Here is a 57,671-nt window from a genome sequence, read left to right on the forward strand (position 1 = left end):
GTAAAAACCATGAAAAAGTATTGATATATTTTTTAAATTTTTACTTGATTTCTATTATCCAATTTTCTTTTGGTATCCTATATTTTTTGTTTATTATTCATGTTTTCATGATATAATTTTTTCGGAAAATATACTGAATAATATCGTAAGGAGATTTGTTTTGAAGAAAAGAATTATTTCAATTGTTTGTCTATTTTTACTCATCTCATTATTACCTGGATGTTCTTCAGATAAAGAAGAAGAATCTGATGCAATTATTGTGAATGATCAGATAGGACGTCAAATTACAATTAAAGACCAAGTAAAACGTGTAGTAAGCACTTCATATATAACAACTTCTACATGCCTCGCATTAGGAGTAAATGATCAGTTAGTTGGTATAGAGGAGAATGCTTCTTCTAGAAGCATTTATCAAAAGACTGATCCTGATTTATTAGAACTACCTCAGGTAGGATGTGATGTCAGTCTTATCGCAAAGACAGCACCTGATGTAGTATTTATGATGAAAGAGAATAAGAATCTTATTGAGGATTTTGAAGAAAGACATATTAAAGTTATTGTTGTTGATCCTTCTAGTGAAAAGAAGTATGAGGCCATGGTTTCACTTATTGCGAAAGTTTGTGGTAAACAAAACAATGCAAAGAAGTTAAAGAACTACTATAGTACTAAAAAGAGTAAGATAAATAGTTTAGGTACTTCTAATAAGCATGTTTATATTGCTTCAAAAGAGTCTATTTATAGACCTGTCACACCTTCTATGTTTCAAAGTACTATACTAGACTCAGCACATGTGAAAAATGCTGCAGCGAGTATTAAAGGTGTATACTACCCTACTATTGCGTTAGAAACATTATTAACTTTAAACCCAGATATGGTGATCATGCCTCGTAATGCTTCCTATTCAAAAGATTCTATTTATAACTATGAATTCTTCTCATCACTTGATATAGTGAAGAACAAGAAGATTTATATTATGCCTGAAGTGGTTGAATCATGGATGGATCCTGTTCCTTCTCATATTCTTGCATCACTCTGGCTATCATATGTACTTCATCCTCATGATTATACATATGAGAATTATAAAAAGGATGTAATAGATTTTTATAAAGAGTTTTATGGTTTTAGCCTTGATGAAACACTTATCACAAAATAGAAAGGATAGAAAAAGATGTTAAGTATTCAGGAATATGTAAGACCTCAGTCGCTTGAGGAAGCTTATGAACTCGTTCAGAACAGAAAAAACATTATTGTAGGTGGTATGTTATGGTTGAAGATGATGAATAGATCAGTAGAAAAGGCAATTGATTTATGTGATCTTCATTTAGATACTATCGAAGAAGATGATGAACAATTTACTATTGGCGCAATGGTGACATTACGTCAGTTAGAAACTCATGCAGGATTAAATGCTTATACACATGATGCAATGAAGCATAGTGTAGAACATATTATTGGTGTGCAGTTTAGAAACTGTGCGACTGTAGGAGGTTCTATTTTTGGTCGTTATGGTTTCTCTGATGTATTATCTATGTTTATGGGATTAGATGCTTATGTAGAATTATATAACGGTGGTATTGTACCTATGAGAGAGTTTGCTTGGATGCGTCCTTCTCTTGATATTCTTGTACGTGTTATTGTAAAGAAGACTCCTATTAAGGTTTGTTATAAGTCACAGAGAAATGTAAGTACTGATTTCCCTGTTCTTACTTGTTGTGCAAGTTATATGAATGACACTTATTCTGTAGTAATTGGTGGTCGTCCTTTAAAGGCAATTGCTTATGAGAAACAGATGGAATTAAATGATGAATCTATTGAAGCGTTTATTGAAGAAGTATCTTCTGAAATCAAACTTGGAAGCAATAACTTAGCTAGTGCAGAATATCGTCAAAAGCTTGTAAAGGTTCTTATGAGACGTTCATTAAAGGAATTGGAGGCACAGTAAGATGGAAATTACAATTACATTAAATGGAAAAACAATGACTCGTAGTATTTCACCAGATACTCTTCTTATTGATTTTGTAAGAAGTGAACATTGTCTTAGTGTTAAAAGAGGCTGTGATACAAGTAACTGTGGATTATGTACAGTATTATTAGACAACAAACCCGTTCTTTCTTGTAGTGTTCTTGCAGCAAGAGCTGCAGGTCATGAAGTGACAACCCTAGAAGGTTTACAGGAAAAAGCAAGACCACTTGCTGAATTTATTGCTGATCAGGGGGCTGAACAGTGTGGTTTCTGTAATCCTGGATTTATGATGAATACAATCGCATTACTAGAAGAAAATAAAGATCCAAGTGATGATGAAATCAGAGCATTCTTATCTGGTAACCTTTGTCGTTGTTCCGGTTATGAAGGACAATTAAGAGGTATTAGAAACTATATTAATTACTGCAAGGAAAATGGAAAGGAAGTGTTAGGATGAGTCAGGAATTAAAGCAGGTTAATAAACCTATAAGAAAAAAAGATGCAATGAACCTATTATTAGGTAAACCTGTCTATGTTGATGATATAACACCTCATGACTGTTTAATTGTAAAGCTTGTTCATTCTCCTCATGCTAATGCATTAATTGAGAGTATCGATACAGAAGCAGCTAAGGCAGTAGATACAATTGAAGCTGTTTATACTTATAAAGATGTGCCTCAGAAACGTTTTACTATGGCTGGCCAGACTTATCCAGAACCAAGCCCTTATGATCGTTTGATCTTAGATCAGAGAGTAAGATTTGTAGGTGATCCAGTTGCGATTGTTGCTGGTTATGATGAAAAGAAAGTGGATGAAGCATTAAAGCTTATTAAAGTAAAATATCAGGTAGAAGAAGCGGTATTAGACTTTAGAACTGCTAAAGATAATCCTATTCTTGTACATCCTGAAGATAACTGGAAAGCATTATGTCCTGTAGGGGCTGATAATAAGCGTAACTTAGTAGCATCTGCAGATGAAACACATGGTGATCTAGAAGAAGTATTTAAATCATGTGATCATGTAATTGAACGTACTTATCATGTTCCTGCAGTCAATCAGGCGATGATGGAAACATTCAGAACTTATTGTGAAATTGATACTTATGGTCGTTTACATGTCATTAGTTCTACACAGATTGTCTTCCATGCACGTCGTATTCTTGCGAATGCTTTAGATATTCCTAAATCTCAGATTCGTGTTGAAAAGCCTCGTATTGGTGGTGGCTTTGGTGCAAAGCAGTCACTTGTAACTGAAATCTATCCTGCATTTGTTACATGGATGACTAAGAAACCATCTAAACTTATTTATACACGTACTGAATCTCAGATTGCGGGTAGTCCACGTCATGAAATGGAAGTCACTACTAAAGTTGGTGCTATGAATGATGGTACTATTCGTGCCATTGATTTATATACATTATCTAACTCTGGTGCTTTTGGTGAACATGGTCCTACAACTGTAGGTTTATCAGGTCATAAGTCTATTCCTCTTTATACAAATAATCTAGAAGCATTCCGCTTCCATTATGATGTTGTTTATACAAATAGATTATCTTCTGGTGCATATCGTGGATATGGTGCGACTCAGGGTATTTATGCATTAGAAACATGTGTTAATGAATTAGCTGATATTTTACATATGGATCCAGTAGAAATCAGAGAAAAGAACATGGTACGTCAGGGTCAGAAGATGGATGCCTACTATGGTGAAATTGCTGATAGCTGTGCATTAGATAAATGTATGGAACGTGCTAAGAAAGAATTTGACTGGGAAAAACGTAAGACACCTACTGTAATGCCTGATGGTCGTATCAAGGCAGCAGGTGTTGCAATGGCAATGCAGGGATCAGGTATCTCTGGTGTCGATGTTGGATCTGCTACATTAAAGTTAAATGATGATGGTTCTTATATGTTAAGCATTGGTGCTGCAGATATGGGTACTGGATGTGATACTATTCTTGCCCAGATGGCTGCAGAAGAATTAGAATGTGATGTAGACAATATTGTTGTCTTTGGTGCAGATACTGATGCTTCTCCATATGATTCTGGTTCTTATGCTTCTAGTACAACTTATGTTACTGGTATGGCTGTAAGAAAAGCAAGTGAAGAACTCAAAGAGAACATGATGAAGATTGCTGCCAATAAGTGGGAATGTGATCCTGAATCATTAGTATTTACTGGCAATACAATTGATAATCCAGCTACAAATGAATCATTTACACATATGGATATCGCTACATTCTCTCAGTGTGGAAATACTGTCCCTATCCAGGTAACATGCACTCATTCATCTAAAATTTCTCCACCACCATATATGGTAGGTATGGCAGAAATTGCGTTAGATAAAGAAACTGGTTCTGTAGAAATATTAGATTATGTAGCCGTTGTAGACTGTGGTACTGTCGTGAATACAAACTTAGCCACTGTACAGACTGAAGGTGGTCTTGTTCAGGGTATTGGTATGGCATTATCTGAAAGCATTACTTATTCACCTAAGGGTGCCTTAACAGAAAATAACTTCATGACTTACAAGATTCCTACAAGACTTGATATGGGTCATTTACGTGTTTATTTTGAAAGCAGTTATGAAAAGACAGGTCCATTTGGTGCAAAGTCTATTGGTGAATGTGTCATCAATACACCAGCCCCAGCCTTATGTGCTGCCATCCACAGTGCATGTGGTGCATGGGTGAGAGATCTTCCAATGACACCTGAAAAGATTGTCATGGCTATTGATGAATAAAACATATATTATATATCTTGCATCAGGAAATAGCAGACGTTTTAAAGGAAACAAACTGCTGTTTCCTTTTCAAAATAAACCACTCTATCAACATGCATTAGATCTCATATTAAAGAAATATGATCATGTGATTGTCGTTTCACAATATGATGAGATTCTACAATATGCGGCTCAAAGAGGCGCTACCAGCATTTTATGTTTAGAGAGTATTCATGGTCTCTCTTATTCTATTAAGGCGGCTGTGAACTATTTAAATACGTTAGAGAAGCCATTTAGAATGATTTTCATGGTTGCTGATCAGCCTTATATTTCTATGAATACTATAGATAAACTGATGCATACAAAGCATAAACTTGCCAGTTGTGCTTATAAAGAAAAAGCAGGCAACCCAACTCTATTTGATAGTTCTTATATTCCTGAGTTACTTCTATTAAAAGAAGACCAAGGTGGAAGAAAGGTATTAAATAAGCATCCTGATGAAGTAGAATATATACAAGTAGAGAATGTAAAAGAACTCTATGATATAGATTATCAAGAAGACCTGAAGCAACTACAATAGTTGCTTTTTTATTTCATCAAAAAAGCCCCTCTTTCGAGAGACTTAAGTGTTACATATGTTTCTTTGCAAAGTTCCAAGTATCTCTGCACATATCTTCTAGTGTCTTTTCAGCGACCCATCCTAACTGTTCTTTTGCACGAGTAGGATCTGCATAACATGTTGCGATATCACCGGCACGTCTTGGCTTGATTTCATAAGGTACTTTTACACCATTTACCTTTTCAAAAGCCTTAACGATTTCTAATACACTATATCCTTTACCTGTTCCTAGGTTACAGATATGAACACCTGGTGTTGCATATTTTTCAATCGCAAGAACATGACCCTTAGCTAAATCTACAACATGGATATAGTCACGTACACCTGTTCCATCTGGTGTATCATAATCATCACCAAATACACCTAAGCAAGGAAGTTCACCAGTTGCCACCTTCATGATATAAGGCATAAGATTGTTAGGAATTCCCTTTGGATCTTCTCCTAATAATCCTGATTCATGGGCACCAATTGGGTTGAAGTAACGAAGAAGTGTAACAGACATTTCTGGTACAGCATGCTGTACATCTGTTAGGATTCTTTCCATCATAGCCTTTGTAGAACCATATGGGTTTGTAGTCTGTCCTAATTCACAGTCTTCAGTTAATGGAACAACCTTTGGATCACCATATACTGTAGCACTTGAAGAGAATACAATTGAAGGGACATGATACTTCTTCATAAGCTTAGCAACAATAAGAGTTGTCATTAAGTTATTTGTATAATATTCAATAGGTTTTACTACTGATTCACCTACTGCCTTGAAGGCTGCACAGTGAATGACTGCATCCAATTTATTTTCCTTGAATACTTCTTCTGTCTTATCTTCATCTAAAACGTTGAATTCATAGAACTTTACTTTCTTACCAGTAATTTTATGAATTGCATCTAAGGCTTCTGGTTTTGAATTTGAGAAGTCATCGATGACTACAACATCATGTCCGCTCTGTAGTAATTCTACACAGACATGACTACCAATATAACCTGCACCACCTGTAACTAATACGTTCATATTATTCCTCCATAACTTTGCAGCCACCTAATTTTCTTACCTTAAGTACATGACAGCTGCCTTCGCCAAATAATTTCTCTATCTGACTCTTATATTCTACAACGAAATCATTCTCAACGAAAGCCTGAATTGTACCAGCAAAGCCTCCACCGTGCACTCTAGCAACCCCATGGTCGCCTAATACGATTTCACTTAATGCTAGACCTGCAGAAACTGCCTGATGCTTATAATCAAAATCTGCATAAACATTCTGTAAGAACTTATAGCTTGAGTTACCAGATTCATTGATTAACTTCTTGAATAAGTCAAAGTCATCATTGTTTAATGCTTCTACAATCTGAGGTACTCTAGCATTTTCCCTGAAGAAATGAATAGCTCTTAGAATTTCTCTATCATTCTTAACGGCTGCTCTGACATCAGCAAGATGATCAAAGAATTCCTTTTCATCTACTTCTCTTAAGAATTCCTTACCAAAGTAATGAGCAACATCCTTCATTTCAGTGGGGATAGCACCATAAGCATCTGTTAAATCTGCATGGCTTCCCTTTGTATCAACGATACATAAGCTATGATCATATTTAGAGAAGTCTACATCCACATGATTCACAACAGGATGTTCTGTATCCTTGAAATCGATAGAGATAAGTCCACCAACGGCACATGCACACTGGTCCATTAATCCACAAGGCTTACCAAAATAGACATTTTCAGCATACTGTCCTACTTTTGCGATAGTGACCATATCGATGCTCATATCGTTATATAAGCCATCAATGATTGTACCGATGATTGTTTCAAAAGCAGCTGAGCTAGATAAACCAGCACCTACTAATACATCACTTGTAATGAATGCCTTGAAACCACCGATATTGTAGCCAAGTTCTTCAAGTTTAGAGACAACACCTCTGATTAGTCCTTCTGAAGTTCCTTCTTCTTCATCCTTCTTATCTAGATCATTTAAATAGATTGGCTTAATATTAAAGCTATCAGATACAACATTGATTACATCATCCTGTCTAGCGACTACACCAATCGCATCTAGATTGATAGAACCGGCTAGTACACAACCATGCTGATGGTCTGTATGGTTACCTGAGATTTCACTTCTACCTGCAGCACTATAGATGCTGACATTTTCATCACCATAAAGTTCAATGAACTTATCTAATGCATTGGCATATCTATCTTTCTGATAATTGACTAAGCTACTATCTTCATATAAGTCTTCTAATAATTGATTATGTTTATTTGATTTAAATTCTTCTCTTACTACACTTGCCTTCATGTTTTATCCTCCATAATAAAAGCCATCCCTGGTGGATGGCTCTTTCTTAAATCTCTTTAAAAGTATCAATCACTTTTGTTACGCCAGGTAACTTCTGATATTCATCTTTTTTATTTGCAGAATCGATTACGATTATATTTCTACATCCTGCTTTATAGGCATTTTCAATACCACTTAGGGAGTCTTCGATGATTAAGCAATCACTTACTTCTAGTCCTAAAATATGTGCTGCTTTCTTGAACATCATGATTTTATTCTCATAAGTTCCATCATCATATACAATATCATCAGGATTGATCCAATGATCAAGATGGAATGATTCTACAAAGAAATCAATATTTGGTTTAATGGATGCACTTGCGATAGTAAATGGAATGTTGTTGTTTTTAAGTTTATCAAAGAATTCTGTTGCTCCAGCAACTAAATGGAATGTTTCTTTATCTTCCTTACAGAACTCACGATAGTATTGTTCTTTAAGTAAAGAATATTTCTGTTTCTGTTCTTCTGTACACTGATCATTAAATAAGTATTCTATGATCTTATTATTAGGAACACCATTGAAATGTTCATGTAGCTCTTCTTCGCTGATTCCATGATGTCTTATTTCCTCGGAAATCTTTCCCCAGGCTAATACATGCTTTGGGTTGTCAAAGAACAATGTTCCATTAAAATCAAATATAACTCCTTTATAAGAATTCATAACTACACCTCTTTCGTTTCTGATACTCTCTTATACCAATAAGCACTTGCTTTTGGATAACGTTTCTGTGTTTCATAGTCTACATAGAATAAACCATAACGTTTATTATAACCATTAGTCCATGAGAACATATCCATGAGAGACCATACAAAATAGCCTTTTACATTTACACCTGCTTCAACTGCTTTAAGTGCATACTGTAGATGTTTCTTGATGTAATCAATTCTTGGAGCATCATCAATGACACCATCTACAAATTCGTCTTTATAACCCATACCATTTTCTGTAATATAGATACACTTGTAGTTTGGATACTGCTGACGAATACGCACTAACATATCAAACATACTTTCTGGATGAATTAACCAGTCCCAGTCAGTTCTAGGAATACCTTCTTTTTCCATTCTACGTCCTACATTCTTTAAACAGAAACGTGAAGTACCCTTTTCACCAGTTCCATTATGATGGATATCATTCTCACCATCATAGTACTGAATGAAACGTGACTGGTAATAGTTCATACCCATATAGTCAATTAAGATTGCTGCTTTCTTCATGACTTCAAAGTCTTCATCTCTTAAATCTAGTTGACCATTATTGATTGCCACTAAACGATCTACAATTTCCATTGTTTCAGTAGAGTAATATCCTTTGAATGTTGCATCTAATAAGAACTGGTTCTGTAATACATCTTCGTTCTTTGCAGCCTGGATATCATCTAAACTATTTTCATCATAAGGATACTTATATTCTAATGACTGTACGCAGCCAATCTGTCCTTTATATCCTGCTTCTTTATAAGCAACAACAGCTTTCGCATGAGCAAGCATCATATTATGCATGATCTGGAATGCTTTTGTCATATTATATTTTTCACCATTAGGGAATGTTCCTTCAATATAAGTGTTTGTAGCTACTGCCCAGATTTCATTGAAAGTAAACCAATATTTAACTTCATCCTTATATTCTTCAAAACAGAATTTTGCATAGTCTACAAATGCATCCACTGTTTCTCTATTTAAGAAATCACCCTTCTGATATAAAGTATCCGGTGTATCAAAGTGATGTAAAGTGATAAATGGTTCTACATTATTCTTATGACATTCCTGAAATACTCTATGATAGAAATCAATACCTTCCTGATTGATTTTTCCTGTACCATCAGGGAAGATACGTGCCCATGAAATTGAGATACGAATTCCATTAATACCAAACATTTTACATAGTTTTAAGTCTTGTCCATACTGGTGGTAGAAATCACTGGCAGGATCTGCCTTGAAGCGACCCTGCTTTGCAAGAAAGTCGTCCCAAGACACTTTACCTTTACCATATTCTAATGTACTACCTTCACACTGATAAGCAGCTGTAGCGCCACCAAAGATAAAATCATCAGAGAATTTCATGTACTTAACCTTCCTTTTCCTGTTCAACGATAAATTCAACAGCACCCTTAGGATCACGAGTTAACTGAATATATTGAGCACCCTTAGTTGCAATGACTTTAGTACCTTCTTTCGCATCCTGTTTTACTTCTTCTAAATGAGCCTGTACCTGTGGAGATAAGACAACAACATCATAGTTCTTTAAGATATCATAGTGATTACCATAAGCACTTGCAGTGGCATCTACTGGTAAACCAGTTTCTTTAGCCCCTTCTTTAACAGCATTCGCAAACATAGCACTTGTACCAGCACCTACACATAATACTAATACATTGATTTTCTTATCTAATTGAAGAGGTTCATTTGTTTCAGTTTCTTCTTCTTTAACCTGTTCTTCTAATGCTTCTAAAGCTTCTTTCTGTTTTTCTTCTTCTAATAATGAAGCATCATATGCTTTAACGAATGGTAAGTAAATAATACCATCTACTACGATTAATAATACAGCAAGTAATACAGCTAAGAAACTAATACCTGTACCTAAAATCAAACCAATTGGAGCAGGAGTAGCCCAAGGTAATACATAAATGAATGAGTTCATCTTTAATACATCAACGAAGAACTTGAATAATGATACGTTCACCATTGGTGCAAGTAAGAATGGAACAAAGAAATATGGGTTTAATACGATTGGAGTCGCAAATAATAATGGTTCATTAACTGCGAAACATACTGGAATGAAAGTTGTTTTACCAACAGCTTTTAACTGTTTAGATCTAGCAAATAACATAAATAAGAATGGAACAACTAGAGTAGCACCTGTACCACCCATTGTACCTACGAAGTTACCTAAACCTACTGTTAATACATTTGCAGCCTGATGTCCTGCTTTAAATAATACTAAGTTTGCATCTACGTTTGCGTAGATGATTGCAGCGATAGCTGGTTCAACAATACTTGGACCATGTACACCAACGAACCAGAACATTGCCATTGCACCCCAGATAATACAGATTCCTAAATAACCATCTGCAGCTGTGAATAATGGCTGTAATAATGTGATGATTGCTTCTGCAAAAGTATAACCAAATAAATTACGAACAATTAAATCAATAATAACACATACCAATACTGAGAAAGAGAATGGGAACACATCTCTGAACATCTGAGAGATTGTACCTGGCACTTCTTTTGGCATATGAATAGTGACATCTTTTTCAACACAGAACTTATACATCTTAACTGTGATGAATGCAGCGATGAATGAAGCAAGTAAACCTTTAGTACCTAAATAAGTAGTAGAGATACCAAGCTTTACATCACTGACTGCTAACATAAAGAAACCACAAATACTTGCAAGCATAACTGAAGTTGTGTTGATTACTTTACCTTCTGGTAAACGACGATTCATGCTTTCAGCTAAGCACTTTGCAGTTGTTGCTGATACTAGTAAACCAACAATACCCATTGAATAGTTATAGACTTTCCATAACCATGTTGAGACATCTGCTGGTAACTTAATTCCAAAGATTTCTGGAATTGAAGCAGCTAAGATAAATACACTTGAGAATAAGATGGCTGGCATTGCTGTTAAGAAGCCATCACGTACAGCACCTAAATAAATATTTTGAGCAATTTTATCGAAAAATGGTTTACCCTTTTCGATTTTCTTAATGACAGCGTCTAACATTATTTTGTTCCCCTCTCTCTATATAAAGTAATAAAGTCCTCAATAACATCTCTTAATAATATTGTTGTCATTAAATGATCCTGACCATGAATGAAGATAAATCCCATTTCCATATCCTCACCACGTGCTTCCTGCTGAAGAATAGTTGTCTGAGACTGATGTGCTAAATTAATGTTTGCATCTGCATCCTTTAACTTTTCTTCTACATTATCAAAATTACCTGCACGCATTTCTTTTAATAATTCTAATAAAGTACTTCTTGCATCTCCTGAGTAAGCTACGATTTCAAAGCCTACCATACTTAATTCATCTTTAGTCATTGTGTCAATCTCCTTTTTTCTAATTAACGAATCGGCCTCTTTCGTTTACAAGCACATTGTAATCGCATTCACACCATTTGTCAACAAAAATAAACATTATAAAACATTTAATTAAACAATTACAAACAATCATGTTAAAATATATACGTAATCAATTTATAAATGTTCGTTTTTGTTTGATTTGTGTTGATTAGGAAAATCTTGAATGATATACTGACACTGACAAGGAGAGTGAAAACATGTTAAAGAAAGAACGTCTTGTAAGAATTACGCAGATGGTCAATCAAAAAGGAATCATATCAATCAATGAAATCATGGAACAATTAGAAGTCTCTGATATGACTGCAAGAAGAGATTTAGATGAATTAGAGAAATCTGGTAAGTTATTAAGAGTGCATGGTGGTGCACAGAGTTTATCTTTTAGTATGGATCATGAACGTTCTCATTTAGAGAAGTCTTCTGTACAGATAGAAGAAAAAACAAGAATTGCGCATAAAGCAGCAAGTCTTATTCAAGAAGGAGAAACTATATTCTTAGGTCCTGGTACTACTATTCAGTTATTAGCTGAGCAGTTATGTGGTCGTAATATTAGAGTAGTTACGAATTCTCTCGCCGTATTTAATATCTTGAGTGGTCATACTCCTACTGATGTAATGTTAACAGGTGGAGAATATCGTAGTAATACAAATACCTTTGTAGGTCCAATCACAAATATGGTATTAAGTAAATTAAGATATACAAAAGCCTTTATTGGGTGTAATGGTATCTTTAATAGTGGTATTACAACTTATTCATTAGAAGAAGGAGAATCACAAGGAATACCTTTAGATAATGCGAAGAATAGATATTTACTTGTAGATTCCACTAAGTTTAATCGTTCTGACTTTTATATCTTCTATGATCTCTTTAATTTTGATGCAGTCATTACTGATAATGAGATTGATCCTGATGTATTAAAACATTATAAAGAATTTACAACTATTGTAACGGTATAAGGAGAACTCACTATGAAAAAGACTGGAATCTGTCCAAAATGTAATCACGATAAAATTATTATTATTAAAGATCAGCTCCATGAAAATGGTGGTGGTAATATTTCTCAAATAACGAATCATATTAATAAGCCTTCGCAAGTTTTCGCTATATTCAAAGAGGGAAATACCGCAAAGAAGACTTTCTATATTTGTGAGAATTGTGGTTATATTGAAGAATACTTAGACAAGGAAGAAATCAAGAAATTGCTTAATTATAAACCTATTGGTAGTAAGATAAAGGATATCTTCAAATAATTATACAAGCCATGCGATATCGCATGGCTTTTTAGATATAAAAAAATCAGAAGACAGCATCTGTCTTCTGACTGTTGTTACTCAGGCTTTTTAGGATCCTTAAGTGATTCTGATAAAGTTGTAAGTGTACCAGCTAATCCTGCCAAGTCATTAGGTACAATAATCTTCGTAGCTTGTCCATCAGCTAAGTTCTTTAATGCTTTTAATCCTTCTAACTGGATATAAGCAGATTCAGGATTTGCTTCATTAATATACTGAATAGCTTTAGCTTGTGCTTCATAAACAAGTCTTAATGCTTCAGCCTGACCTTCAGCTTTCGCAATCTGTGCTTCTTTTTCAGCTGTTGCACGTAATACAAGTGATTCCTTATCCCCTTCTGCATTTAAGATTGCAGCCTGTTTTTTACCTTCAGCAACTAAGATAGATTCACGTCTTTCACGTTCTGCACGCATCTGTTTTTCCATTGCTTCCTGAATATCTTTTGGTGGAAGAATGTTTTTAACTTCTACTCTTGTTACCTTGATACCCCATGGATCAGTGGCATCATCAAGAATAGATCTCATCTTAGAGTTAATGATATCTCTTGATGTTAAAGTATCATCTAATTCAAGTTCACCAATGATATTTCTTAATGTAGTAGCAGTTAATGTTTCAATCGCATTAATTGGTCTTACTACACCATAAGTAAATAACTTAGGATCTGTGATAGAGAAATAGACAACTGTATCAATCTGCATTGTAACGTTATCTTTAGTAATAACTGGCTGTGGAGCGAAGTCCATAACCTGTTCCTTTAATGATACACGATTAGATACACGATCAATTAAAGGAATAAGAATATGTAAACCTACATTTAATGTTCGGTCATATGCACCAATTCTTTCTACTACATAAGCATATGACTGTGGAACAATCTTTACTGTACTGAAAATAAGAATAACAACAATTGCGATTAATAAAATCATTAAAATAAATCCTAACATCTTAGTTCTCCTCCTTTTTAACAACTAGATGTGCACCTTCAATTGCGACAACTTCCCCATATTCTCCTTCTTCTAAAGTTAAATTATGAAGTGAGGATGCTGACCAAATCTGATTTTTAATTCTTACTTCACCCATATGATCTGCATCGATTCTCTTAATAACGAGAGCATGCGTTCCTATGAGTGCATCATTATTCGTATGTATTATATTGCCCTTCAGACTTTTTACAGCCATAGGACGTGCCACTATTGCGCATATAACTGATACCACAAGAAATATAGCGACCTGTATTGGAACCGATACATTTAATAAGCAGGCAATTAATGCCACAAAAGCACCAATCACAAACCAGACACTCACTAATGATACTGTGAGTATTTCTACTACAATACACGCAACCATAACACCTGACCACACTACCAAACTATCCATTTAGTTTTCCCTCCTTGTAGTCAACAATGAGAACTTCATGAACAATGTCATATGTTCCTTTAAACTTAAAGACATTCTTTTCATTGAAATCGAGAGGAATCAAATCGGCAAGTTCTTTAATAAATGGTTTATTTGTGATTCTTCCATAGGACTTACCTCTTGATATCTTATGAAGCTGGTCCTGTGGATAGATTCCGTCATTGATAGCTTGCTTTCCCACGGGTTTGATACCGATACAATGATTGTCATAATCAATACCTAATAGAACATAATTCACATTTTCAAAATGCATACATGCTGTCGTATTCAATGTAATATTTGTTTCATAAATGGAGACGACAGATGCATTCAGTTCGTTTGTATTCCAGACAAAGTTCATGTTTATCACCTCCAATATCATTATATTATTTTTATTATTTTTATTCAACAGAAACCGTATAACAAAAAAACTCTAACAATAAGATAATATTTCTACCATCTTGAACGTTAGAGTTTCAAAAGTATTATTTCTTATTTATGTAAATGAGTTTATCTATTATTTTTAAAATACATAGAATATATAGAATCAATAGATACTGTTTTTTTAGAACGAAATAAATAAAAGAAGCCACAAATAAAACAAGCATTGGATATCTTAATCTACCTTTATTTATACATAGATATACATATCCTTTTTTATTAATCTTCTTCTGAAGGTAAAAATCAATCAATATTAATAATAAAATAAAAAAAATGTCTAACAAGGACCCTTGCATAGTCTATACTCATCCTATTCTTTCATAATAACTAACATTTTCTTATAGCTAATGTTAATAACAAAGTTATAAAATCAATTACTAATAATAGTATAATCTATTATGTTATTTATACACAAGATATCTGTGTAAAACAAAAAACTTCTGTTTTTACACAGAAGTTAAAAGAGTCTCTTTAATTCTTTTGCCACACCATCATGCAATACATCTTCACAGATGATTGATGCATGATGATAAATCATAGGGATTGCATTCTTCATAGCGATTGGATGCCCCACTGTTTTAAACATTTCTAAATCATTGGCTCCATCACCAAAACAATAGCTATCATCAACATCTAATCCATAATAGTGAAGCATTGTTTCAATACCGTGACCTTTAGAAGTATCTATATTAGATACTTCAATGTTTAAACTATCATCATGTTTTTCATAAAAGAAAGCCCCCAGTCTTTCAATAAGCCCTACGCTATCTTCTTTTTTATTATATCTGATTTCTAATTTAATTGTCTTCTTTAGTACTTCATCTAAATCATAATCATTGCATAAAGAATCCATATCAATATTACACCAAGCATAGAATTCATACATATGTGGTGATTCCTTCTTTAAATAACAGCGATCAGTTGTAAGAAGTACATATTCATAACCTTGTGATTCTACATATCCAATTAGTTTCTTTGTTTCTTCATAAGGTAAAGTCAAAGAATCTATTGTTTTTCCTTCAGTTACAATATGTGCTCCATTAGCTAATACAAAGCCATCAAAACCAATGGATTTCACTTCTTTAGAAATAAATCCAGTTGGTCTACCGCTTGCGATAAAGCATTTATGACCTAATTTTTGTACTCTATGAATTTCATCAATAGTGTTCTGACTAATACCAATCTCTGGATGGTAGATAGTACCATCAATATCAAAAAATATCGCTTTCATTATTACCTCCAAAAAAAGAGATAGCGCGAACGCTATCTCTTACTGTAAGTATGTAGTGTTTTCTAACATGACACCGCAGCCTTCAGCAACACAATCAAGTGGTGTATCAGCTACGAATACAGGAACCTTTAATCCCTGTTCAAGGAACTTGTCTAAATTCTTTAATAAAGCTCCTCCACCTGTTAAGAAGATACCCTTGTTTACGATATCTGCAGATAATTCAGGTGGTGTCTGTTCAAGAACCTGCTTAGCAGCAATTAAGATTGTTTCACAAACTTCACCTAAAGCAGAAACTGTTTCAGATTCATTCATCTGGATAGTCTTTGGAAGACCAGTAACTAAGTCTCTACCACGAACATCCATAACTGTTTCTTCATCAGGTTCAAATGCGCAGCCGATCTGTTTCTTAACTTCTTCAGCTGTAGCATCACCAATTAATAACTTATATTTATCTTTAACGTACTTAATGATTTCCTGATCCATCTTGTCACCAGCAATCTTTAATGACTGAGATGTAACGATATCACCTAATGAAAGTACAGCAACGTCTGTAGTTCCACCACCGATATCAATAACCATATTTCCAGATGGTTTAGAAATATCAAGACCAGCACCAATAGCAGCTACTTTTGGTTCTTCTTCGATATATACCTTCTTAGCACCACATCTTAAAGCAACATCCTGGATGGCACTCTTTTCGATTGAAGTGATGTTAGATGGACAACAAATCAAGATTGTTGGTCTAGCAAAAATTCCTTTTAAGTTAAGTTTATTGATAAAGTGTGTTAGTAAGATTTCAGTAGTCTGGAAATCAGCAATAACACCATCTTTTAAAGGACGGATTGCTTTTAATTTTCCAGGAGTCTTTCCAAGCATTTCTCTTGCTTCTTCACCAACAGCAACAGGTCTATTTGTTTCTACATTAATAGTAACAACACTTGGCTCATTAACTACAATTCCTTCTCCTTTAGCATAGATAAGGATATTTGCAGTACCAAGGTCAATACCAATTTCTTTTGATAAGCTCATACCTTTTTCCTCCTTGTAAGCATTTCTATTTTATCATTTTATTCATATTATTCAAGTCAATTAATTAAAAAATATTGGCTTTAAATCAATAAAAACTTAATGTCCCAAAATTAAGTATAAATTGTGCAAATAAGTATCCGAGCGCTACACTCGCAACAATATAGATGACATAAAACTGACCGATTCTGCCCTTTCTTAAGAAGCGTTCAAAATCAAAAGCCTGCAATCCATACATAGCTAACAAAACAGAAATAATATAGATTATAATATTAACAGTACGATACAACATAACATCCTCCTTTGATACCATTTAACCATTTCAACAATTAAAATACAACTATTTGATATTTTAAATAATTTCTTGTACAATTTTATATGAGGTGATTGGTATGCATGTACGCACATCAGAAATTAAAGATCTAAGTCGTGTGATGGATCTTATTAATCAGGCAAAAGAATATTTTAAAGATAATGATATCAACCAATGGCAAAAAGGATATCCTGATATCAATACAATTCTAGATGACATTTTGTTAGGTAACGGTTATGTTCTTTCTAAACACTCCCATATATATGGCACTATGCATTTTATTATAGGAATAGAACCTAGCTATGTAAAAATCTACAATGGTCATTGGCTTACTGATACTAGACAATATGGTATAATTCATCGTTTTGCGATTGATAATAATCATAAAGGAAATGGTTATGCAAAAAAATTATTGGATTATGCAGTCAACATATGTAAGCAGAGTGGTACCCCTTCTATTCGTTTAGATATTGAAAAGAATAATAAACCAATGAAAGAATTTGTATCAAAGAATGGATTTCAATATTGTGGTATTATTCGTTTGAAAAATGGTGAAGAAAGAGAAGCTTACGAAAGATTGATTTGAAACTGTTCGTAAACACAGTTTTCAGACTGTTGACAAACTAAATGTTAACAGTCTTTTCTTTTAAATTTGAAGAGTATATGATAATATAGTTACTGTCGTAAGTATCCACACTCCAATTAAGCAAAAATTGTGGCCTTACGGCCTTTTTCGTTTCCTGTCAATTATCGCCTGAAAATAGTATAATTAAGGTACTTAATCGTTGGATAAAAATATGGCAATGACTAATCGTGCAAACATTAAACGTGATGGACTTATCATGAGTACTTTAGATAACCTAGTACCACAGGATCATTTGGTTAGAACACTGGAAGCTACGATAGATTGGAAATTCATCTATCCATTAGTGAAATCACTCTACAGTAATTTCGGCAGACGTTCTATTGATCCTGTGGTACTTTTTAAAATGATCTTTATCAATTATACATTCGGCATCAACTCTATGAGAAAGACCTATGAAGAGATCAAGGTCAATATAGCTTATAGATGGTTTTTAGGTATCAGCATTTATGAGGATGTTCCAAACTATTCTACATGGTCTAAGAACTATCAGAGAAGATACAAGGATAGTGAAGTCTTTGACCAGATCTTTAATCATATCATCTGGCACGGCATTGATAATGGTTTTATTGATACTACTACTGTCTTTGGTGATGGCACACATAGAAAAGCTAATGCGAATTCTAGAAAAGCTACAGATAAGGAAGTAGAGATTGTAGCTAAGGCATATGAAAAAGAATTACTTGAAGAAATCAATGAACAAAGAGCAGAAAATGACAAGAAGTTATTTGAATCATTAGACAAGAAAGAATATGAAATTGAATTAAAATTTATCTTATGATAAACTGTTATTGTCATTTTTAAGAATGACTTTACTTTTTTCTTCTTGTATTTATAGTTATTAACTAGAAATATGAGGTCTTCCAAGCAAAAAGGGTAATGTTTCACGTGAAACATTACCCTTTTACTTTTTGTGATATTCTTCATACACAAGATTCTTATTTAATTTACGAATCTTTGCGACTTCTTTAATAGCATCCTTCTTAGACATGCCTTTTTCTACAAATTCATCAACATGTTCTGTGATTGTCTGGTCAAAAGTCTCTTCCTCATTTACTTCAGTACCACCTTCAACCACAATAACCATTTCACCCTTTAATTCATCTACTACTTCCAATACTTCAGAAATAGTACCTCTTAGAATTTCTTCATGCTTCTTAGTGATTTCTCTACATAACGCAATTTTTCTATCACCTAATACCTTCATCATACAGTCTAATGTCGCCTTAATTCTATGTGGGGCTTCATAGAATACGATCGTATAAGTGATATTTTTTAATTTTTCTAATTCTTTTGTCTTATTTTTATTTGTATGACTTAAGAAACCATAGAACATAAATGGCTGTGGCGCAATGCCAGAGACAACTAAAGCATCTAAACAGGCATTACATCCTGATAAAGGAACGACGTTATATCCTGCATCAATAGTTGCTAGCACCATTTCATACCCTGGATCACTAATCGCTGGATACCCCGCATCACTTACTAATGCAACTGACTCCCCTTCTTCTAATAATGATAGAAGTTTAGGAATCGCAACATGCAAATTATGTTCATGATGAGAAATGAGCTTAGCTTCCATATTAAAATGATTTAATAGTTTTACTGTATTACGTGTATCTTCTGCTGCAATATAGTTTACACTCTTCATCACATCAATACATCTTGGTGTCATTTCACTTAAATTACCAATTGGTGTTGGTACAAGATAAAGTGTCGCTTTCCCATTTTCAAAACTTTTTTGTCTATTTAACATTCATCTCACCTACTAACTGTTTAACTTCATCGGAATAGCTTCCATCTTCATTATGTGTATATAAAGGTGGTTCAATCTTTAGTCCAGTTTTGCCTAAGAATGCACCTTCTATCAAGAATGTATTGCATTCCTTTCCTTCTTTAGGATAGACAAAACGGATACGTTTAGGTTCTATTCTGTATTTCTTAAATAATTCAATTGTTTCAATAAAACGATCTGGACGATAGACCATTGAGAAACGACCATTCTGATCTAGAATTTTTGCAGCTGATGCAATAATACCTTCTAGATCTATTTTAATTTCATGACGTGCAATAGTCATATAAGGACTTTCATTAATATGAGATTTCTCTCCCACTTTAAAGAAAGGCGGATTGCAGACAATGGCTTTGGTACGTGGGGCATACTTCACATAATCCTTAATATCATCATGAATAATTTCTACCTGATCTTCTACATGATTTAATTTCACATTTCTTTCCGCAATCTCTACAGCTTCCTTTTGAATTTCAACACCAATAATCTTCTTATGAGTGCGTTGCGTTAAGATTAATGGTATGGCTGCATTATTTGTCCCAAAATCTACGATTGTCTTCATATCCTTTGTGATTGCACAAAAGTTTGCCAATAAAACAGTATCCAGAGAAAAGGTAAACATATCTTTTCTCTGGATGATTTTCATATCATTATAACCAAGGAGATGATTAATTTCTTCGTTCATCTTTCTTTCCTTTTGGATTATTACCTTTGATAGTTCTTGGCTTCTGATTATTCTGTTTTGATTTATGCTGTTGTCTTGGCTTCTTTTGTTTTGGCTTTTCATGTTTCTTTTCTTTTTTAGGTGCTAATTCTTCTAAGATTTGTTTTTCCCTTTTAGGTGCAGGCTTCTTATCTACATCAGATAAAGGTATAAATAAAATACTGCCCTCATTATCAATCTTTACTAAGTCAGAAATAACGTTTAAACCAACAACCTTACACTGTTTATCTTCATAATGAATAAATGAACCAATCTTAGGAAATTTCTTTTTAACTTCCTTATACGCTTCATCTTCATACTTTAAGCAACATAATAAACGTCCACAAACACCTGAAATTTTATCAATATTGATTGCAAGCAACTGATTCTTAGCCATATTGATAGATACACCATCAAACTCACCTAAGAATGAGTTACAACATAGTGGTAAGCCGCAGTTTCCAATGCCTCCTACAATTTTAGCTTTATCTCTAGGTCCTACCTGTCTTAATTCAATACGACATTTAAAAACACTAGCAAGTTTCTTTAATAAATCCCTGAAGTCTACACGTTCATCAGATGTATACATAAAAATAACTTTAGATGCATCAAGTGTATATTCACAATTGATCAAATGCATATCAAGGTTTGTTTCCGCAATGATTTCTTTACAGATTTCATATGATTTTTGTGCCTTAATTTTATTGATATTATATACTTCAATGTCTGCTCTATTCGCAACACGTTTAATTCTCTTTAATTCGTTATCTAATTTAAATTCTGATAAGTCTGTAAGATCTGTAATGATTTCACCTAATTCTAATCCTCTTACAGTTTCTACTACTACTTTATCTCCCTTTTTAACATCTAAATCTGTGGAGAAGTAATAATATTTACCAGCGCTATTAAATCTAACAGCCGCTAATCTATCCATTTCATCAAACTCCCTTCAATACTTTATATACCATACCATCTAATAATAATGCAAGATTGACATTATTGTTGAGTCTTTCAGCATATTCTAATATGATTTCTATTTTCTGTAATATTTTACCATCTTCTGGCATCTTCTCAAAGAAATCTTTATGTTTCACAAACAATACAGGTATAGAATGTTTCACGTGAAACATATCTCTCATGCCTAACACAAGAAGATTTAAAAATAATGCATATGCTTCTTTATTCTTCTTATACTTCTTACCTAGATTGATCTGTAAATTGATCAATAAATCCGATGGTCTCATATATAAATCTTCAATAAAGTAGAATACATAATTCTTAATATCAAAATACAACTCACTATCCTTATACTCATTGCATTCTTCAATCGAATCAAACAGATGAGGAAGAACCATAGCATCTTCGTCATCCACCCCTTCATTCTTTAGTTTTAATTCTAAAGAATGCTTAGATTCAGGAAGCAATTTAATCACCTGACATCTAGATTGAATAGTAGGTAGTACTTTATTAATATTTTTTGTTGTAAGGATTGCATATACTTCTTCTACAGGTTCTTCTAAGAACTTTAATAAACTGTTCATTGCCTGAGTTGTCGCATTATCAATATTTTTAAGAATATAAACTTTTCCATTATTCTCTACACTTGATTTCACAAACTCTTCCTGAATATGATCAATATCCGATTTCTTAATAGAAGTCTCTTTACCATCACATACAATCATATCAGGATAAATACCTTCTTTAATTCGTATACAGTCATCACAAGTTTCACACGCTAGTGTATCTTCATGGCATATATAAGACTGGGCAATAAATGTCGCAATATCATCCGTATGATCCCCTATTAGAAGAAATGCATGAGTTTTTTTATTCTCTTTAAAACTCTTCTCTAAAATACGATAGAAAATAGGTTGTGTTTCTTTTAAGAATTCTTTCATAATCTATCCTTTACAATTTCATAAACCTGATGATATACTTCTTCAACTGGTAAAGAAGCATCTACTTTCACAATTCTATCTGGGAACTTATCACAAATCATCTGATATCCAACATACACTTTATGATGAAAATCCAATGATTCTAAATCTAATCTATTGACTTCTCTATCCCCTGTAATACGCTTTAAAGCGACTTCAGGTTTTACATCAAAGAAAATAGTTAAATCAGGAAGAATACCATCTGTCGCAAAAAGATTCATATTGTAGATATTATCTACGCCAATACCTCTCCCAATTCCCTGATAAACTAGAGAACTATCAATAAAACGATCGCATATCACGATACCATCTTCTTTTAATACAGGAAGTACTTTTTCTACAAGATGCTGTCTTCTGCTTGCTGCATAAAGTAAAGCTTCTGTCCTTGCATCCATCTTCGTATTGTTGACATCAGTAATCACATCTCTGATCTGTTCTGCAATATCTACACCACCAGGTTCTCTACTAAAAGTGATATTATATCCTTCTTCAATAAACTGTTTATGTAACATCTTTGCAATAGTCGTTTTACCACTGCCTTCTCCACCTTCAAAAGTAATAAATAAACTCATATCATACGCTCCTTCAAACATTAATATTATATGTGATTTACAATGTTTTTTCCATAATTAAAAAGAAGGTTATTCATTACCTTCTCTATACTTTCGATAATCAAAGATATCTTCTCTATTTAATACCTGTGACCATCTTGCTGATAACAGTTTCGCATATTTATAATCTTCTAATCCATAAGTTCCTAAAGAATAGGAATCATTTAATGTTCTTATTCACATGCTAATTCATTGAAAGCTTTCATCATTTTATACTCAATATAAAAGGGCTATAACAATACATTATAGCCCTCTTACTTAAACTTTCTTTCTACCCTCAAATGATTTTAATAATGTGAGTTCATCTGCATAATCAAGAGAACTTCCAATTGGTAAACCATGCGCAATACGTGTTGTATTAACACCTTTTTTATCTAATAGCTTTGCAAGGAAGAGCGCAGTTGTTTCCCCTTCTCTTGTCGCATTTGTCGCAATAATCACTTCTTTTGTATCAGGAGTAATACGATCAAATAAACTCATGATGTTCAAATCATCCATAGTCTTGCCATCCATAATAGAAATTGTACCACCTAATACATGATATAAACCATGGTACTCTTTCATCTTTTCCATCGCAAAGACATCCTTAGGAGATTCTACAACACATATTGTAGATTGATCTCTTTCGTGATCAGCACATATCTCACACTTATCACCTTCACTTAAATTACCACATATAGGACAAGTATGGACATTTTCTTTAAATAAAGTGAGTGCCTGTGAGAATCTTTTTACATCTTCTTCTGACATATCATAAATCGCATAAGCCATTCTTTCAGCACCTTTATTTCCAATACCTGGCAACATTTTAAAACATGTCATTAACTCTTCAAAACTCTTTGGATATTCCATATTACATAAAAGAAGATAAATCTAATCCACCAGTGAGGGATTTCATATTGTCTTCTTTCTCCTTTTCTACTTGACTAATTCCTTGATTAATCGCAATCATCATCAAGTCTTCTAACATATCTTTATCATCCATAAGATCCTGACTGATATGTAATTCAGTGATCTGATACTTACCATTGATTTTACCTGTAATCAAATTATTCTTACAAGAAAAACTAAAACTCTTGTTTTCTAATTCTTTTTGTTGATTTGAGGCAGTTTCACCCATTTTCTTTGCGGTTTCTAAAAGCGAATTGAAATCCATTTTTAATCCTCCTTAAATTCTACAATATCTTCACCAAACATATCTAAAGCATACTTCTGTGCATCATTCAAATCGACTCTTTTTAAATCATATCCATCAATATGTTTTAATGTGATTGGTCTCGCCTGAGGAAGCTGTTTGCTTCTTGCAAGCTGAATATAATGTTGTCTCATCTCTAACCATGCATCATGCTGCATCCCAATGAATTTATATTCATGTCCTAATACATCCTTAATTAAAGATGATAACTGTTTATAATTCTTATAATAGTTAGCCGCGTTCACATCAGGCATTAATTCAAACTCAATAATTAAACCATCTCTACAAGCAGCTACAGGATGTCCCTGTGATAACATACTTGCTGCTTTAGCTGTATTCATATTAGCCATATAACGTCGAATCACTGGCCACTTCTCCTGTACTTCATTTAAGATCTTACGATCTGCCTGTACAAGAATATTTAATATATCACTTTGATCTACTTCGATATTATCATCTGATACATATGTTTCTGGTTCTTCTTTCTTTTCATAATTGAATTGAGGTACTGGTTGTTCAGCCTTCTTTTCTAAGACTGGTTCTACTATCTCTTCTTCAATTGGTTCAAAGACAGGTTCTTCTATAATTTCTTCGATTGGTTCAACTTTTTCTTCTACCTTTACAGGTTCTTGTTTGACTGTTTCATCTTTGACAGGTGTATATTCAATCTTCTGACTTGGTGCATGTTCTTGATTACATAGTCTTAATAATGCAAGTTCAAAATAAATATGTGGATCAGTCGCTCTAATATACTTCTCACTTGCATCCATCAATATATCAATAAAGCTAAAACATTCATCACTTGTAATATAAGGCACGATGTTTTCTAAGTCTTTCTGTGTCATGACTGACATAATAGAAGCATCTTTTGTATTCCTATAAACAACTATGTCTTTTAATATATCAATCAAATCAAATGTCAATCTCTTAATATCGATACCACTCTTATCCATCTTATCTAATATCTTTAAAGACTCAGACATATTCTTAGATAATAAAACCTTCAATAAGTTTGTCTTATCATCCATGGATACAATACCATAAATAGTATGAATATCATTAATGCTTAAATGATCATCATTATAGGCAAGACATTGTTCAAGGATAGATAATGCATCTCTCATTCCACCATTCGCAAGTCTAGCAATTAATTCTAAAGATCCATCATCATATGTCTTATCTTCCTCTTTTAAGACATACTGCATTCTTTGTACCATTTCCTGGTCAGTAAGTCGTGTAAAATCAAATCTCTGACATCTAGAAATAATAGTAGGCAAGATTTTATGTGGTTCTGTCGTCGCAAGAATAAAGATGACATGTGCAGGTGGTTCTTCTAATGTCTTTAATAGTGCATTAAAAGCTCCAGGTGACATCATATGTACTTCATCGATGATGTAGACTTTATATTGTCCTTGTGTCGGTGCATATTTCACCTTATCAATCAGACTTCTTACTTCTTCTACCCCATTATTGCTGGCAGCATCTATTTCAATGACATCTGGATGTGTTCCATTTTCTATCTGTTTACAATTCTCACATTCACCACATGGTTTAGGATCCCCTGTACAATTAACTGCTTTAGCTAATAACTTTGCAACAGTTGTCTTCCCTGTTCCACGTGGACCACAAAATAAATATGCATGCGCAATCTTCTTTTCATCTATTGCATGCTTTAATGTAGTAATAATTGCTTCCTGTCCAGCTACATCTTTAAATGTCTGTGGACGGTATGTTCTATATAATGATTTATATGCCATCTTCATCAACTCCTTTCCTTATTATACATAAAAAAAGGTGCCTTAGCACCTTAATTATTATCACTTACTAACATCAATATATCGATAAGAATGTTGATGAAATCCATATAGAGCTGTAATGCACAAAGTAATGCCATACCTTGTAATGCTTCCTGAGGTACAATTTCATAAGCATATTCAATGCTTTTAAAGTCATGTAATGTAAGTCCAGTAAAAACTGCAAGATCAAGGAATACAACTAGATAATAAAGAGCTGGTGCTGAAATGAAAATCAATAAAATATACGCAATCATAAGAACTGGTAAAGCCATTAAACAGACTTTTCCTACGCCGATGAAATTATTATTAGTATGCTGTGTCACTGTATAGAGTAAACCAAAATAAACAGCTGTCACCGCAAAAGCAAGTACCGCTACACCTGGTACAACATAATTCAACCACATAGAAAGCACAATCCCATTAATTACTGAATAAGCAACATAGTATGTCTTAGCCTTCTCTATAGCCATATCTTTGACTGTTTTACTAAGCATTAGTACTAATCCTATTTCTATAATCGAACAAACAATCATAAAGATGAAATAAGACGCACCCAATATCAGTTCAAGATGTAAGAATGAGAATAGAAACGAAGTGATTGTAGTGATTCCTAATGCGACAGCCATCCATTTCATGATTGAACCAAAGAACTCACCATAACTCATCTTATTACTATAATAAGAATCCATAGTTTACTTGCTCCTTTTACGTTTAAAGAACTCTGATACTATTGTAGCACACTGTTCCTTTAAAATCCCCTGTTGTACATCAGGATGATGATTTACAGGATTATTCTCTATTAACTCTATAAAACCTGGCCATCTACTGACGTTCGTACCAATCACTAAACGACTCATACGACTTTCTATAATAGCCCCTGTACACATCATACATGGTTCTAATGTTACATACATTGTACAGCCATCTAAATGCCATAAATCAAGATACTCACTTGCTTGATTAATAGCTAATATTTCAGCATGTCCTGTAGCCTTCTTTAAGGTTTCCTTCTGGTTATGTGTACGTGCAATGATTTGTCCTTCATAGACAATAATGCATCCAATAGGTACTTCATCTTCACTCATTGCGATTTCTGCTTCTTTTAATGCTTCAGCCATATATTCTTCATCATTCATGCTATGACTCCTTTTTATATAAAAAAAGTGCCATTACACACAAACAGAGGCCCTTAATGCTGCTACCTTCCGGTCCTGACATGGTTCAGACATGTTTATTGTAATGGCAAAATTGATTATAACATAATTATTATAAAATGCAAGAAAAAGGAGATTTTACATCTCCTTTCACATTATTTTTTAGGAACTAGTTTTTCAGTACCACCCATGTATGGTCTTAATGCTTCTGGAATAGAAACAGTACCATCTTCATTTAAGTTATTTTCTAAGAACGCAATCAACATTCTAGGTGGTGCAACAACAGTATTATTTAAAGTATGTGCGTAATACTTACCATCTTTACCATTGATTCTGATATTTAATCTTCTAGCCTGTGCATCAGTTAAGTTAGAACAACTTCCTACTTCAAAATACTTCTTCTGTCTTGGAGACCAAGCTTCAACGTCTAATGACTTAGACTTTAAGTCTGCTAAGTCACCAGAACAACATTCAAGTGTTCTTACTGGAATATCTAAAGATCTAAATAAATCTACAGTATTATTCCATAACTTATCAAACCACATCTTAGATTCTTCTGGTTTACATACAACGATCATTTCCTGTTTTTCGAACTGATGAATTCTATAAACACCACGTTCTTCAATACCATGAGCACCCTTTTCTTTTCTGAAACATGGTGAATATGAAGTATAAGTATATGGTAATTTGTCTTCATCTAATAATTCACCAATGAACTTACCAATCATTGAATGTTCAGAAGTACCAATTAAGTATAGGTCTTCTCCTTCAATCTTATACATCATGGCATCCATTTCTTCAAATGACATAACACCATTAACAACATTACTTCTAATCATATATGGTGGTACACAATAAGTGAATCCACGGTTGATCATGAAGTCTCTTGCATAAGCTAATACTGCAGAATGTAATCTCGCAATATCACCCATTAAATAATAGAAACCATTACCTGCAACTCTACCTGCTGCATCTAGATCAATACCATCAAATGATTCCATAATATCTGTATGATATGGAACTTCATAATCAGGTACTACTGGATCACCATACTTAGTGATTTCTACGTTTTCGCTGTCATCTTTACCGATTGGTACAGTAGGATCTAAGAAGTTAGGAATCTTCATCATGACTTCTCTTAATTTATCTCCAGATTCTTTTTCAACTTCTTCTAATGACTTTAATTCTTCAGCCATTTCTCCAACTTTCTTCTTATTTTCAGCAGCTTCTTCTTTCTTCCCCTCACGCATGAACTGTCCAATTTCTTTAGACAATTTATTTCTCATACTACGAAGTTCAGATGCTCTTGTAATAGCAGCTCTATACTGTTTGTCTAATTCTAATGCTTCATCAACTAAAGGAAGCTTATGATCTTGAAACTTCTTTTTAATATTCTCCCTAACAGCTTCAGGATCTTCTCTTAATCTTGCGATATCAATCATATACAATCTCCTTGTTCATAGATTATTGTCATTATATACCATTATTCACTAATTATCTATAAAATCGGTAGAAAACTCCTACTTCTATCAAGTGGTAATAAATAAGTTTATTTTATAATCACATAAGTAATTTATGAGTAAAACATAGTATAAATAAATTGGAAACTTCTTTTCCTAAAACTATAGAAAGGAGCTAAAACATATGTATCTTACGGTAAAACAACAGGTAAAGCATCTGTCTAAGGAAGACTATCGTTCCATCAAGGAATTATGTCATATTGCGAAGAATCTCACTAATCAGGCAATCTATAACATCAGACAGCATTACTTTGCCCAAGGCAAGTATCTCAATTATGAGAAGAACTATGCACTTCTGAAGTCGTCTGATAACTATAGAACGCTTAATTCCAATATGGCACAGCAGATACTCAAGGAAGTAGATGGTTCATTTAAATCATTCTTCGGTCTACTTAAAAAAGCAAAGCAGGGAAAGCATGCACTTAAGGACTGCAGACTTCCACGCTATCTTCCAAAGGATGGATATACTACACTCATTATTGGAGATATAAGACTTAAGGGAAATAAACTAAAACTTCCATATTCGAATAGCTACAGAAAGACACATAATGCTGTAGAGATTGCTATTCCACCTATACTGCTTGATAAGAAAGTGAAGGAAATACGTATCATACCAAAGGCAGATGCCAGGTTCTTTGAAATTCAGTATATATATGAAGCTGAATGCATTCAAAGGAATCTCAATACAACAAATGCACTGGCATTAGATCTAGGTATCAATAATCTTGTCACTGGAGTATCAAGTAAAGGTGAAACATTCATCATCGATGGAAGAAGACTGAAGTCCATTAACCAGTTGTTCAATAAGGAGAATGCAAGATTACAGTCCATCAAGGATAAGCAGCATTTTGGAAAGAAGACAACCAACAGACAGAAGGCATTAGCACGCAAGCGCAACAATAGAATAAATGACTACATGAACAAGACTGCACGCAAAGTGATTGATTACTGTATCAATCATGATATTGGAACTCTTATTGTGGGCTATAATAAAACATTTCAGAAGGATTCCAACATAGGCAAAAGAAACAATCAGACTTTCGTCAATATTCCATATGGAAAGCTGAGAGACAAGCTTGAATATCTCTGTGAACTGAATGGCATCATACTTGTAATGCAGGAGGAATCCTACACCTCAAAGGCAAGCTTCTGGGATAAGGATGTCATACCAGTCTATAAGAGTGATGATACTAAAGAATACCATTTTAGTGGAAAGAGAATACATAGAGGTCAGTACAGAACGGCGAGTGGACAAGTTCTGAATGCAGATGTAAATGGTGCATTAAATATCATGCGTAAAAGTAGCGTTGTGGATGTAAATATCCTATACAGTAGAGGCGAAGTGGACACGCCTATAAGAATAAGGATTGCCTAGCTTATAGGTGGAAACTTAAATATCATACTTCTTAAATGGATGCGCAAACATCTAAAAAAAATCCGACTTAATTAAAATTAAGTCGGATTGGCTCACAAAGTTATCATGAAAGAAATAAGTGGCAATGTGACTAAAGAAAATGCAGTAGATACAAAAATAAGCTTAGAAGCGAATTCTGGGTTCTTATCATACTTATTTGCCAGCATTGCACATGTACTTGGTGCAGGCATCGCAGCCAATACTACTGAGACACCAATACCGATATGATCAAGTGCAGTCCATCTTAAACATAGATAAGTAATCACTGGAATCATAATTAAACGAATAAAAGAATAATAAATACATTCCTTATCCAATATCTCTCTAGGTTCTACATCACTTAATATACTTCCTATCACAATCATACTTAATGCGGTATTACATCCTCCTATAGAACTCATAGTTGTTGTCACAAAAGAAGGTAGTGTATACCCTAATGAATACATGATCATAAATACTATACCAAAATAAATCCCAATAAGACATGGATGTAAAGCAACTTTCTTCACCATTGTCTTAAAATCAGCTTTTGTATAATGGGACAAACCATAACTCCACATAAATATTCTTTGTGGTATTAAATAAATACAAGCATAAAGTAATCCCATATCACCATATAACCCTTGCGCAAATGGCATACCCATAAAACCTGCATTAGATACCATAGTCGCATACTGTAAGTTGATCTTCTTTGTTTCTTCCTGATTATTATAAGCAGTCTTATTAATAATAAAATAAAGCCCCTGTATACCAATAGAGACTAAAAATACAACAAGAGTCGTCTTCATAATACTTGGTGTGAGTTTAATTAAGAAACTCTTTGCAGTGGCCACAGGTAACACAAGGTTTAATACTAAATCAGTGACCTGTTTACGAGTCTGTTTATTAAATAATCCTAGTTTAGAAATAAGATAGCCTATTCCAACTAAAATAAATATTTCTACCTGTAAATCTAACATATAATAACTCCCCCTCTTTGAGGACTAATTATAGTATGAAAAAAAGAAGTTGTCATGTGACAACTTCTATTCTTCAGTCGTTTCTTCTTCCGATTCTTTATCTACCACTGTAATACTTGAAACAGAAGCACCTTCACCTACTTTAATAAGTCTTACACCCTGTGTAGCTCTTCCAGCACTCTTTACCTGTTCCATTGGTAATCTGATAATAATACCTTCATTCGTAATGATCATTAAGTCTTCATTGCCTTCTACAGCTTTAATGCTGACTAATTCACCATTCTTCTCAGTAATATTAACAGTCTTAACACCTTTACCACCACGTTTAGATAAACGATATTCTTCTAATGGTGACATCTTACCATAACCCTTTTCAGTTATGATTAAGATATTTTGTCCTTCAGTATTTGTAGTCACACCAATAATATGACTATCATCTACATTCATACCCTTAACACCACTTGCAGAACGTCCCATTGGTCTCACATCATTTTCATCAAAACGAATAGCCTTACCATTGGCGGCTGCAAGAAGAATTTCACTCTTACCATTAGTTAACTTAACATCAACTAATTCATCACCCTCACGTAATGTGAGTGCAAGTTTACCAGACTGTCTGATATTTTCGAATTCAGGTAATCCAGTTCTCTTTACTAAACCATCCTTAGTTACAAAGAATAAGAAATGTGATTCATCTACTTCAGAAGGTGTAATGGAGATCATAGTCTTTACCTGTTCATCCTTATCCATATTCAATAAGTTGATAATAGGAAGACCCTTTGCCTGTCTACCAAATTCAGGAATATTATATCCCTTCATTCGGTATACCTTACCAAAGTTAGTAAAGATCAATAAATCATCATGAGTAGACATATTCATTAATGAATCTACAACATCATCATTATTTGTACTCATACCCTTGATACCTTTACCACCTCTATTTTGAGCTTTATAAGTATCAATAGGCATACGTTTTACATAACCATTATTCGTTAAAGAAATAACTACATCTTCTTCAGGAATTAAATCTTCATCTTCAATATCAAATGAACCCTGAATGATTTCGGTTCTTCTCTTATCACCATACTTCGCTTTGATTTCAAGAAGTTCCTGATCAATAATCGCAATAATTCTTTCTTTATTCGCAAGAATATCTTTTAAATCTGCAATTGTTTCTAATAATGTATTTAATTCATTCTCAATCTTTTCTCTTTCCAATCCAGCTAGTCTTTGTAACTGCATTTCACGGATAGCCTTTGCCTGTCTTTCAGACATATCAAATTCATCCATTAATCTCTGCTGAATAATTTCTGTTGTACGAGAACTTCTAATTAAATTAATAATCGCATCAATCTGATCAATAGCACGCTTTAAACCATCTAAGATATGAGCACGATCTTCTGCCTTCTTTAAATCAAATAATGTTCTTCTACGAATAACATCTTCCTGATGTTCTAAGTAAACATTAATCATTTCTTTTAAAGACAATGTCTTAGGTTCACCATTCACTAAGGCAATATTGTTGACACCAAAAGTAGTCTGTAATGCAGTTAACTTATATAACTGATTTAAAATAACTTCTGGCTGTACATCTCTTCTTAACTCAATAACAATACGAATACCTTCACGGTCAGATTCATCTCTTAATTCTGTAATACCATCGATATTCTTTTCTTTGACATGAGCTGCAATCTTTTCAATTAAGCGTGCCTTATTGACCATATATGGTAGTTCAGTCACGATGATTGCTTTTTTATTGCTACCGATATCTTCAATATCAGTCTTTGCTCTCATAACAATAAGACCATTCCCTGTCTCATAGGCTTTCTTAATAGCCCCACGGCCTAAAATATAAGCACCTGTAGGGAAATCAGGGCCAGGGATATAATTATCCATCAACTCTGTAATTGTAATATCAGGGTTCTTAGAAACAGCGAGAATCGCATCAACCACTTCACCTAAGTTATGTGAAGGAATATTTGTTGCCATACCTACCGCAATACCAGTAGACCCATTAATCAATAAATTTGGAATACGAGAAGGAAGCACATTAGGTTCCTTTTCTTCACCATCATAGTTAGGGACAAAATCAACAGTATCCTTGTTGATATCTCTGACCATTTCCATCGCAATCTTAGACATTCTTGATTCTGTATAACGCATTGCGGCAGCGCCATCACCATCAATAGAACCAAAGTTACCATGTCCATCTACTAACATATATCTATATGAGAAATCCTGTGCCATACGTACAAGGGCTTCATAAATAGAACTATCACCATGTGGGTGATATTTCCCCATTACTTCCCCAACAATACGGGCAGACTTCTTATAAGGCTTATCACTATAACAGCCTAATTCATTCATACCATGAATAATACGTCGCTGTACTGGCTTTAATCCATCTTTCGCATCAGGAAGAGCTCTAGCCACAATAACACTCATCGCATATTCCATGAATGATTTCTTCATTTCACCTGTTAACTGTATATCTTTAATACCTCTTTGTTCCATGACTATCTCCTTCCTTAAATATCAAGATTTTCTACATACTTCGCATTTTCTCTAATGAAATCTCTTCTAGGTTCAACACGTTCACCCATCAACATATCAAATAGCTGATCAGCCTGCATTGCATCATCTAACTGAATTCTATTTAATACACGATTTTCAGGATTCATAGTTGTTTCCCATAGCTGTTCTGGATTCATTTCACCTAGCCCTTTATAACGCTGAATTGTATATTTCGCATTAGGACCAAGTTCTTCTTTTAGTTTATCTAACTCATAATCACTATATAAATAATGATCATCCTTACCATGTCTTAATAAATAAAGAGGTGGCTGAGCAGCATAAACATAACCATTCTCAATTAAAGGTTTTAAATAACGATATAAGAAAGTAAGCATTAAGATTCTAATATGACCACCATCGACATCGGCATCGGTCATGATGACAATCTTATGATAACGTAGTTTATTGATATCAAACTCATCACCAATACCAGTACCAAATGCTGTAATCATAGATCTAATTTCCGCATTACCAAGAATTCTTTCTAAACGTGCTTTTTCAACATTCAAGATCTTACCTCTTAAAGGAAGAATAGCCTGAATCTTTCTATCTCTACCAGATTTCGCACTACCTCCGGCAGAGTCCCCTTCGACGATGAATATTTCACATTCACTTGGATCCTTAGAAGAACAGTCTGCAAGCTTACCAGGAAGATTAGAGACATCTAAAGCTGTCTTTCTTCTAGTCATTTCTCTTGCACGCTTCGCTGCCATTCTTGCCTTAGAAGCCAATGTAACTTTATCCATGATAATCTTTGCAGTATCAGGATTTTCTAATAAGAACTTATCTAATGCATTCGCAAGAATAGTAGATACAATCTTTCTTACTTCTGCATTACCTAATTTAGTCTTTGTCTGTCCTTCATACTGAGGATCAGGATGCTTAACTGATACAATCGCAGTTAAACCTTCACGACAGTCATCACCACTTAAAGACTCATCTTTATCCTTTAAGAAGTTATGACCCTTTGCATAGTTATTAATAACACGTGTTAAAGCTAAACGGAACCCTTCTTCATGTGTTCCACCTTCGTGTGTATTGATATTATTACAGAATGAATAGATATTTGGCTGATAACCATCATTGTACTGCATAGCTATTTCCACGGAAATATCATTTATTGTATCTTCACAATCAATAATACGATCATGTAGTGGTGTCTTATTCTTATTTAAGAAAGCCACATACTCTCTTAAACCACCTTCATAATGATATTCATCTACTTTTGCAGGATCTAATCTTTCATCCTCCAATACAAGCTTTAAGCCTTTATTTAAGAAAGCAAGTTCTCTTAATCTCTGACTTAATACACCATAATCATAAACTGTTGTTTCAGTAAAGATTTCAGGATCTGCCTTAAAAATTACAGTTGTTCCTGTTTCTTCCTGATCACAATCTCCTACAACCTTTAAAGAACCAACAGGCGTTCCACCATTTTCAAAACGTTGATAGTAAATATGTCCTTCACGGTGAACATAAACTTCTAGCCATTCACTCAAGGCATTTACGACAGAGGCACCTACACCATGTAGACCACCAGAGACCTTATAGCCTCCTCCACCGAATTTACCACCGGCATGTAAAACAGTAAAAATAGTTTCAATTGTATTCTTACCTGTCTTCACATTCATACCAGTAGGCATACCACGACCATTATCAATGACCTTTACAACATCACCCGGTAATAATACAACTCTGATCTTATTACAGAAGCCTGCGAGTGCTTCATCGATAGAGTTATCCACTATTTCCCATACAAGATGATGTAAACCTCTTGCAGACGTTGTCCCGATATACATACCAGGTCTCTTTCTAACGGCTTCTAACCCTTCTAAGACTTGAATATCGGATTCATCATAATGCTCTACTTTTTCTTCCATTTACTTATCCTCCTTCAACGTTCCTTTCTCTATTCTTAAAACCAAAGCATCATCTAGTGAATGATGATAACCTAAATCAAAATGCGTTGTTGTAATGAATGTCTGTACTTTATGATCAATCAGATTCAAAAGCTTCATCTTTCTCTCTTCATCTAATTCACTCAATACATCATCTAACAACAAGACAGGATACTCACCTATCTGCATCTTCACTATTTCTACTAACGCAATCTTCATCGATAAGATGATAGAACGCTGCTGCCCCTGGGATGCAAACATACCTGCATCATTCTCATCTAAAAAGATTTTTAAATCATCCTTATGAACACCATCCACGGTAGTTCCTTGGAATATATCTCGCTTATAATTCTTTTTATATTTATCAAGAATACCCTCTTTTGAAATATCCTTGAAATGCGTATGATATCTCAAAACAAGCTTTTCTTTACCAGAAATATAGGCATACATCTGCCCACTGATCTCATTCAATAACTCTATGAACTTCATACGTCTTTGAATCAGATCTTCTTCTAATTCTGCCATCTCCTCACTCAGTACCTCTAGATACATATCAGGTTCCTTATGTCCATCATGAACCATCTTTAAGTACTTATTTCTTTCCTTCATCAATTTATTATATTTATTCAAGTTAAACATATAGATTGGTGAAATCTTAGAAATCTCAGTATCTATCAAAGTTCGCCTCATTTTAGGAGACCCTTTTATCAACTGCAGATCCTGAGGAGTAAATAAGATCACATTAAAATAACCCAGATAATCACTTGTCTTACTCACAGCCTTATCATTAATAAAAGCCTTCTTGCCTTCTTTAGACACAACAACCTTTAAATCATAAGGACGTGTACCATTTACAACATGACCTGACACACGTGTATAAGACTGATCGAACATGATCATTTCATCAAGCATACGGGACTTAAAGCTTCTTGTAGTAGACAAGAGATAAATTGCTTCAAGTATATTCGTTTTACCCTGTGCATTATCCCCAATGATAATATTAACCAGTGGATGAAAATGAAAGGTCTGCTTTTCATAATTACGAAATTGAATCAGATTAAGCGTTTTGATTTCCATGGATTACATACTGGCGACGATCGACTTCAAACACATCACCATCTCTTAATTTCTTACCACGTCTACGGTCTACTTCTCCATTTACAAGAACATGACCTTCCTGAATCATAATCTTTGCTTCAATGCCACTCTGTGCTTCACCACATAACTTCATAGCCTGACCTAAAGTAATATATTCAGTATGTATTAAGACTTCTTTCATTTCATCACACATCCTTTGCGCTAATTTTGCTTTCTATATTATACCACAAAAACATAAAAAAAAGAAGTTTATAGCCCCTTTTTTCAAAGGAGAGATAAACTTCATTTTCTTAGTAATTTCAATTACAGGCGAAATTTTAACCAAATAAGAGAATAGACCTTTTAATTTACCTAGTAAGTTCTCACTGGAAGAACAACTTGGATGTTATCACTCTCATCTAATCCTGTAATCTGGAATGGTCTCATCTTTTCAGTAAAGCGCAACTGAATTGTTTCAGTTCCAATAGAACGAATCGCATCAGCTAAATACTTTGCACTAAATGAGATAGTCATTGGTTCACCCTTATAGAAAGCTTTTGTTAAGTTTTCTTCTACTGAACCGATTTCCTGTGAATAAGAAGAAAGAATGTTTTCATCAGGAGACATCGTTAATTTTACAATATTACTCTGTTCATCAGAAAGTAAAGAAGCACGGCTGATTGCACCAAGTAATGCGGAACTATTGATAGACATAGTATAAGACCCCTGATCTTCTACTAAACGTGATGTATTAGGATAAGTACCATCAATTAAACGAGTTAATACAAGATACTGACCAATCACAAATAATACTTTACGATCAGATACATAAAGATCAATCATTTCATCTTTTTCAATAATGTGAATAATCTGATTTAAAGACTTCTTAGGAATGACAATGTTAAACTGAATATCATCATCAATTGGCTGACTAACCTGAGCTAAACGATAACTGTCAGTCGCAATACATACAAGCTTGTGCTGGTCTACTTTGAAATTCACACCAGTAAGTACTGGTCTTGTTTCTTGTTCACTAGTCGCAAATAAAGTTTTTTCAATAATCTTCTTGAATTCATAAGACTTCATAGAGAAGTGCTTACCATTCTTATTTAAATCAATACGTGGGAAGTCAAAAGACTTAGAACCATTTAAATCAAATAAAGAACTTTCAGAAGTAATACGAGTTAAAGTACCATCTACAACCTGAATATGAACTGTTTCCCCATCAATCTTACGAATAATTTCTAAGATATACTTAGAAGATAAAACAACTGATCCAGTCTGGTTAATAATAATACCTTCATTAATTGTAGTCTGAATACTGATATCACTATCAGATGCAGTCAATACTAAACCATCTTCTAATAAGTCAAACTTAATACCTGTTAAAATAGGTAAAGGACTCTTTAAAGAAACAGCTCTAGAAACCTTAGCTAGTGCATCTAATAAGACAAGTCTATTAATATTAAAATCCATTTTTTTCTCCTTTATTTATTTTATTAATTAAAGAATAATTATAATAATACTGTGCATAATGTGCATAAGTTGCGTTTTTGTTGAGTATTCCATAAGAATTCTCATTTTTCACGGTGCACAAGTTGTGCATACGTGTGCTTAACTTAAGCGTTCCATTAAATCATTGATTGCTGTTTTATAGTTAGGATCCTGTTTCATCTTCTTCTTAACTTTAGAACAAGCTTTCATGATTGTAGAATGATCTCTTCCCCCAAATTCCTGGCCAATCTGGATATAAGAAATATCAGGAACGAGTTCTCTGACAAGATACATCGCAATATGTCTTGCTGTAATAATATTGTTTGTACGTGATTTACTCGTTAATTGTGTGACGGATAGATTGTAGTAAGAAGCAACTGTTTCCTTAATGGTATCAGGAGTCGCTTCTTTTTTAGTCACAGTTGTTGTGTTATCTGGATTATCAAATGCTTCTAATGCGAAATCCAAGCTGATATGATCAAGATTTTGTCCACATACTACTTTATAGAATAGAAGTGTTGTAACAGCACCTTCTAAGTCTCTAACATCCTTATTGAAATGAGAGGCAATAAAGTCTAGTACTTCTTCATCAATAGGATAATCAATCATACGTGATTCAATCTTTTTCTTTAAGATCGCCTTGGCTGTTTCAAATTCAGGATTATCAATAGTCACTGTTAAACCCTGTCTAAAACGAGAAACAAGGCGGTTTTCCATTCCTTTTAACTCAACAGGAGGTTTATCACTTGTAATAACAATCTGTTTTCCTGAATGTTGGAGCGTATTGAAGATATTGAAGAACATCTCCATACTTCCTTCTTTATTCGCTATAAACTGAATATCATCAATCAATAATACATCAACACTACGATAACGATGATTAAATGTTGCAATCGTATTATTACCAATTGCTTCTACATAATCATTCACAAATGCTTCTGCATTTGTATAAAGAATACGTTTACCTGGAAATTTCTTTTTCACATAGTTTCCAATCGCATTCAACAAATGTGTCTTTCCAAGTCCGGAATTACTATGAAGGAATAAAGGATTATATGTACCAGGTTTTAAGGCGACTGCCAAAGCAGCATTTTGAGCAATTCTATTACAATTACCCACAACGAAGTTATCAAAAGTGAGTTCAGCACTTAAATGATCATCAAAATCATCTATTTCTTCTTTCACTTCCACTACTGGGGCTTTTGCCATATTCATATTCTCATATTCCTGGTTAGTCATAACCTTTATAGTGGCTTTAATACCAGATACTTCATAGAAGAAATCTTCAAGTTGTTCACTTGCATCCTCTATAAAGGTCTTATTAAAAACCGATTCTATAGTAATGATTAATTCATTGTTTTGCAGTTCTTTAGCCTCTGTCTGGGTGAATATTGAGTCGAATACGATCTTATCGTCACTGTTTTCTCCATAGCGATTGAGGGTTTCTGTCCAGAACTGCTTCAAGTTGTCCATATATTCACCTTCCTTTGCACCCTTCATTATAAAAGAAAATGGGAATAAAGACTAGTGAATATTGACTATTCACAGTAATGATGTGCACAAAAAAAGGTGAATAAGTACTTATTCATACGTTATTCAAAGTCTTTTTCACGAGATATTCACATTTTTATTGTGAACTTAACGCAATTTTTTGAATTCTTCACACTTATTCACAAAAATTGAGAATATCTAAAAAATAGTATTGCACCATGTTATATGTGTATATATGTGCGGTATTTCCTCTATTCACGTCTTATTCAGATTATTGTGCACATAAAAAAATATGTTATATAGGAGAAAAATGATGGTTTTACACAATATGTGAATGAATGAATTCCGATGGGGAATGAAGTGTGGAAAATAGCAGTGAAGAAGCAAAAACTATTGAATATAAGCCAAAATTTCTTATAAATAATATTGACTTGAAATAGTATTTCCCATATAATGACACTGCATATGTTATGTAGTATAAAAAAAATAGCTACATATTGGAGGTGTAAAAAGAATGAAAAGAACATATCAGCCAAATAAAAGAAAAAGAGCTAAGACTCATGGCTTCAGAGCTAGAATGGCAACTGTAGGTGGACGTAAAGTTATCGCTAGACGTCGTAAAAAAGGAAGAAAAGTATTATCTGCCTAAAAAAAAATCCACTTTAATGTGGTTTTTTTTCTAAAAGAAATATGAAAAAAGAATTACGTGTAAAAAAAAGTACTGAATTTGAAACCATTATAAAGAAAAGAAAAAGCGTAGCGAATAGAGAGTTTGTTTTATATTGGAATCCTAATGATCTAGAGCATATGCGTATTGGTTTGTCAGTCGGTAAGAAAATAGGGAATGCCGTTGCCAGAAACAAGACTAAGAGACAAGTAAGAATGATGGTTCATGAACTGTTCACAAAAGAAGACCATAATGATTACATTCTGATTGTTAGAAAACCCTATTCTCAGAATGATTTTGAACAGAACAAGAAATCTCTTCAAAATCTATATTTAAAAATGAAAAAAAGAATGGAGAAGTAAAAATGGTATTAGATCCTCGTACAAAGAAGTACTTAAAGATCTTTGCGGTGATTGCTTTAGTGTTCATTTTTACAGGGTGTACAAGTAATGTTGACAAGAACGGTCATTTATTAGCAAGCCGTGCTATCACTGAATCAACACCATGGACATTAAAAGCAGGATTTTTTGATTTTATTCTTACAATTCCTATCGCAAAGGGAATCTTATTAATCACTTCATGGACAGGTAATGTCTTATGGGGTGTCATCTTAATGACTATTCTTATCAACTTGATTATCTTACCAGTTATGATCAAGTCTACTATTTCTACACAGAAGATGCAGATGCTTCAGCCAGAAATGGAAAGAATCCAGAACAAATATCGTGGTAAGAATGATCAGACTAGTCAGATGCGTATGCAGAATGAAATTATGAACTTATACAAGAAAAATAACGTTTCTATGTTTGGTTCATTATGGACTTTCTTAACATTACCTATCATGTTCGCTATGTATGGTGCTGTTCAGAGAATCCAGATCTTGTATACATCACAGGCATTTGGTATGAATTTAGGTTTAACACCTTTATCTCAGATTACTAGTGGTAAATTCATTTATATTGCCGTTATTTTAGTTATGGCTTTATCTCAGTTCTTTGCTATCGAAATCAACAACTTAATGTTGAAGAGAAACAAGAAGTATAAACCTTCTGCTCAGCAGAACCAGATGAAGACTATGAATATCGTAATGACATTAATGATCATCTACTTTGGTTTAATCATGCCAACAGCTATGTCATTCTATTGGATTACAACTAACTTAATTACTGTAGTTAGAACAGTATTTATTCAGATTCAGTATATTGAAAAGCAACAAAATCAGAAAGACAGTAATGTAATTAGGTAATCACTATGAATACTTATGAAGCTAAAACAGAAGAAGAAGCATTAAATCGTGCTTGTCAGGACTTAGGTATTACACCAGAAGAATTCCATTATGAAGTTGTTGAAGTTCATAAGGGATTATTCAGTAAGAAAGTTGTTATTGCTGGATGGTGTGAATCTATGGTTGAAGAATATGTAGGTCAGTTCGTAGAAAGAACACTAAGTTCTTTAGGTTTCGAAACACAGACTACTGTCTTCAAACAGGATGATCGTATCTACTGTAATGTAGAAACAAGTAATAATTCAGTTGTGATTGGTAAGAATGGTGTTATTTTAAGAGCATTAAACTTCATTACTAAGAGTGCTGTCAATACTCAATTCAAGCAGCGTATTGAAATCTCTGTAGATATCAATGGTTATAAGGAACAGAGATACCAGAAGGTTGCTGCAATGGCTAAACGTTTTGGTAAGAAAGTACAACATTCTAAGATCAATATGAAGTTAGATCCTCTACCAGCTGATGAAAGAAAAGTAATTCATCAGGTGATTGCAGAAATGCCACATCTTGCAACACAGTCACACGGTGAAGGTAAAAACCGTTACTTAGAAATTTATTATGTTGATTAAAGAAGGCTCTGCCTTCTTTTTTTTACATTCTTTTGATAGAATGGATGGGAAGGGAGATGCGTATGAAAAAATTGAATTTATTAGAAGGACGTATTGTCCCTCTTCTTATAAAATTAACACTACCTATTATTGGTACATCATTTCTAGAAATGGCCTATGCACTGATTGATATGCTTTGGATTGGAAAGCTTGGTGCTTCCTCTATTGCAGCAGTTGGTGTAGCAGGTATGTTTAGCTGGTTATCGCAGGGACTCGCAATGATTGCGACACAGGGTGGACAAGTTAAAACAGGACATTCATTAGGTGCAGGTAATCAAGAAGCAGCTACAGATTATGCTTCATCGGCGATTCAGTTAGGGATTATATTCGCACTATTATTCTCTTTCTGTACAGTTGTATTTTCAAGTTTCTTTATTGGTTTATTTGGATTATCATCACAATCTACTGTTAACCAGGCTATTAACTATTTACGTATTACATGTGGTTTGATTATCTTTAACTTCTTAAATATTATTATGACGGGTATTCTAAATGCCTCTGGTGATAGTCAGACACCATTCCAGTGTAATAGTGTTGGTTTGTTATTAAATATTATCCTAGACCCATTCTTTATCTTTGTATGTGATCTAGGTGTTGTAGGTGCAGCACTTGCGACAGTATTAGCTCAAGTTTCTGTATTTCTATTGTTTATGAGACATAACTTTAAGAAGAATACACTACTTAAACATATTTCATTGAAGAAGGTTTATTCAAAGATTTATTATAAGAATATACTTAGAATTGGTTTTCCATTAGGATTACAAAGCATGTTATTTTCTGTATGTTCAATGGTAGTAGCTGCTTTTGTAGCTGAGTTTGGAGATGCAGCTGTTGCAGCACAGAAGGTAGGTACACAAATAGAAAACATTTCTTGGTGTATGGCAACTGGATTCCAGACATCTATTAATGCCTTTATTAGTCAGAACTATGGGGCAGGTAAGTATGATCGTGTGGAGAAAGGATATCGTACAATGCTGGTATTCTCTATACTATGGGGTATTGTATGTACAAGCTTGATGGTCTTCTTCCCTCATGTGATTTATGGCTTCTTTACTGATGATTTAATGGTAACTCAAATTGGAGAAAACTATCTACGTATAGTGGGTCTATCAGAGACATTTATGATTCTAGAATTAATGATTTCTGGAGCCTTTAGTGGATTAGGAGAAACAATTCCTCCTTCTATTACAAGTATCGTATTCACTCTAGGACGTATTCCGGCTATTTTATTAATCTTAAACACACTCCATTTAAATGGTATCTGGTGGGTTATTTCTTTCTCAGGTATTATTAAAGGTCTGGTTAATTTTATTTGGTTCTATAAGTATAAGAAAAGAACACTTAAGGAGGTATGACGATGAATGATGATATTATTTGTGCTATTGCGACATCTCGATTAGAAGCCGCTATTTCTATTATTCGTATATCGGGTAAAGGGTGTATTGATTTTGTTCAGAGCTTCTTTACGGGTAATCTAAATAAGAAGTCTCAAACTATTTCTTATGGCTATATTGTCGATGGTGAAGAGAAAGTAGATGAAGTACTTATTTCTATCTATCGTGGACAACATACATTTACTGGTGAAGAAATGGTAGAAATCAACTGTCATGGTGGTGTCTTTATTACGAATAAAGTTCTTTCTTTATGTTTAAAGAAAGGAGCGAGAATGGCTGAGCATGGAGAATTCTCTAAGCGTGCATTCTTAAATGGGCGTATTGATTTATCCCAGGCAGAAGCGATTAGTGATTTAATTACAGCTAATAATGATCAGGCAGCTAAACTAGCATTAAAAGGAATACAGGGAAATATCACAAACTTCATTAAAGACTTAAAAGAAGACCTGATTAAGATTATTACTCAAATTGAAGTAAACATTGATTATCCAGAATATGAAGATATAGAAGAACTAACAGCTGAAAAGCTGTTACCTGGTTCTGTATCTTTAAGAAAGAAGATGGATGATATTCTTGATCGTTCTAAGAATATGCATTTAATAAAGGATGGTATTTCTACTGTCATTGTAGGTAAACCTAATGTAGGTAAGTCTAGTTTATTGAATGCATTATTAGAAGAAGATAAAGCTATCGTAACTGATATTGCAGGAACGACTAGAGATGTAGTAGAAGGTTCTATTCGTTTAAATGATATTGTATTGAATATGATTGATACAGCAGGTATTAGAGAAACAGAAGATGAGATTGAACATATGGGTGTTAAGAAGTCTTTATCTTTGATTGATCAGGCTGATTTAGTACTAGTTGTATTAGATGGTTCTAGACCTTTAGAAGTAGAAGATAAGGAACTATTAGAACGTACTGAAGGATTAAATAGAATTGTATTAATCAATAAGTCTGATAAGGGCTGTGTGATTGATACAGAAGGTATTCATATTAGTGCTAAAGAGAATCATATAGATGAACTCATTCAACATATTAAAGATGAGTTTGACTTTAGCGCTATTACTAATTCTCAGGCACAGGTACTTGCGAATCAAAGACAGGTACAGTTATTAGAGAAAGCTTCACAGTCATTAAATGTTGCGATTCAGGCCATGGAGGATGGTATTCCTACAGACTTGATTGTGACTGATTTATATGATAGCTGGGAGAACTTAAAAGAGATTTTAGGTGAACAGGCTAAAGAAGATTTATTGGATGAATTATTTAAGAGATTTTGTATAGGGAAATAGAAAATCCTCTAGGTATGACCTAGAGGATTTTTCTTTTAAAAATAAATGGAAGGTTTTCTCCCTCCATGCTTTAACGCCCTGCACTTATGTCGGTAGGAGCCGTACTGATAAGGTATATCTACCTTCGAATAAATTATATAATAGTATGAATTTTTATCAAGAATTCAGCTATTTTTATTAAAGGTTTATTAAAGCAGCTGAATGGAATGAGTATAATTAGATTGTCTCATAGGTCTATGGTAAGTACAAATGAAGCAAGTTTTTTTTCCTCCTTTAATTTAACGTTTAACCTTCCAATAACCCTTTTTCCTTGAACCAACTCTTTCTAAAAGTCCTTTTTTCTTTAATATAACAATATTTCTTGTAATTGTTCTATTACTAATACCTGACAATATTACTGTTAATTGTTTAATTGTAATGTCTGGTTTATTTTTCATTATTTCTAGTATTTTTATTTTTTCCATAGTTAGTTCTATCTCATCTTTCACATCACTTTGATGATTTATTATGTTATCAGTACCATCTTGAGTATTTATTTTGTGATTGGTACCATCTTGATCATTTATTATGTCACCAGCACCTTTTTGAATATTTATTGTGTCATTTATTATGTCACTAGCACCATTTTGAACATTTAATGTGTCATTTATTATGTCATCAGCGCCTTTTTGAACATTTATTGTGTCATCGGTCCTATTTTGGTCATTTAAACTGTCTTCCTTTTTATCACTATAATTAAGATTTGGCATAATAACAGTAAATTGATACCTATCAGACCTAAAATATGGTTTCTTGTCTTCTTTATAATTAATTTGAAATGCATAGTTATCTATTATTTTCGCAAATCCACTTCCTTTTCGTTCCATCTGACTACTCCCACGGGCAATCCCGTGGGGTTCTGATTGCCAAGTGTAGCTTATAATCGTACATCATTTTCAGACTTTGGAGTTACAAGTGTAAATCTATTTGAATCAGAACTTTCATTACCAAGCAGTCCAGCGACCACATTGACGGTAAATTTCTACTTTCGTAAGGAAGTATAATCAATCTCCCTGAATATGTTTTACGCTATCTTAATTCCGCTATTTAATACCTTGATCTCGTTAACCTTAATCCATTCAATTAGTGCTTTTTCTTTGCTGTAACACTTATCAAATTCAGAAATGCATTTGTTTTTATCGATATTTTTAGTTCTGTAATCGTAACAGTATAATAGGAATGATGAATACAAGTCTCTTTGTACCTCAGTACCATCTTGCAGCTTATACATTCGGTCAGATAGTTTCTTTTTAATATAGTCATCAACAGTATGATCATATTGACTTGCTCTGTAATCATTAGATACTTCAATATATATACCACCTGATACCTTGAATTTCTGTTCTACAGTAGCTTGAAACCCAGAAGGACATCTATTCTTTATGGATCTGCCAAAACGCTTTTTCCTATTAAACTTGCCTTTGCTATTGACCGTAGTTTCTTTAGCTCGTCTCATAAGCTTGCCTGCATTTTTAGGTTCTGTGATAAATACATCTCCAAGACTTCTTAAATGGTTAGCGTCTTCATTTATTGCAAGCTGTCTGTTTATGGCATTGATGCGACATAATTCAGAATGTTTTTCTTTTAATTTCTTATAATGATTAGAATAAATCCAGGTTTTGCGGCCTTTTTTAACAGTACCATCATCATTATAATTCTGCGGATTAGTTGCACGTCTTGACCTGTCCATAGCACGGTGAAGCAGACGTTCTTTTCTCTCAGAAGTCTGAATACTGTTGCCACGCTCTGAAAGATTCTTAAGTCCTACTTCTGTATCGGAAGTATAGGCAACTGTCTGTGTACCAATATCAGCACCTATAATACCTCTTCCGAACTTATGTCTTGGATTGCCATGCTTGTCATATTTTGGTTTCGCTTTACCCTCGATAGTAAGATGCAGATATACTCTGTATTTACCTCTTATCATCCTGGGAACAAGTGTAGCATAGCAGGGTCTGTATGTATCTATGCAACAGCCCTCTTTAATAAGAGTATTAGCAGCCCTGTCATCCAGAATCTCAGATTCGGCAAGATATGATAAAACCGCATCTACTTCATCCTGCTGGAATCTATCATTTATTTGTATTCCAAATACCATCCTGCCAAGTTTGAAATGAAGTTTATTGTCTGTAACGGATATAGGTATGCCACGATTCATCTGCTTTGCACGAATACAAGGCAGTTCTCCATATCTTGAGAAATGAATGGCATTACCATTACCATATAAGCATTTTTCAATACCACGCCATATATCTTCGGCTTTAGTCAGAGCGAATACAGCGTCTACACCATATTTCTTGCCTATTGGAATCATGGACGTTCTGCAGTATTCCCATGTAATATTATAAGCTTTCTGCATTTCTTTAAGTAGTTCAGCATAAGTTTTTCGTTTATCCTTATCTTTAGAATCACCATAAAGAAATAGCAATTTGCGGTATCTCTTTGTACGCATAAGCTGGTTATAATTCTTTCTCATAAGACCAACAAGTTCATTGCCTGCTTTTCTGATCTTATTCGAAAGCTTTACAACTTTTTGTATATCAGAAGAAGACATATCAGTTTCAGCAGCTAAGATATGCCTGTCAGAAAGCTTATGAAATTGTTTAAGATGTCTTTTATGTTCTTTATCAGTTATCATTTTTCTGCTCCTTAATATTATCTTAATTACTGTAGATACAAAATATCATCTAAACCATAAAATACCGAATCCTGCATAGAATTGTATTAATTGTGGAAATGCCTTGAATAGTTCAATAGCACTTATATCTTTAAAAGTCCCTACAACATCATAGGAAGCAGCAGTTTGTGGTACATCTACAAAGACATGTATATGGTCAAGCATTACAACAAGAGCCTTAATGTGATAATAGATTTTTCTGTAATATCTGTTTCAATATTTCCTCTACATAACCTTTTAATACCAGAAATATGAATTTAGAATACCTGATGATGTGATACTGTATCAGATATTATCAATACGAAGCACTATGATATTGTTCCTCACTGTCTTGTTCACCCAATTGATATTTTTCCTGAATTCCTCTACGCAGCAAGTCAAGAAATATGATACTCTCACCTTCCTCAGCAGAATAGATACGTGCAGGGTTTTCAAGTTCTGTTTTCCATCCATCAGGAATGGAAATATTTATTTGTATGTTGTCACGTTTAGTTCGTGCCATTACTTTTTTCCACAACTTGAATGATATGCTGAATTATTAGGATTGCACTGTTCTGCATGGTTATTATTGTTCGCTATATGTTCAGCATTATTAGGATTTTTCTGATTACAGTGATGGTTGTTGTGTTGTATGTGTGTTTATATCATAGTTACTTTTACTAATGATCTGTTTACTTTCTATACTTTAATATACATAGATTATATATCATTTTTCTAAGTATTTATCAAGTGAAATGTGGCTTTCATCCCACACGCAAGCGTGTGGTTTTTTCGCCACAAATTTATAACACTACCTTCATATTCTGCTTCATCTAGTGCATCTAAAACACCACTACCTTTATTTAAACCATTCCATCTTGTACAAAATAATCTTGAATGATGTACAGGGCTATCATCTACAATTAAAGAGCCAGCTATAGTAAGATAACCTTCCTCATCAGCCAATCCAAATGATATTAAATTCTTTTCGTCAAAACTATAACCTGTCCACTTCTTATATCTTTCCCTTAGTTTTGAAAAAGAATAATCTCTTATTTTATACATAGATTTTTGTGAATCATATGATTTATTACGGCCTCGTAATACTAATCTTTGAAGTTCCGTAGGAGAGGCTTTAACACTCTCATTTCCAATTCGTATATAAGCTTCTAAAGATCCATCATTATAATAGTAATAAGGCGTTTCATCACCTTTAAATACCTCTAAAATAATTAGAATATTATCTTCTACTTTACGAAAAGACATTTTAAATTCTGGAATTGGATTTAACTTAGTTTTGATTATTTCACTAATTTTTTCTGCATCTTTAACTGGATTATCTAATCCAATGATTTCATTTTCATCAGATACTCCAAAGATTAAATCGCCACCTAATGTGTTCGCAAAAGCACTAATACTCTTACACCAGCTTTTTGGTTTTCTCAACTCAACCTTTAATTTCTTGTCATATTCTGTTGTTTCACCTACTAGATCATTTATTCTCATTCAAAGTACCTTCCTTAATTTTCTATTCACTAATATATACTCAAGATATTAAGAATTTTCTTTAAATAAACTAAAGATAAACGCAAAGTTTAAGAAAAATGTTGCTACTAGATCATCAAATTAAGCTTAACATCAGATTTCTTAGCTAATTTCTTAGCTTACAAGCATGTAGGTTATGCTTTATTTTAGTGAAGATAGAGATGTAATGTTAGTGCTGAAGAATTTCAAAATTAGAATGATTGTATGATATAATAGTTCTATGTTTATGAGACAAGAGTATATGTTTCATTGCATTGAAGGTAGAATGGATAAAGGAAGGTTACGAAATTATGACTATAGATAACAAAAAGGAACAGGAACGCGAAGAACTACATCGTGCTATTTGGGCTATTGCCGATGAACTTCGTGGTGCAGTAGACGGATGGGATTTTAAAAACTATGTTTTAGGTACAATGTTCTATAGATATATTTCTGAAAATATAGCTAATTATATTAATAAAGGAGAAGAAGCAGCTGGTAATACAAATTTTGACTATACAAAGATGTCTGATGAAGAAGCTGAAGAAGCAAGAGATGGATTGGTACAAGAAAAAGGTTTCTTCATTCTTCCATCAGAACTTTTTTGCAATGTAGTTAAGAAATGTGATAAAGAGGATGCTTATTTTATTGATCAAGAAGGTGATAAAAAAGATATCAAATCTAATCTAAATGTATTTCTTGAAATGATATTTGATCATATTGAAAATTCAGCTGAAGGTAGTGAATCTGAATCTGATTTTAGTGGTCTTTTTGATGATTTTGATGTAAACAGTAATAAACTAGGTCCAACTGTATTAAGAAGAAATGAAAAACTTTGTAAGCTTCTTAAAGGTGTAGCAGACATGAACCTAGGAGACGTAAAAAATCATGATATTGATGCATTTGGTGATGCATATGAGTATCTTATGACTATGTATGCTTCTAATGCAGGTAAATCAGGTGGAGAGTTCTTTACTCCTGCAGATGTATCAGAACTACTTACTAGACTAGGAACAGTTGGTAAAACTGAGATAAATAAAGTATATGATCCAGCATGTGGGTCAGGTTCACTGTTATTAAAGGCAGAAAAAGTACTTGGAAAAGATAATATACGTAATGGTTTTTATGGACAAGAAATAAATGTAACGACATACAACCTTTGTCGTATCAACATGTTTTTACATGACATTGAATTTGATAAGTTTAATATAGCATGTGAAAATACATTGATTGAACCAGCACATTGGGATGATGAACCTTTTGAATTGATTGTTTCAAATCCACCCTATTCTATAAGTTGGCCTGGTAATGATGACGCAACACTTATTAATGATCCTAGATTTGCGCCTGCGGGTGTTCTTGCGCCAAAGAGCAAGGCAGACTTAGCATTTATTATGCACAGCCTTTCTTGGCTTTCTTCTAATGGCACTGCAGCAATTGTATGCTTTCCTGGAATTATGTATCGTGGTGGTGCTGAAAAGAAAATTCGTAAATATTTAATAGACAATAACTTCATTGACTGTGTTATTCAATTACCTCCTAATCTCTTCTTCGGAACATCAATAGCAACATGTATTATGGTTCTTAAAAAGTGTAAAACAGACAATAAGACATTATTCGTCGATGCAACAAATGAATGTATAAAGGTATCAAATAACAATAAGCTTACACAGGAAAATATGGATAAGATTATTAATTGTTTCACAAATCGTAATGAAATTGAATATTTTTCTCATCTAGCATCATATGATGAAGTTTTAGAAAATGAATATAATCTTTCGGTATCCAATTATGTAGAAGTGAAAGATACAAGAGAAAAAATTGATATTGTAAAGCTAAATGCAGAAATAAAAGAGATTGTTTCAAGAGAAGAGACTTTAAGAAAAGCAATTGATGAGATGATTTTAAAAATTGAGGTACAGTGATGAGCAAATTAAATGAACATATAAAACATTTGAGTCACAATAATGTAAAATATAAAAAATTAAAAAATATATCTGAAATGAAGAGAGGAACATCATTGACAAAAGCAAAAGCCAATAAAGGTAACATTCCAGTTATTTCAGGTGGAAGAGAGCCAGCTTTTTACTGTGATACATTTAATCGTGAAGGAGGAATTATAACTGTAGCGGGAAGTGGTGCAGGAGCTGGTTACGTTCAATATTGGGATACGCCTATTTTTGCGAATGATTGTTTTACAATTAAAGGAGTAGACCAAGTTGATACCAAATATTTATACTATTGTTTAACGAATATACAGGGAAAAATTTCAGATACAAAAAAAGGTGGCGGAGTACCACATGTACATATTTCAGACATAGAAAATTTTAAAATTCCTGTGCCTTCATTAGATGTTCAATATGAAATTGTCCATATTTTAGACAGTTTTATAAGACTGACAGAAGAATTGACAGCAGAGCTGGTAGCAAGAAAAAAACAGTATGTCTATTATAGAGATGAATTGTTAAACCTGAATGATACTATTCCAATGGTGAAACTTAAAGAAATATCTACTTCCATTTATAGAGGTGCCGGAATCAAACGTGATCAAGTTAAAGAGGAAGGTATCCCCTGCGTACGATACGGAGAAATTTACACTACATATAATACATGGTTTGATAAATGTGTATCCCATACAAAAGAAGAGTATATTTCAAGTCCTAAATATTTTGAATATGGTGACATTTTATTTGCAATTACAGGTGAGAGTGTTGAAGATATTGCAAAATCGATTGCTTATATTGGACATGAGAAGTGTTTAGCTGGTAGTGATATTGTTGTTATGAAACATAAGCAAAATCCTAGATATCTTGCACATGTATTAAATACTTCTATGGCACGACAGCAAAAAAGCAAAGGAAAAGTTAAGAGTAAGGTCGTTCACTCAAATGTTTCATCAATTGAACAGATTGAAATTCCATTACCTTCTCTTGAAGTTCAAAAACGTTATGCTGATGTTCTTGATAACTTCGAGAAAATTTGTAATGATCTCAATATTGGTTTACCTGCTGAAATTGAAGCGCGACAGAAACAATATGAATATTATCGTGATTTGCTCTTGACGTTTGCTGAAACAGGCAACACAATCTTGACAGACAGACAGACAGACAGACAGACAGACAGACAGACAGACAGACAGATGACTATATTGCGTTGATTCGATTATGTCAATATGTTTTCGGATATGCGTGCATTGAACTTGGGACAGTCGGAAAAGTTTCAATGTGTAAGCGAATTATGAAAGCTGAGACTAGCACTACTGGTGATGTGCCTTTTTTCAAAATTGGTACGTTTGGTAAAAAGCCTGATTGTTATATATCTAGAGACAAGTTTGAAGAATACAAAGAGAAATATGCTTATCCTAAAAAAGGCGATATTTTGATATCTGCTTCTGGAACAATTGGCAGAACTGTTATTTTTGATGGAAAAGATGCTTATTATCAGGATTCTAACATTGTTTGGATTGCAAATGATGAAAGTATTGTATTGAATCGATATCTATATTATTACTATCAAATGCAACCATGGAATGTGCCAAGTGGCGGTACAATTGCAAGATTGTATAATGATAATATTAGTAAAACAAGAATTATCGTTCCTAGCATTGAAGAACAAACTCGTATTATTTCGATTCTTGATCGCTTTGATGCTCTTTGCAATGACCTAACTTCTGGTTTACCTGCAGAAATCGAAGCTAGACAAAAACAATATGAATATTACAGAGACAAATTACTTAGTTTTAAATAAGTAAAGGAGGTGGATGCTATGCCATATTTCAATATTGTTGCACAGTCAACAGAAAGCACAGTTGTTACAGAATATGAAGCAGTTAAAAGTAGATCTAGTCAATATCAATCAGAAGCAGCATTAGAAAAAGAATTTATTCATATGCTTACTGAACAGGGATATACATATCTTACAATACATCATGAGAAGGATCTTATTGCTAATCTTCGTATTCAATTAGAAAAGTTGAACAATTACCAGTTTTCTGATAATGAATGGAAAAAATTTTTTAAGAGCCATATTGCAAACAATAATGAAGGTATTGTAGAGAAGACAAGAAAAATCCAAGAAGATTACATACAAGTATTAAAACGTGATGATGGTACTTCAAAGAATATTTCTCTTATTGATAAAAAGAACGTTCATAATAATTCTCTTCAGGTTATTAATCAATATGTAATCGGTATTTCTGATGGTGCAAAACATGATAATCGATATGATGTTACTATTCTGGTTAATGGCTTTCCACTCGTTCATGTTGAATTAAAACGAAGAGGTGTAGCTATTCGTGAAGCTTTCAATCAGATTAACAGATATCAGAGAGACTCATTCTGGGCTGGTAGTGGTCTATTTGAATACATTCAAATATTCGTTATTTCGAATGGTACTAACACAAAGTATTATTCTAATAGTACACGTTTTAATGCTATTAAAGATTCAAAGAATTCTACTTCTAAAAAAGGTAAAACGAGTAATAGTTTTGAATTTACATCTTTTTGGGCTGATGCAAACAATCGTATAATTCCAGATTTAATTGATTTTACTAGAACGTTTTTTGCAAAGCATACAATCTTAAACATTATTACTAAGTACTGTATTTTCACATCTGAGAATATGCTTTTAGTTATGCGTCCTTATCAGATTACTGCTACTGAACGTATATTAAATCGTATTGAGATTGCGAATAACTATAAAAAATACGGTAATGTTGCTGGCGGAGGCTATATTTGGCACACTACTGGTTCAGGTAAAACACTAACTTCTTTTAAAACTGCAAGATTAGCATCACAGCTTCCTTACATTGATAAAGTACTATTTGTTGTTGACCGTAAGGACTTAGATTACCAGACAATGAAAGAGTATGATCGTTTTGAAAAAGGTGCTGCTAATAGTAATACTTCAACAGCAATTCTAAAAAAACAGTTAGAAGATAGTGATGCTCATATCATTATTACTACTATTCAAAAGTTAGCTACTTTTATAAAGAAGAATAAGAATCATGATGTGTATGACAAGCATGTAGTTATTATTTTTGATGAATGCCATAGAAGTCAGTTTGGTGATATGCATGCAGCTATAGTAAAAAGCTTCAAGAAGTACCATTTATTTGGATTTACTGGAACCCCTATTTTCCCAGCAAATACAGGAAGAGTTACTAAACCTCAATTTTTTACTACTGAGCAGACATTTGGTGATCAGCTTCATACATATACTATTGTTGATGCTATTAATGATAAAAATGTACTACCTTTCAGAGTGGACTATATCAAAACAATGGATATGAGTGATGATATTGATGATGAACAGGTATGGGATATTGCACGTGAAAAAGCAATGACGGCTCCTGAGAGAATAAAACTTGTTACAGAATATATTCTTGATAATTTTGATAGAAAGACTTATAGGGGCGATAAAACATATATCTATAATACTCTTACTAACATTAAAGAAGTTGCTTCAGGAAAAGCAGGAACTGTAGAAGAGATTAAACAAAAACAGCGTATTAGTGGTTTTAATTCTATTTTTGCAGTTGCATCTGTTCCTATGGCTAAATTGTATTATCAGGAATTTAAAAAACAAATGGCAGCTGATCCAACCAAGAAACTACGTGTTGCTACTATTTTTAGTTATGGTGCAAATGAAACAGAATATGAAGAATCTACGAGTGGTATTCTTGAAGAAGAGAATTCTGAAGATACTTCTGCACTTGATCAATCATCAAGGGATTTTCTTGATTCTGCTATTGATGATTACAATAAGATGTTCCATACTAGCTATTCTACAGATGGTGATCAGTTCCAGAACTATTATAAAGATGTCTCTCTTAGAATGAAGAATAAAGAACTTGATCTATTAATAGTTGTAAATATGTTCCTTACAGGATTTGATGCTACTACATTAAATACTTTATGGGTTGATAAGAATTTAAAGATGCATGGCTTAATTCAAGCATTCTCAAGAACAAATAGAATTCTAAATTCTATTAAAACGTTTGGAAATATTGTATGTTTTAGAAATCTTCAAAAACGTGTTGATACTGCAATTTCATTATTTGGTGATAAAGATGCAGGTGGTATTGTATTAATGAAGGGATTTAAAGATTACTATTATGGCTATGAGGATGAGGAAGGTAAAAGACATCAAGGCTATGTGGAGATGATTGAGCAGTTGATGTCAAGATTTCCACTTGATGAGCCAAGAATTACAGGTGAACAGAATCAAAAAGATTTTATTAATCTATTTGGTGCTATTCTTCGTATGAGAAACCTTCTTTCAGCATTTGACGAATTTGCAGGTAACGAAATTCTTACTGAGCGTGATTTACAGGATTATCTTGGTAGATATCAAGATTTACGTGATGAATGGAATAATAAACGTAAACGAGGCGAAAGTACAGATATTATTGATGATATTGTTTTTGAGATAGAACTTATTAAACAGATAGAAATTAATATCGATTATATTTTGATGCTCGTAAAGAAATATCATGATAGTCATTGTGAAGATAAGGAAGTACTTATTACAATTAGTAAAGCAATTGATTCAAGTCCTGAATTACGTAGTAAGAAAGCTCTTATTGAGACATTTATATCTGGTATTAATGATGTTGATGATATTATGTCTGAGTGGCATGAATATATTGCTAAAAAGCGTGAAGAAGAACTTTCTAAAATTATTGTTGAAGAGAAATTAAAAGAACCAGAAACAAGAAAGTTTATTGAAAATGCATTTCGTGATGGAGAAATCAAAACTACAGGCACGGATATCGATAAGCTTATGCCTCCTGTATCTCGTTTTGGTAGTAGTAAAAGAACTATTAAGAAACAGGGGGTTATTGATAAATTGAAGTTATTCTTTGAGAAGTTCTTTGGTGTTGGTGGTTCATTTATCGCAGAAGAATCGGATAATGTGCATTATACTAATGTGACGCATAACCACCCTACTCTTATGGTTGCAGAAGACAAAGATTCTTATAAAGTTGAAAAGGATAGCGAATAATATGGCAAGCATTGTTTTAGACTTACAGAAAGAAATTCTTTCATCAAATTGTGATATTGTTAATGTATTGCGAAAGGCACATTTGATTGCTGTAAAATTAAAACTGTCTGATTTTGACTAATGGATTCAATATGAATTGAATGGATATACTGATAAAGAATCATGTCCAGAATATAGGAAGGATTCATATTCTTCCATACTTTAACGCCCTGCACTTATGTCGGTAGGAGCCGTACTGATAAGGTATATCTACCTTCGAACAAATCAAATAAAAGTATGAATTTTGTCAATATCTCAGCTGTTTTTCAAAAGTATTTCTTATGAGGATGCTGATTTCCAAAGAACCTAAAATTGAACTTTGAAATCAACTTGCATATTAAAATACTAGATGCTATTATTTGATTGCAAATTGGAATGCAATTAACATCAAAGCGAAAAGGTAAGGAATGGGACTCCTTACCTTTTCTAGTTATTTAGAGTGTACTTAGCACTAGGCTGGTTATCGTTTAAATCTTTTGTCCAACCATTTGCATATGTAATAAGCTAAAACACCTGCCACGACAGACACTACTAAATTTAAAATACCTTTCATAGTGTGAGAAAGAGGATTTACATGCTAATTTAAATAAAAAGAAAGGAGATAGCTTTCGCTATCTCCTAGGTCCATCTTCTATTGATATGGTTCCCTTTGATGTTATCTTAATGCTGTACCGAAATGTAATGCTATATAAGCCAATTCATCTTCATTAAATGATTTATGATAATGTTCCTTTACTACATCATTTAAAATCATTGCACATTTATATTCTGTTTCATTTTCAGTTTTAATCTTGTTAGCTAATACATTATCATGTAGCTGTTCATCATTCTTTAAACGCTGAATTGCAGGATAGAAATGCATTGATAATCCTTGATAGAAATCATCATTTTTCTTTAAATTTAATCCTAAACGGTTATTGATTTCTTGTACGGCTTCTAAAGTAATGCTTTCAGTTTCCTGATCAATAATATCGCATTCACTAAAGAAGTCTAAATCTAATAATGTCATGTTTGATAAATACATCGCACAATAACAAATATCATCTTCAGAAATTTTTACATCATATTTCTTAGATAAATCATAGACGATTAACTGTGAAATCTGATAAGTGTTGGCTTGTTTTAATTGTTCAATCTGAGATGAACTCATTTCGATATAAGATCCAGATAATTCTCTTGTAATTGATAAAGCAAGATGAATAGATAAGTTGTCTATTACTGTATCTGAGATATTCATGTTTGCTTCAGTCACATACTTCTTGATTGTCGCAAAGATTTCTGCTTTGCGTAATTTAAATTTTTCTTCTAATTCTATGACCATTTTTTTCCACTACCTCTTTGTGCCCTTATCATATAGGAAAGAAAGCATTTTGTCTATGCTTATTTTTAGATTTGTACACCAAAAGAGGATAATTTAAGCAAATTTATGAATCCGTTTACATGTTTTGTACAAAAAGTTGTATTTCTTGTATAACTATTTTCTC

The 57,671-nt window shown here is 33.3% G+C and carries 57 protein-coding genes, 1 other RNA gene and 1 pseudogene (1 of these 59 running past the window's edge); 21 read left to right on the top strand and 38 right to left on the bottom strand.

The annotated features are described in order from the left end of the window. Positions 1-160 precede the first annotated feature (160 nt). The 5 genes from ACFOZZ_RS06385 to ACFOZZ_RS06405 are packed head-to-tail and all read left to right on the top strand — an operon-like array spanning position 161 to position 5,264. The gene (locus ACFOZZ_RS06385) at positions 161-1,153 is read left to right on the top strand and encodes an ABC transporter substrate-binding protein (protein ID WP_376814919.1); all 993 of its coding nucleotides are present in this window, start codon (positions 161-163) and stop codon (positions 1,151-1,153) included. Positions 1,154-1,168: 15 nt separating this feature from the next. Further along, on the top strand, positions 1,169-1,942 hold the full coding sequence (locus ACFOZZ_RS06390) for an FAD binding domain-containing protein (RefSeq protein WP_376814920.1): 774 nt from the start codon (positions 1,169-1,171) through the stop codon (positions 1,940-1,942). A gap of 1 nt (position 1,943) precedes the next feature. Further along, positions 1,944-2,420, top strand: a complete 477-nt coding sequence (locus ACFOZZ_RS06395; protein WP_006504872.1) for a (2Fe-2S)-binding protein — start codon at positions 1,944-1,946, stop codon at positions 2,418-2,420. Next, the gene (locus ACFOZZ_RS06400) at positions 2,417-4,705 is read left to right on the top strand and encodes a xanthine dehydrogenase family protein molybdopterin-binding subunit (RefSeq protein WP_055234327.1); all 2,289 of its coding nucleotides are present in this window, start codon (positions 2,417-2,419) and stop codon (positions 4,703-4,705) included. Before ACFOZZ_RS06395 ends, ACFOZZ_RS06400 begins: the two co-directional genes overlap by 4 nt. Further along, a complete protein-coding gene (locus tag ACFOZZ_RS06405; RefSeq protein WP_055234325.1) occupies positions 4,698-5,264 on the top strand; it encodes a nucleotidyltransferase family protein in 567 nt (188 codons plus the stop codon). The genes ACFOZZ_RS06400 and ACFOZZ_RS06405 overlap by 8 nt, the downstream gene beginning before the upstream one ends. Before the next feature lie 49 nt (positions 5,265-5,313). Here the strand turns inward: ACFOZZ_RS06405 and galE are convergent, their stop codons facing one another. Genes galE through ACFOZZ_RS06435 form a run of 6 tightly spaced genes read right to left on the bottom strand, consistent with a single transcriptional unit; the run spans position 5,314 to position 11,686 of the window. After that, positions 5,314-6,312, bottom strand: a complete 999-nt coding sequence (galE, locus tag ACFOZZ_RS06410; RefSeq protein WP_376814921.1) for a UDP-glucose 4-epimerase GalE — start codon at positions 6,310-6,312, stop codon at positions 5,314-5,316. 1 nt (position 6,313) lies between these two features. Beyond that, the gene (locus ACFOZZ_RS06415) at positions 6,314-7,597 is read right to left on the bottom strand and encodes a galactokinase (protein ID WP_376814922.1); all 1,284 of its coding nucleotides are present in this window, start codon (positions 7,595-7,597) and stop codon (positions 6,314-6,316) included. 46 nt (positions 7,598-7,643) lie between these two features. Further along, entirely contained in the window at positions 7,644-8,297 is a 654-nt protein-coding gene (locus ACFOZZ_RS06420; RefSeq protein ID WP_278861145.1) for an HAD family hydrolase, read from the bottom strand. A 2-nt stretch (positions 8,298-8,299) separates the two neighbouring features. Beyond that, entirely contained in the window at positions 8,300-9,700 is a 1,401-nt protein-coding gene (gene lacG / locus ACFOZZ_RS06425; RefSeq protein WP_278861146.1) for a 6-phospho-beta-galactosidase, read from the bottom strand. 4 nt (positions 9,701-9,704) lie between these two features. Next, on the bottom strand, positions 9,705-11,366 hold the full coding sequence (locus tag ACFOZZ_RS06430; protein ID WP_006504440.1) for a PTS transporter subunit EIIC: 1,662 nt from the start codon (positions 11,364-11,366) through the stop codon (positions 9,705-9,707). Beyond that, a complete protein-coding gene (locus ACFOZZ_RS06435) occupies positions 11,366-11,686 on the bottom strand; it encodes a PTS lactose/cellobiose transporter subunit IIA (protein WP_006504439.1) in 321 nt (106 codons plus the stop codon). Before ACFOZZ_RS06435 ends, ACFOZZ_RS06430 begins: the two co-directional genes overlap by 1 nt. Before the next feature lie 239 nt (positions 11,687-11,925). Here ACFOZZ_RS06435 and ACFOZZ_RS06440 point away from each other — a divergent pair, with 239 nt between their 5' ends. Both ACFOZZ_RS06440 and ACFOZZ_RS06445 read left to right on the top strand, forming a co-directional pair. Then, entirely contained in the window at positions 11,926-12,681 is a 756-nt protein-coding gene (locus ACFOZZ_RS06440) for a DeoR/GlpR family DNA-binding transcription regulator (protein ID WP_376814923.1), read from the top strand. A gap of 12 nt (positions 12,682-12,693) precedes the next feature. Further along, entirely contained in the window at positions 12,694-12,975 is a 282-nt protein-coding gene (locus ACFOZZ_RS06445; RefSeq protein ID WP_286696375.1) for a hypothetical protein, read from the top strand. A 77-nt stretch (positions 12,976-13,052) separates the two neighbouring features. Here the strand turns inward: ACFOZZ_RS06445 and ACFOZZ_RS06450 are convergent, their stop codons facing one another. The 6 genes from ACFOZZ_RS06450 to ACFOZZ_RS06475 form a co-directional block, all read right to left on the bottom strand. Then, the gene (locus ACFOZZ_RS06450; protein ID WP_006504996.1) at positions 13,053-13,958 is read right to left on the bottom strand and encodes an SPFH domain-containing protein; all 906 of its coding nucleotides are present in this window, start codon (positions 13,956-13,958) and stop codon (positions 13,053-13,055) included. 1 nt (position 13,959) lies between these two features. Continuing rightward, the gene (locus tag ACFOZZ_RS06455; protein ID WP_286696376.1) at positions 13,960-14,391 is read right to left on the bottom strand and encodes an NfeD family protein; all 432 of its coding nucleotides are present in this window, start codon (positions 14,389-14,391) and stop codon (positions 13,960-13,962) included. Continuing rightward, positions 14,384-14,770, bottom strand: a complete 387-nt coding sequence (locus ACFOZZ_RS06460; protein ID WP_040389697.1) for a hypothetical protein — start codon at positions 14,768-14,770, stop codon at positions 14,384-14,386. The genes ACFOZZ_RS06455 and ACFOZZ_RS06460 overlap by 8 nt, the downstream gene beginning before the upstream one ends. A 537-nt stretch (positions 14,771-15,307) precedes the next feature. Then, positions 15,308-16,081 (bottom strand): Cof-type HAD-IIB family hydrolase, encoded by a 774-nt coding sequence (locus tag ACFOZZ_RS06465; RefSeq protein WP_278778933.1) that lies wholly within the window; start codon positions 16,079-16,081, stop codon positions 15,308-15,310. Positions 16,082-16,120: 39 nt separating this feature from the next. Continuing rightward, positions 16,121-17,110, bottom strand: coding sequence for a rod shape-determining protein (locus ACFOZZ_RS06470; RefSeq protein ID WP_006505001.1), 990 nt, complete (start codon positions 17,108-17,110; stop codon positions 16,121-16,123). 85 nt (positions 17,111-17,195) lie between these two features. Beyond that, a complete protein-coding gene (locus ACFOZZ_RS06475) occupies positions 17,196-17,399 on the bottom strand; it encodes a DUF1146 domain-containing protein (RefSeq protein WP_055234932.1) in 204 nt (67 codons plus the stop codon). 100 nt (positions 17,400-17,499) lie between these two features. Here ACFOZZ_RS06475 and ACFOZZ_RS06480 point away from each other — a divergent pair, with 100 nt between their 5' ends. Both ACFOZZ_RS06480 and ACFOZZ_RS06485 read left to right on the top strand, forming a co-directional pair. Next, complete coding sequence (locus ACFOZZ_RS06480) at positions 17,500-18,006, top strand: GNAT family N-acetyltransferase (RefSeq protein WP_278778934.1); 507 nt, start codon at positions 17,500-17,502, stop codon at positions 18,004-18,006. A gap of 211 nt (positions 18,007-18,217) precedes the next feature. Beyond that, positions 18,218-18,844, top strand: a complete 627-nt coding sequence (locus ACFOZZ_RS06485) for a transposase (protein WP_376814924.1) — start codon at positions 18,218-18,220, stop codon at positions 18,842-18,844. Positions 18,845-18,967: 123 nt separating this feature from the next. Here the strand turns inward: ACFOZZ_RS06485 and rsmI are convergent, their stop codons facing one another. The 12 genes from rsmI to serS all read right to left on the bottom strand — a co-directional run bounded on the left by rsmI (position 18,968) and on the right by serS (position 28,693). Next, on the bottom strand, positions 18,968-19,819 hold the full coding sequence (gene rsmI / locus ACFOZZ_RS06490; RefSeq protein ID WP_278778936.1) for a 16S rRNA (cytidine(1402)-2'-O)-methyltransferase: 852 nt from the start codon (positions 19,817-19,819) through the stop codon (positions 18,968-18,970). Further along, positions 19,809-20,540 carry a tRNA1(Val) (adenine(37)-N6)-methyltransferase gene (locus ACFOZZ_RS06495; protein ID WP_376814925.1) on the bottom strand — a complete coding sequence of 244 codons (732 nt, stop codon included), beginning with the start codon at positions 20,538-20,540 and terminating at the stop codon, positions 19,809-19,811. Before ACFOZZ_RS06495 ends, rsmI begins: the two co-directional genes overlap by 11 nt. After that, positions 20,524-21,492, bottom strand: coding sequence for a PSP1 domain-containing protein (locus tag ACFOZZ_RS06500; RefSeq protein WP_376814926.1), 969 nt, complete (start codon positions 21,490-21,492; stop codon positions 20,524-20,526). The genes ACFOZZ_RS06495 and ACFOZZ_RS06500 overlap by 17 nt, the downstream gene beginning before the upstream one ends. A 4-nt stretch (positions 21,493-21,496) precedes the next feature. Beyond that, a complete protein-coding gene (locus tag ACFOZZ_RS06505) occupies positions 21,497-22,456 on the bottom strand; it encodes a hypothetical protein (protein WP_055233595.1) in 960 nt (319 codons plus the stop codon). Next, positions 22,453-23,067, bottom strand: a complete 615-nt coding sequence (gene tmk, locus ACFOZZ_RS06510; RefSeq protein ID WP_055233594.1) for a dTMP kinase — start codon at positions 23,065-23,067, stop codon at positions 22,453-22,455. Before tmk ends, ACFOZZ_RS06505 begins: the two co-directional genes overlap by 4 nt. Positions 23,068-23,364: 297 nt before the next feature. Then, positions 23,365-23,958 carry a recombination mediator RecR gene (recR, locus tag ACFOZZ_RS06515; protein WP_215656507.1) on the bottom strand — a complete coding sequence of 198 codons (594 nt, stop codon included), beginning with the start codon at positions 23,956-23,958 and terminating at the stop codon, positions 23,365-23,367. A gap of 1 nt (position 23,959) precedes the next feature. Continuing rightward, a complete protein-coding gene (locus ACFOZZ_RS06520) occupies positions 23,960-24,262 on the bottom strand; it encodes a YbaB/EbfC family nucleoid-associated protein (RefSeq protein ID WP_376814927.1) in 303 nt (100 codons plus the stop codon). Between the two features lie 2 nt (positions 24,263-24,264). Further along, positions 24,265-26,058, bottom strand: coding sequence for a DNA polymerase III subunit gamma/tau (gene dnaX / locus ACFOZZ_RS06525; protein ID WP_055233601.1), 1,794 nt, complete (start codon positions 26,056-26,058; stop codon positions 24,265-24,267). 50 nt (positions 26,059-26,108) lie between these two features. Further along, positions 26,109-26,786 carry a Bax inhibitor-1 family protein gene (locus tag ACFOZZ_RS06530; RefSeq protein WP_278860678.1) on the bottom strand — a complete coding sequence of 226 codons (678 nt, stop codon included), beginning with the start codon at positions 26,784-26,786 and terminating at the stop codon, positions 26,109-26,111. Between the two features lie 3 nt (positions 26,787-26,789). Continuing rightward, positions 26,790-27,233 carry a nucleoside deaminase gene (locus ACFOZZ_RS06535; protein WP_376814928.1) on the bottom strand — a complete coding sequence of 148 codons (444 nt, stop codon included), beginning with the start codon at positions 27,231-27,233 and terminating at the stop codon, positions 26,790-26,792. A gap of 22 nt (positions 27,234-27,255) precedes the next feature. Further along, positions 27,256-27,345: signal recognition particle sRNA small type (gene ffs, locus ACFOZZ_RS06540), an RNA gene on the bottom strand. 61 nt (positions 27,346-27,406) lie between these two features. Continuing rightward, positions 27,407-28,693, bottom strand: a complete 1,287-nt coding sequence (gene serS, locus ACFOZZ_RS06545; RefSeq protein WP_217106960.1) for a serine--tRNA ligase — start codon at positions 28,691-28,693, stop codon at positions 27,407-27,409. Positions 28,694-28,895: 202 nt separating this feature from the next. On the opposite strand from serS, the gene ACFOZZ_RS06550 reads away from it, so the two are divergent. Next, complete coding sequence (locus ACFOZZ_RS06550) at positions 28,896-30,146, top strand: RNA-guided endonuclease InsQ/TnpB family protein (protein WP_376814929.1); 1,251 nt, start codon at positions 28,896-28,898, stop codon at positions 30,144-30,146. A 92-nt stretch (positions 30,147-30,238) separates the two neighbouring features. On the opposite strand, the gene ACFOZZ_RS06555 is transcribed toward ACFOZZ_RS06550, so the two are convergent. The 7 genes from ACFOZZ_RS06555 to dnaA all read right to left on the bottom strand — a co-directional run bounded on the left by ACFOZZ_RS06555 (position 30,239) and on the right by dnaA (position 39,660). Then, on the bottom strand, positions 30,239-31,144 hold the full coding sequence (locus ACFOZZ_RS06555; RefSeq protein ID WP_055232925.1) for an AEC family transporter: 906 nt from the start codon (positions 31,142-31,144) through the stop codon (positions 30,239-30,241). A gap of 66 nt (positions 31,145-31,210) precedes the next feature. After that, positions 31,211-33,658: a DNA gyrase subunit A gene (gyrA, locus tag ACFOZZ_RS06560; protein WP_278547605.1), complete on the bottom strand. Its 2,448-nt coding sequence runs from the start codon at positions 33,656-33,658 to the stop codon at positions 31,211-31,213. Between the two features lie 14 nt (positions 33,659-33,672). Then, positions 33,673-35,598, bottom strand: a complete 1,926-nt coding sequence (gyrB, locus tag ACFOZZ_RS06565; protein WP_055232929.1) for a DNA topoisomerase (ATP-hydrolyzing) subunit B — start codon at positions 35,596-35,598, stop codon at positions 33,673-33,675. Next, entirely contained in the window at positions 35,599-36,693 is a 1,095-nt protein-coding gene (gene recF / locus ACFOZZ_RS06570; RefSeq protein WP_055232930.1) for a DNA replication/repair protein RecF, read from the bottom strand. Further along, complete coding sequence (locus ACFOZZ_RS06575) at positions 36,674-36,895, bottom strand: RNA-binding S4 domain-containing protein (RefSeq protein WP_022424781.1); 222 nt, start codon at positions 36,893-36,895, stop codon at positions 36,674-36,676. The genes recF and ACFOZZ_RS06575 overlap by 20 nt, the downstream gene beginning before the upstream one ends. A 170-nt stretch (positions 36,896-37,065) precedes the next feature. Beyond that, the gene (gene dnaN / locus ACFOZZ_RS06580) at positions 37,066-38,169 is read right to left on the bottom strand and encodes a DNA polymerase III subunit beta (protein WP_055232931.1); all 1,104 of its coding nucleotides are present in this window, start codon (positions 38,167-38,169) and stop codon (positions 37,066-37,068) included. Between the two features lie 138 nt (positions 38,170-38,307). Continuing rightward, the gene (dnaA, locus tag ACFOZZ_RS06585) at positions 38,308-39,660 is read right to left on the bottom strand and encodes a chromosomal replication initiator protein DnaA (RefSeq protein ID WP_376814930.1); all 1,353 of its coding nucleotides are present in this window, start codon (positions 39,658-39,660) and stop codon (positions 38,308-38,310) included. A gap of 532 nt (positions 39,661-40,192) precedes the next feature. Between dnaA and rpmH the strand changes: the two genes are divergently transcribed. From rpmH to mnmE, 6 genes are all read left to right on the top strand, one after another. Next, a complete protein-coding gene (gene rpmH, locus ACFOZZ_RS06590) occupies positions 40,193-40,327 on the top strand; it encodes a 50S ribosomal protein L34 (protein WP_006504672.1) in 135 nt (44 codons plus the stop codon). 41 nt (positions 40,328-40,368) lie between these two features. Continuing rightward, a complete protein-coding gene (gene rnpA, locus ACFOZZ_RS06595) occupies positions 40,369-40,707 on the top strand; it encodes a ribonuclease P protein component (protein ID WP_006504671.1) in 339 nt (112 codons plus the stop codon). Positions 40,708-40,709: 2 nt separating this feature from the next. Continuing rightward, a complete protein-coding gene (locus ACFOZZ_RS06600) occupies positions 40,710-41,591 on the top strand; it encodes a YidC/Oxa1 family membrane protein insertase (RefSeq protein WP_055232935.1) in 882 nt (293 codons plus the stop codon). Between the two features lie 5 nt (positions 41,592-41,596). Further along, positions 41,597-42,196, top strand: a complete 600-nt coding sequence (locus tag ACFOZZ_RS06605; protein ID WP_055232937.1) for a protein jag — start codon at positions 41,597-41,599, stop codon at positions 42,194-42,196. Between the two features lie 62 nt (positions 42,197-42,258). After that, on the top strand, positions 42,259-43,590 hold the full coding sequence (locus ACFOZZ_RS06610; RefSeq protein WP_376814931.1) for an MATE family efflux transporter: 1,332 nt from the start codon (positions 42,259-42,261) through the stop codon (positions 43,588-43,590). Positions 43,591-43,592: 2 nt separating this feature from the next. Beyond that, positions 43,593-44,924: a tRNA uridine-5-carboxymethylaminomethyl(34) synthesis GTPase MnmE gene (mnmE, locus tag ACFOZZ_RS06615; protein WP_278779191.1), complete on the top strand. Its 1,332-nt coding sequence runs from the start codon at positions 43,593-43,595 to the stop codon at positions 44,922-44,924. Positions 44,925-45,202: 278 nt separating this feature from the next. Here mnmE and ACFOZZ_RS06620 read toward each other — a convergent pair whose 3' ends face one another. From ACFOZZ_RS06620 to ACFOZZ_RS06640, 5 genes are all read right to left on the bottom strand, one after another. Further along, positions 45,203-45,790, bottom strand: coding sequence for an HTH domain-containing protein (locus ACFOZZ_RS06620; protein ID WP_376814932.1), 588 nt, complete (start codon positions 45,788-45,790; stop codon positions 45,203-45,205). Positions 45,791-45,987: 197 nt separating this feature from the next. Continuing rightward, a complete protein-coding gene (locus ACFOZZ_RS06625) occupies positions 45,988-47,601 on the bottom strand; it encodes a hypothetical protein (RefSeq protein ID WP_376814933.1) in 1,614 nt (537 codons plus the stop codon). Between the two features lie 45 nt (positions 47,602-47,646). Continuing rightward, positions 47,647-47,805 carry a transposase gene (locus tag ACFOZZ_RS06630; RefSeq protein ID WP_376814934.1) on the bottom strand — a complete coding sequence of 53 codons (159 nt, stop codon included), beginning with the start codon at positions 47,803-47,805 and terminating at the stop codon, positions 47,647-47,649. Positions 47,806-47,935: 130 nt separating this feature from the next. Next, the gene (locus tag ACFOZZ_RS06635) at positions 47,936-48,142 is read right to left on the bottom strand and encodes a hypothetical protein (RefSeq protein ID WP_376814935.1); all 207 of its coding nucleotides are present in this window, start codon (positions 48,140-48,142) and stop codon (positions 47,936-47,938) included. Positions 48,143-48,354: 212 nt separating this feature from the next. Further along, positions 48,355-49,125: a helix-turn-helix domain-containing protein gene (locus tag ACFOZZ_RS06640; RefSeq protein WP_376814936.1), complete on the bottom strand. Its 771-nt coding sequence runs from the start codon at positions 49,123-49,125 to the stop codon at positions 48,355-48,357. Between the two features lie 329 nt (positions 49,126-49,454). On the opposite strand from ACFOZZ_RS06640, the gene ACFOZZ_RS06645 reads away from it, so the two are divergent. The 5 genes and pseudogenes from ACFOZZ_RS06645 to ACFOZZ_RS06665 all read left to right on the top strand — a co-directional run bounded on the left by ACFOZZ_RS06645 (position 49,455) and on the right by ACFOZZ_RS06665 (position 56,353). Then, on the top strand, positions 49,455-51,068 hold the full coding sequence (locus tag ACFOZZ_RS06645; protein ID WP_376814937.1) for a type I restriction-modification system subunit M: 1,614 nt from the start codon (positions 49,455-49,457) through the stop codon (positions 51,066-51,068). Then, a complete protein-coding gene (locus ACFOZZ_RS06650) occupies positions 51,068-52,300 on the top strand; it encodes a restriction endonuclease subunit S (protein ID WP_376814938.1) in 1,233 nt (410 codons plus the stop codon). The genes ACFOZZ_RS06645 and ACFOZZ_RS06650 overlap by 1 nt, the downstream gene beginning before the upstream one ends. After that, positions 52,297-52,890 carry a restriction endonuclease subunit S gene (locus ACFOZZ_RS06655; protein ID WP_376814939.1) on the top strand — a complete coding sequence of 198 codons (594 nt, stop codon included), beginning with the start codon at positions 52,297-52,299 and terminating at the stop codon, positions 52,888-52,890. Before ACFOZZ_RS06650 ends, ACFOZZ_RS06655 begins: the two co-directional genes overlap by 4 nt. An 18-nt stretch (positions 52,891-52,908) precedes the next feature. After that, positions 52,909-56,148 (top strand): type I restriction endonuclease subunit R, encoded by a 3,240-nt coding sequence (locus ACFOZZ_RS06660; RefSeq protein WP_376814940.1) that lies wholly within the window; start codon positions 52,909-52,911, stop codon positions 56,146-56,148. Position 56,149: 1 nt separating this feature from the next. Further along, a pseudogene (locus tag ACFOZZ_RS06665) lies at positions 56,150-56,353 on the top strand (hypothetical protein). Positions 56,354-56,842: 489 nt separating this feature from the next. Here the strand turns inward: ACFOZZ_RS06665 and ACFOZZ_RS06670 are convergent. Together ACFOZZ_RS06670 and ACFOZZ_RS06675 are read right to left on the bottom strand one after the other, a co-directional pair. Next, positions 56,843-57,508, bottom strand: coding sequence for a BglG family transcription antiterminator (locus ACFOZZ_RS06670; RefSeq protein ID WP_278780824.1), 666 nt, complete (start codon positions 57,506-57,508; stop codon positions 56,843-56,845). A gap of 153 nt (positions 57,509-57,661) precedes the next feature. After that, positions 57,662-57,671: the 3' end of a metallophosphoesterase gene (locus ACFOZZ_RS06675; protein WP_376814941.1), read on the bottom strand. It continues 1,064 nt past the right edge of the window; 10 of the gene's 1,074 nt are visible here — the last part of the coding sequence; its start codon lies beyond the right edge, outside the window; it ends in the stop codon at positions 57,662-57,664.

The organism is Catenibacterium sp. GCM10023432 (assembly GCF_042651925.1).
Taxonomy (GTDB): Bacteria; Bacillota_I; Bacilli_A; order Erysipelotrichales; family Coprobacillaceae; genus Catenibacterium; species Catenibacterium mitsuoka.

What these genes read in the sequence shown, in the direction of transcription:
- ACFOZZ_RS06390 (WP_376814920.1), top strand. Translation starts at nt 1,169, where the DNA reads ATGTTAAGTATTCAGGAATATGTAAGACCTCAGTCGCTTGAGGAAGCT.
- ACFOZZ_RS06395 (WP_006504872.1), top strand. Translation starts at nt 1,944, where the DNA reads ATGGAAATTACAATTACATTAAATGGAAAAACAATGACTCGTAGTATT.
- ACFOZZ_RS06400 (WP_055234327.1), top strand. Translation starts at nt 2,417, where the DNA reads ATGAGTCAGGAATTAAAGCAGGTTAATAAACCTATAAGAAAAAAAGAT.
- ACFOZZ_RS06405 (WP_055234325.1), top strand. Translation starts at nt 4,698, where the DNA reads ATGAATAAAACATATATTATATATCTTGCATCAGGAAATAGCAGACGT.
- galE (WP_376814921.1), bottom strand. Translation starts at nt 6,312, where the DNA reads ATGAACGTATTAGTTACAGGTGGTGCAGGTTATATTGGTAGTCATGTC.
- ACFOZZ_RS06415 (WP_376814922.1), bottom strand. Translation starts at nt 7,597, where the DNA reads ATGAAGGCAAGTGTAGTAAGAGAAGAATTTAAATCAAATAAACATAAT.
- ACFOZZ_RS06420 (WP_278861145.1), bottom strand. Translation starts at nt 8,297, where the DNA reads ATGAATTCTTATAAAGGAGTTATATTTGATTTTAATGGAACATTGTTC.
- lacG (WP_278861146.1), bottom strand. Translation starts at nt 9,700, where the DNA reads ATGAAATTCTCTGATGATTTTATCTTTGGTGGCGCTACAGCTGCTTAT.
- ACFOZZ_RS06430 (WP_006504440.1), bottom strand. Translation starts at nt 11,366, where the DNA reads ATGTTAGACGCTGTCATTAAGAAAATCGAAAAGGGTAAACCATTTTTC.
- ACFOZZ_RS06435 (WP_006504439.1), bottom strand. Translation starts at nt 11,686, where the DNA reads ATGACTAAAGATGAATTAAGTATGGTAGGCTTTGAAATCGTAGCTTAC.
- ACFOZZ_RS06440 (WP_376814923.1), top strand. Translation starts at nt 11,926, where the DNA reads ATGTTAAAGAAAGAACGTCTTGTAAGAATTACGCAGATGGTCAATCAA.
- ACFOZZ_RS06445 (WP_286696375.1), top strand. Translation starts at nt 12,694, where the DNA reads ATGAAAAAGACTGGAATCTGTCCAAAATGTAATCACGATAAAATTATT.
- ACFOZZ_RS06450 (WP_006504996.1), bottom strand. Translation starts at nt 13,958, where the DNA reads ATGTTAGGATTTATTTTAATGATTTTATTAATCGCAATTGTTGTTATT.
- ACFOZZ_RS06455 (WP_286696376.1), bottom strand. Translation starts at nt 14,391, where the DNA reads ATGGATAGTTTGGTAGTGTGGTCAGGTGTTATGGTTGCGTGTATTGTA.
- ACFOZZ_RS06460 (WP_040389697.1), bottom strand. Translation starts at nt 14,770, where the DNA reads ATGAACTTTGTCTGGAATACAAACGAACTGAATGCATCTGTCGTCTCC.
- ACFOZZ_RS06465 (WP_278778933.1), bottom strand. Translation starts at nt 16,081, where the DNA reads ATGAAAGCGATATTTTTTGATATTGATGGTACTATCTACCATCCAGAG.
- ACFOZZ_RS06470 (WP_006505001.1), bottom strand. Translation starts at nt 17,110, where the DNA reads ATGAGCTTATCAAAAGAAATTGGTATTGACCTTGGTACTGCAAATATC.
- ACFOZZ_RS06475 (WP_055234932.1), bottom strand. Translation starts at nt 17,399, where the DNA reads ATGTTGTATCGTACTGTTAATATTATAATCTATATTATTTCTGTTTTG.
- ACFOZZ_RS06480 (WP_278778934.1), top strand. Translation starts at nt 17,500, where the DNA reads ATGCATGTACGCACATCAGAAATTAAAGATCTAAGTCGTGTGATGGAT.
- ACFOZZ_RS06485 (WP_376814924.1), top strand. Translation starts at nt 18,218, where the DNA reads ATGGCAATGACTAATCGTGCAAACATTAAACGTGATGGACTTATCATG.
- rsmI (WP_278778936.1), bottom strand. Translation starts at nt 19,819, where the DNA reads ATGTTAAATAGACAAAAAAGTTTTGAAAATGGGAAAGCGACACTTTAT.
- ACFOZZ_RS06495 (WP_376814925.1), bottom strand. Translation starts at nt 20,540, where the DNA reads ATGAACGAAGAAATTAATCATCTCCTTGGTTATAATGATATGAAAATC.
- ACFOZZ_RS06500 (WP_376814926.1), bottom strand. Translation starts at nt 21,492, where the DNA reads ATGGATAGATTAGCGGCTGTTAGATTTAATAGCGCTGGTAAATATTAT.
- ACFOZZ_RS06505 (WP_055233595.1), bottom strand. Translation starts at nt 22,456, where the DNA reads ATGAAAGAATTCTTAAAAGAAACACAACCTATTTTCTATCGTATTTTA.
- tmk (WP_055233594.1), bottom strand. Translation starts at nt 23,067, where the DNA reads ATGAGTTTATTTATTACTTTTGAAGGTGGAGAAGGCAGTGGTAAAACG.
- recR (WP_215656507.1), bottom strand. Translation starts at nt 23,958, where the DNA reads ATGGAATATCCAAAGAGTTTTGAAGAGTTAATGACATGTTTTAAAATG.
- ACFOZZ_RS06520 (WP_376814927.1), bottom strand. Translation starts at nt 24,262, where the DNA reads ATGGATTTCAATTCGCTTTTAGAAACCGCAAAGAAAATGGGTGAAACT.
- dnaX (WP_055233601.1), bottom strand. Translation starts at nt 26,058, where the DNA reads ATGGCATATAAATCATTATATAGAACATACCGTCCACAGACATTTAAA.
- ACFOZZ_RS06530 (WP_278860678.1), bottom strand. Translation starts at nt 26,786, where the DNA reads ATGGATTCTTATTATAGTAATAAGATGAGTTATGGTGAGTTCTTTGGT.
- ACFOZZ_RS06535 (WP_376814928.1), bottom strand. Translation starts at nt 27,233, where the DNA reads ATGAATGATGAAGAATATATGGCTGAAGCATTAAAAGAAGCAGAAATC.
- serS (WP_217106960.1), bottom strand. Translation starts at nt 28,693, where the DNA reads ATGATTGATATCGCAAGATTAAGAGAAGATCCTGAAGCTGTTAGGGAG.
- ACFOZZ_RS06550 (WP_376814929.1), top strand. Translation starts at nt 28,896, where the DNA reads ATGTATCTTACGGTAAAACAACAGGTAAAGCATCTGTCTAAGGAAGAC.
- ACFOZZ_RS06555 (WP_055232925.1), bottom strand. Translation starts at nt 31,144, where the DNA reads ATGTTAGATTTACAGGTAGAAATATTTATTTTAGTTGGAATAGGCTAT.
- gyrA (WP_278547605.1), bottom strand. Translation starts at nt 33,658, where the DNA reads ATGGAACAAAGAGGTATTAAAGATATACAGTTAACAGGTGAAATGAAG.
- gyrB (WP_055232929.1), bottom strand. Translation starts at nt 35,598, where the DNA reads ATGGAAGAAAAAGTAGAGCATTATGATGAATCCGATATTCAAGTCTTA.
- recF (WP_055232930.1), bottom strand. Translation starts at nt 36,693, where the DNA reads ATGGAAATCAAAACGCTTAATCTGATTCAATTTCGTAATTATGAAAAG.
- ACFOZZ_RS06575 (WP_022424781.1), bottom strand. Translation starts at nt 36,895, where the DNA reads ATGAAAGAAGTCTTAATACATACTGAATATATTACTTTAGGTCAGGCT.
- dnaN (WP_055232931.1), bottom strand. Translation starts at nt 38,169, where the DNA reads ATGGATTTTAATATTAATAGACTTGTCTTATTAGATGCACTAGCTAAG.
- dnaA (WP_376814930.1), bottom strand. Translation starts at nt 39,660, where the DNA reads ATGGACAACTTGAAGCAGTTCTGGACAGAAACCCTCAATCGCTATGGA.
- rpmH (WP_006504672.1), top strand. Translation starts at nt 40,193, where the DNA reads ATGAAAAGAACATATCAGCCAAATAAAAGAAAAAGAGCTAAGACTCAT.
- rnpA (WP_006504671.1), top strand. Translation starts at nt 40,369, where the DNA reads ATGAAAAAAGAATTACGTGTAAAAAAAAGTACTGAATTTGAAACCATT.
- ACFOZZ_RS06600 (WP_055232935.1), top strand. Translation starts at nt 40,710, where the DNA reads ATGGTATTAGATCCTCGTACAAAGAAGTACTTAAAGATCTTTGCGGTG.
- ACFOZZ_RS06605 (WP_055232937.1), top strand. Translation starts at nt 41,597, where the DNA reads ATGAATACTTATGAAGCTAAAACAGAAGAAGAAGCATTAAATCGTGCT.
- ACFOZZ_RS06610 (WP_376814931.1), top strand. Translation starts at nt 42,259, where the DNA reads ATGAAAAAATTGAATTTATTAGAAGGACGTATTGTCCCTCTTCTTATA.
- mnmE (WP_278779191.1), top strand. Translation starts at nt 43,593, where the DNA reads ATGAATGATGATATTATTTGTGCTATTGCGACATCTCGATTAGAAGCC.
- ACFOZZ_RS06620 (WP_376814932.1), bottom strand. Translation starts at nt 45,790, where the DNA reads ATGGAACGAAAAGGAAGTGGATTTGCGAAAATAATAGATAACTATGCA.
- ACFOZZ_RS06625 (WP_376814933.1), bottom strand. Translation starts at nt 47,601, where the DNA reads ATGATAACTGATAAAGAACATAAAAGACATCTTAAACAATTTCATAAG.
- ACFOZZ_RS06630 (WP_376814934.1), bottom strand. Translation starts at nt 47,805, where the DNA reads ATGCTTGACCATATACATGTCTTTGTAGATGTACCACAAACTGCTGCT.
- ACFOZZ_RS06635 (WP_376814935.1), bottom strand. Translation starts at nt 48,142, where the DNA reads ATGGCACGAACTAAACGTGACAACATACAAATAAATATTTCCATTCCT.
- ACFOZZ_RS06640 (WP_376814936.1), bottom strand. Translation starts at nt 49,125, where the DNA reads ATGAGAATAAATGATCTAGTAGGTGAAACAACAGAATATGACAAGAAA.
- ACFOZZ_RS06645 (WP_376814937.1), top strand. Translation starts at nt 49,455, where the DNA reads ATGACTATAGATAACAAAAAGGAACAGGAACGCGAAGAACTACATCGT.
- ACFOZZ_RS06650 (WP_376814938.1), top strand. Translation starts at nt 51,068, where the DNA reads ATGAGCAAATTAAATGAACATATAAAACATTTGAGTCACAATAATGTA.
- ACFOZZ_RS06660 (WP_376814940.1), top strand. Translation starts at nt 52,909, where the DNA reads ATGCCATATTTCAATATTGTTGCACAGTCAACAGAAAGCACAGTTGTT.
- ACFOZZ_RS06670 (WP_278780824.1), bottom strand. Translation starts at nt 57,508, where the DNA reads ATGGTCATAGAATTAGAAGAAAAATTTAAATTACGCAAAGCAGAAATC.